We start from the raw sequence: 55483 nt of genomic DNA, 5'->3' as shown, positions 1-55483 counted from the left end.
AGGGCGTCGGCAAGCAGGCCATCACCACGATCGAGGCCATCGGCCAGACACCCGTGGGCAAGCGCATCCAGGCCGTCTGGGTCGACAAGGACGTGCCGCAGTGCGGCTACTGCCAGTCCGGCCAGATCATGTCCGCCTGCGCGCTGCTCAAGCAGAACCCGCGCCCCACCGAGGCCGACGTCGACGCCGCGATGTCCGGCAACCTGTGCCGCTGCGGCACCTACCCGCGCATCAAGGCCGCCATCCTGATGGCCGCCGCCGGCGCACCGGCCAAGGGGTGAGCCATGGAACGCCGTGACTTCCTCAAGATCGGCGCCGGCACGGGCGGCGCCTTCGTCGCCTCGTTCTGCCTGCCCCTCCCCGCCAGTGCCGCGAAGGCGGCCAAGGGCGCGACCTCGGCCGCCGCCGCGGGCGCCTCCTTCGAACCCAGCGTCTACATCCGCATCGCGCCCTCGGGCAAGGTCACCTACGTGATCCCCTTCGTCGAGATGGGCCAGGGCTCCTTCACCGCGATCCCGATGATGCTGGCCGAGGAGATGGACGTCCCGCTCTCGACCATCACCGTCGAGCAGGCCCCGGCGGACGAGAAGCGCTACGCCAACCCGATCTTCGGCATGCAGATCACGGGCGGGTCGGCGTCGATGATCGCGGCGTGGAAAGCCGTGCGCACCGCCGGCGCGACCTGCCGCGCGATGCTCGTCAACGCCGCCGCCGACACCTGGCAATGCACGGCGCAGGAATGCGTCACGCGGGACGGCAAGGTCGTGCAGACGGCCACCGGCAAGCAACTGTCGTACGGCGCGCTCGTGACCAGGGCCGCCGCGTTGCCGGTGCCCAAGGACGTGCCGCCCAAGGACCCGAAGGCCTACAAGCTCGTCGGCACGCCGGCCAGGCGGCTGGACATGAAGGGCAAGACCGACGGCAGCGCCCAGTTCGGCATCGACACGCGGCTGCCCGGCATGAAGGTCGCCGCGATCACGCATTGCCCCGTCGTCGGCGGCAAGGTGCGCCGCGTCGACGACAGCAAGGCGCTGGCCGTGCGCGGCGTGCGGCGCGTGCTGGTCGCGGACGACATCGTCGGCGTCGTCGCGGACCACTACGGCGCCGCGCGCAAGGGCCTGGCCGCGCTGGTGATCGACTGGGACGAAGGCCCCAACGCGGGCTTCTCGACGGCCGCCTGGAAGGCCTCGGTGCGCGACGCCCTCAAGCGCAAGGGCATCGTGTCCAAGCAGGAGGGCGACTTCGCCGCGGCCAAGGCCGCGCCGGGCGCCCGGCTCGTCGAGGTCGAGTACGACGCGCCGACCATGGTCCACGCGCCGCTGGAGCCCATGAACTGCACCCTGCACTTCCATGACGGCGCCTGCGACGTGTGGCTGGGCACGCAGGCGCCGGTGAAGACGCAGCAGGCGATCGCCGCCGTCAGCGGCGTGCCGGTCGAGAAGATCCAGGTCCACAACTTCCTGATCGGCGGCGGCTTCGGGCGCCGGCTCGATGCCGAGTACGTCGGCCAGGCCGCGAAGCTCGCGAAGCAGGTGGACTTCCCGCTCAAGGTGATCTACAGCCGCGAGGAGGACATCCGCCATGGCAGCTTCCGCCCGCTCTACTGCGACGAGATGGCCGCGACGCTGGACGGCGCCGGGAAGATCACGGCGTTCTCGCACCGCCTCTCCGGCTCGTCGATCGTGGCCCGCTACGCGCCGCAGTGGCTGCAGCCCGGCGTCGCCGATCCGGATGCCGTCGAAGCCGCGGAGACGCCTTACGCGATCCCCGCGAAGATCGTCGAGTACGTCGCGGTGGAGCCGCCGCCCGGCTACATGACCGCGTTCTGGCGCGGTGTCGGTCCCAACCACAACGCCTGGGCCGTCGAGGGTTTCATGGACGAGCTCGCCGTCACGGCCAAGGCCGATCCGGTGGCCTTCCGGCTCGCGCACCTGGGCGACAACCCGCGGCTCAAGGCGGTGCTGGAAACCGCCGCCGCCAAGTCCGGCTGGGGCACGCCGCTGCCGGCGCGCACCGGCCGCGGCGTGGCCGTGCTCAACGCCTGGGGCAGCCACATCGCGATGGTGATGGAACTGAGCGTGACGCCGGACGGCGCGGTGATGCTGCGACGCCTGACGACCGCGCTGGACTGCGGCATCGCCGTCAACCCGGACAGCGTCGTCGCGCAGATGGAGGGCGGCCACATCTTCGGCCTCACGGCCGTGATGCTGGGCAAGCTCACCATCGACAAGGGCCGCGTGGAGCAGAGCAACTTCCACGACTTCCCCCTGATGCGCATCGACCAGACGCCGCGGATCGAGGTGCACCTGATCCGCTCCGGCGCGGAGCCCGGCGGCGTCGGCGAGATCGGCACCGCGATCATCGCGCCCGCCTACATCAACGCGCTGTACGCCGCCACCGGCAAGCGCTTCCGCAGCTATCCCGTCGCCGCCGAGGAGCTGAAGGCATGAAGCACCCGACCTCCCCCTCCACCCGCCGTCCGTCCCCGGCGGCCACCCGGGCGACCTTGCGCGCCGCGCTGCTGACGCTCGCGGTGTCCGCCGGCCTGGCATCCACCGTGCAGGCGCAGGACACGCGCTCCGCCGCGCCCAAGGTCACGCCGCTGCGCACCGTGCAGAGCTTCGACGCGATCGCCGATCCGCAGGAGCGCTCGCGGGCGCTCTTCGTCGAGGCCGGCCGCGTCATCCAGAGCCCGCGCTGCGTGAACTGCCATCCCAGCGGCGACCGGCCGCTGCAGGGTCAGGGCGTGCAGACGCGGCTGCACATCCCCAACGTCACGCGCGGCGCCGACGGCAAGGGCGTGCCCGCGCTGCGCTGCTCGAGCTGCCACCAGGCGAAGAACAACGACGCCTCCGGCGTGCCGGGCCACGCGATGTGGCACGTCGCGCCGCGCGAGATGGCGTGGCAGAACCTGTCGCTCGGCGAGATCTGCGAGCAGATCAAGGATCCCGCGCGCAACGGCAAGCGCACGCTGGCGCAGATCCACGAGCACATGGCGCACGACACGCTGGTCGGCTGGGCGTGGATGCCCGGCGCGCAGCGCGAGCCCGCGCCGGGGACGCAGGCTCAGTTCGGGGAACTCGTCGACGCCTGGATCAAGACCGGCGCCTTCTGCCCGGCGAAGTGAACGGCGCGCGCGGTCTCCGCCAAGGCAGCCCGCGTCGGAGCGGCTGCCGGCGCGCAGACCTGCGGAGGCCGGGCGGTCAAGCCGCTGCGCGCGGCGATCGCGACGGCCTCGGTGCGCGCACCCGCGCCGACCTTGCTGAGGATGGCGCGCACATGCGTCTTGACGGTGGCGTCGGTGATGCCCAGACGCTGCGAGATGTCCTTGTTCGACGCGCCGGTGGACATCGCGACCAGTACGTCCATCTCCCGCTTGGTGAGCCGGTCCTGCGTCAGGCTGCGGGCGAGCTTGGGCGCCAGCTCGACGGACACGAACTGCACGCCGAGCATCACCGCGTCGACCGCCTCGACCAGCTGCTCGGGGCGACACCGCTGCAGCAGGTAGCCGTGCACGCCCGCCTCCATCGCGGCACGGACATCCCACTCCCGGTCCATCGCCGTCAGGACCAGGATGCGGGGACATCGGCCCGCCTGATGTCCGCCATGGTGCCGCGCCGCCTGCCGCGCGGTCAGCGCCAGCGCCAGCGCGCTGGTGTAGTCGGCGATGAGGACGTCGCAGCGTTCGGGCGACTCCCCCGACACGATCCGCACCGCATGCGACAGGTTGCAGATCGACGCCGCGAAGTCGGCGCGTTGGCCCAGCACCGCCGCGCATCCCGCGCAGGTCAGGGCTTCCTCGTGGACGATCTGGATGAAGGTCGGTCCAAGATGAGACATGGTCGCGCACCTCGTTGTGCTGGCCGGGGTGCCCCCCGGCGCTCGAGACTCCCGCGCCAATGTAATTCCGCGAGCAGCGGTACCGCAACCATCCTGAACACCGACGCAGGGGACACGCCATGAACGCAGAAGCCTCGCACCACTCGCTGGAGACCCGGCGCCACCAGATGTATCCGCGGCTGAGCGCCTGCGACATGGCGCGCATGCAGCGCTTCGGCACGCCGCTGACCTTCCAGCCCGGCCAGACGCTGCTCAGCGCGGGCAAGCCCGGGCCGGGGCTCTACCTGATCCTCGGCGGCACCGTGGACGTGTGCCATCGCGACGGCATGGGCAACACCACGCCGCTGATCCAGCACACGCGCGGCAACTTCTCGGGCGAGCTGGCGGCCATGAGCGGCAAGCCTTCGCTGGTCGACGCGATCGCGGTGGACACGGTCGAGACGCTGCTGCTCCCGCCCAGCCAGCTGCGCGCGTTGATCATCGCGGAGGCCGACCTCGGCGAGCGGCTGGTGCGGGCGATGATCCTGCGCCGCGTGGGACTGATCGAGTCAGGCGCGAGCGGGCCGGTGCTGATCGGCCGGCCCAACTCGGCCGCGCTGCTGCGGCTGCAGAGCTTCCTGCACAGCAACGGCGAGCCCTATCGCGTGGTCGACGTGGCGCAGGACGCGGCGGCGGCCGCGCTGATCGAGGAGTACGGCGCGGCGCCGGGCGACGTCGTCGCGGTGTGCCCCGACGGCGCCGTGCTGGTGAATCCGCCGGAGGCGACGCTGGCGCGCTGCATCGGCATGGTGGACGCGTCGCCGCGCGAGGAGCTGTTCGACGTCGCCATCGCCGGCGCCGGTCCGGCGGGCCTGGCGACGGCGGTGTACGCGGCCTCGGAGGGGCTGCGCGTGGTCGTGCTCGACCGACGCGCCTACGGCGGCCAGGCGGGCAACAGCGCGCGGATCGAGAACTACCTCGGCTTCCCGACCGGCATCTCCGGCGGTGCGCTGACCGGCCGCGCCTGCGTCCAGGCCGAAAAGTTCGGCGCCGAGCTGCTGATCCCCACCGAGGTGCAGTCGCTGGACTGCGCCCGCGAAGGGCCGGAGGGCGAGCTCCTCATCGCCCTGACCGACGGCCGCAAGCTGCGGGCCCGCACCGCGGTCATCGCCAGCGGCGCGCGCTACCGCCGGCTGGCGGTGCCGCGGCTGAGCGACTTCGAGGGCCGCGGTATCTGGTACTGGGCCTCGGCCCTGGAGGCGCCGCTGTGCGTGGGCAGCGAGGTGGTGCTCGTGGGCGGCGGCAACTCGGCGGGCCAGGCGGCGGTGTTCCTGTCCGAGCACGCCTCGCGCGTCCACGTGCTGGTGCGGGGGCCGGGTCTTGCCGACAGCATGTCGCGTTACCTGATCGACCGCATCGAGGCGACGTCCAACATCGAGCTGCGCCCCTACACGGAGATCACCGAGCTGCACGGCGATCCGCTGCGCGGCCTGGAGGCGGTGACCTGGCGCTGCGGCCGCAGCGGCACCGAGTCGCGCCAGGACACGCGCAACGTCTTCCTGTTCGTCGGGGCCGAGCCCGAGACGGACTGGCTGGCGGGCTGCCCGGTGATGTCCGACGCCAAGGGCTTCGTGCTGACCGGCGCGGACGTGAAGCGCGCGCTGAGGCGATCGCGAAGGGAGGCCGCTTCCGCGGCGGGGCCGGCCGCAGTGCCGGCGGCGGGTCCGGACTGGGATTCGGACTGGGATTCGGAGGCGGAGCCCGCGGCGCTGGAGTCCAGCGTCCCCGGTGTGTTCGCAGTCGGCGACGTGCGCTCGGGTTCAGTGAAACGTGTCGGCGGCGCGATCGGTGAAGGCGCGGCGGTGGTCGCCCAGATCCATCAATGTCTGGCGAGAATGCGGCCCCGGAGGTCCCCATGATCCTTGAAGTCGCCCTGCTCCCCGTCCGCGCCGGCCACGAGGCCGCGTTCGAAGCCGCGTTCCTGCAGGCGCAGGCCATCATCTCGTCCATGCCCGGCTACCTGGGGCACGAACTCCAGCGCTGCGTGGAGCGGACGAGCGAGTACCTCCTGCTCGTGCGCTGGCGCACGCTCGAGGACCACGAGATCGGCTTCCGCCAATCGCCGCAGTACCAGGACTGGCGGGCGCTGCTGCATCACTTCTACGATCCGGTCCCGACGGTGTCGCACTACGCGGTGGTGGCCGGCGCGGCGGGATGAGCGGAGCGGACCACGCCCGCCCGCGAAACCGCACATCAGCGCATCCGCTCGCAGTTGTTGCCGGACTTCACCGGCGCGAGCCTGCCGAGTCCGTAAACTCCCGTCGCTGCTTCGCCCTGCCGCCTCCGATCGTCCACTGAAGTCCCCATGCCCCACCTGACCCTCATCGCCGCCCTCGACCGCGCACGCGGCATCGGCCGCGACAACGAACTGCTGGTCCGCCTGCCCGAGGACATGGCGCGCTTCAAGGCGCTCACCATCGGTCACACCGTCTTGATGGGACGCAAGACCTGGGACTCGATCCCCGCGAAGTTCCGGCCGCTCGTGCAGCGGCGCAACCTCGTGCTGTCGCGGCAACCGGGGCTCGCGCTCGACGGCGCGGAGGTCTTCGCGACGCTCGACGAGGCCCTCGCCGCCTGCGAGGCGGACGAGGCCGTGTTCGTCATGGGCGGCGCCCAGGTCTACGAACTCACCCTGCCCCGCGCCGACGCGCTCGAACTCACCGAGATCGACGCCGCCTTCGACGCGGACGCACTCTTCCCCGCCGTCGATCCGCAGGCCTTCGCCGAAGTGCGCAGAGAACGCCACCACAGTCCCGCCGACCGCGGCCACGACTGGCACTACGACTTCGTCCGCTACGAGCGGCGCCGCTGAGCCTTCCGGCGCACCCGCCTGGCGCGGCGTCCATCCCAGTTTCCTCTCCATTCACCGAACCCCGACCCATGTCCGGCAACCATTTCCACGTCCACGGTCCGCACGACCACGAGCTCGAACACGCCGCGCAGCATGAGCCCCACGGGCTCGCCGGCCAGTTGGCGGTGATCACCGCCGTCCTGGCCACGCTGGGCGCGTGCTTCTCCTACATGGGCGGCGCCACGCAGGCCAATGCCGGCCTGTTCAAGAACAACGCCGCGATCACCAAGACCGAGGCCGCCAACCGCTGGAACTACTTCCAGGCCAAGAGCAGCAAGCAGAACCTGGCGGAGTTCGCGCTCGACCTGACCCCCAGCGAAGAGCAGAAGGCCAAGTACCGCGAGAAGATCGCCCGCTACGAGGCCGAGAAGAACGAGATCAAGGTCCAGGCCGAGAAGCTCGAGGCCGAGTCCGCCGCGTGGGACCACAAGAGCGACGAGCAGCTGCACCTCCACCACCGCTGGGCGCAGGCCACGACGGCGCTGCAGGTGGCCATCGCGCTCGCCGCGATCGCGCTGCTGACCAAGCGCCGCTGGATGGAGTTCGCGACGCTCGGCGCCGGCGCGATCGGCATCGGCCTGGGCATCGCGGCCTGGCTGCACGTCTGATCGCAGGTCGCACCTCCGGTCCGATCGTCCCTCCCTCCGTCGGGGGAGGACGCTCAAGTTCGGGGACGACCTGCCGATAGCGAAGTGATCACCGCCACGCCATCAGAGCACCGCGGGACAAGCCGCCAGGGAGGCGCTTCGCATGACCCTCATTGCTTCGACCGGCGCCGGCGTGCTCGACCGCATCGCCGCCAGCCGCACGGCCTCGACCTACCGGCCCGCCGGCGTGTCCGCGCAGGCGGCCAGCGCCGCCGCCAAGCTCGCGTCGTCCACCTCGTCCAGTTCATCATCCGCGCCCACGCGCGTGACACTCGACGCAGCGTCCGACAGCGACCTCGTGTACGCGAAGCCGAAGACGCCGGGGCTCGGCCCCCAGCGCTTCTGGGCGAACGCGCGCGATGACCGCCTCAGTGAACAGATGACCCGCAACAGCGGCAAGGACGCGGTCACGCTGTCCGACCGCTGGCGCGGGCTCGGCAGCGGATTGCTGAAGCAGCTGGCGGACACCGGCACCGCCTACAAGCAGACGCTCGCCGACTATGTGCCGCCTGCCGACGCCGCCGACGCGGTCGACGGCGCCAGCGGCAGTGAAGCCGCCGCCGCAGCGGCGGCGCTGCAGGAGCAGGCCATCGGCGGCGTCAGCACGAATGCCGCCGAGGTCAACCTCAAGATCCAGACGCGCTCCGGCCATACCGTCGAGCTCAAGATCGCCGTCAACAGCGGCGACCAGGGCGGCACGCGCGGCCTGCAGGTCGAGGTCAAGAGCTCCGGCGCGCTCAGCAGCGCGGAGCGCAAGGCGCTCGCCGACCTGGGCGACGGGCTCGACCAGGCGCTCGAAGGTCTCGGCGAAGGCGCGCCCACGCTCGACCTGTCCAAGCTGATGGCCTTCGACCGCGGCGGCGTGTTGTCCGGGCTGGACCTGAAGATCGAGAACCCGGACGCACCCGCCAACGTGCCCGGCGCGATGCAGGCGTTCTCCTTGCACCTGGGCGCGGACACGAAGTCGGTGACCCTGCGCACGACCAGCGGCGAGATGAACCTGGAGGTCGACGCCACGCCGCCCAAGGGCGCCGTCAACAACGGGCAGCGCTGGTCGGCGATCGACCAGTTGCTCAAGCAGATCGACGCGGCCGCCGACCGTGGCCACGCCGACGCCGCCATGACGAAGTCGTTCAAGGACGCCTTCCAGCAACTGCAGGCACCGCCGGTCGACGCCGACGCGTCCGGCGCGGCGACCGCCGACACGGCCGACAACGCGAAGCCCACGGCGATTGCCCTCGCCACGATGGCCGCGAAGGCCGCCGGCACGGACGACGTCGCCGCCGCCCAGCCGCCGATGAGCGACGGCCTGCGATCGCAGGTGCAGTCGCTGCAGAGCGGGCTGGCCGATTTCAAGGCGGACTTCAGCGCCGACTCGCAGCGCACCAGCCGCATCGGCAGCATCAAGGAAGCCGGCCACGCCGACTACAGGATCAGCCAGACCACCACCGAACGCCCCAACACGGCGACCGGCGGCCGCGCGATCACGCAGACGCAGACCGAGGAGATGGACGCGCACTACGAGAAGTCGCGCACCTTCACGCTCGACCGCGGCACGGGCAACTACGACGCCGCCACGGTCAAGGACAGCAAGACCGTCACGACGCTGATCGACACGGTGAAGGACTCGATCTCGCGCGCCATGCGCAAGACCGACGAGCACCAGCTCAAGACCTTCACGCAGGTCGAGAACTTCAAGGCGACCGCGCACAACGAGTGGCCGTCGCAGCGGAGCTTCATGGAACGTCTGCGCTGAGGCGGATCGCCCCGGCGTCAGTCGGGGCCCGGCCGGAATCCCGCGGCGTCCCAGGCCGCCTGCATCGCGCGGGCGCGCTGGCGCAGTTCCGAGGCGAAGATGCCCGGCACGTACAGCGACGAGCCCAGCCCCACGCCGTCGGCCCCGGCCTCGCGGAATCTGCCCAGGTTGTCCGGACCGATGCCGCCCACGCCGAACATCGGCGTGCCGGCCGGAAACACCGCCCGCCACGCCTTGATCGCCGACGGGCCCAGCGTGTCCGCCGGAAAGAGCTTGAGCGCGTCCGCGCCCGCTGCCAGCGCGGCGAAGCCCTCGGTGGGCGTCGCCACGCCCGGCATCGATCGCAGGCCCAGCACCTTGCTGCGGTGGATCACGTCCGGATTCACGTTGGGCGACAGCACCAGCCGTCCGCCGGCTTCCTGCACCCGGATCACGTCGTCGACATCGAGCACGGTGCCCGCGCCGATCTCCGCCTGTTGCCCGAAGCGCCGGGCCAGCAGGGCGATGCTCTCCAGCGGGCGGGGCGAATTCATCGGCACCTCGATGATCCGGATGCCCTGCTCCAGCAGGATCTCGCCCACCGCCAGCACGTCGTCGGGGCGCACGCCCCGCAGGATCGCGATCAGGCCGTTCATGCGTGTTCCTCCACCAGACCGGCCAGCACCGCGATGCGCCATTGGCCGCGCGCCGTGGCGTCGGCCGGCGCCGGCGCCGCCACCGTGCCGGCGCGCCGCAGCACCCGTTCATATCGCGCGCACAGGTCGGGCTCGCCCAGCAGCTTGACGCCGCCTTGCGGCCAGTACGCCAGCGTGCTGCCAACCTCCGCGCCGATCAACAGGCCCGAGAGGAAATCCGGCAGCCCTTCGGGCGGCACACGCCCCAGCAGGCCGGCCGTGCGGGCGGAAAACAGCACCAGGGACAGGCGGTCGTACTGCGCCAGCCCCACCGCCGCCCCTTCGTCGAAGCAGTCGAGCCGCTCCCCGTCGAAGCGCATCAGCTTGGCCAGCAGGCTGTACCGCGTGAGCAGCGCGTACAACTCGCCGGTCAGGCTGGTCTCGAAGCTGGTGACCCGCCCCCAACCGTCCAGCCTGGCCCACTTGCTGTGCGTGCCCGGCAGCACGCAGCACGCGGGATCGCCAGGCTCCAGGCCCCAGAGCTGCGTCTCCTCGCCCCGCATCACGTCGTCCTGCCCCGAGGGCGACTGGCACCGCAGCCCGGGCACGATGTGCAGCACCGCGCCGTCCGTCAACGTCACCTGGACCAGCGCGTCGGCGGCATCCCGGGCCGTCGCCGGGCACATCAGGTAAGGCGTCTCCACCCATCCCTCACGGGCGCCGATCATGCCGTTGGCGATCAGGGGCACCTCCGCGCCCCGGAGCCAATCGCCGCACAACGTCCGCAGGGCCGATTCGAACGCGCGATCCGGCAGGTTCGTCAGACCCTGCGCGCCGGAGCGGATCGCCACCACCTTCCCCTGCCGGTCGAACAGTCGCGCCCGCAGATTGGAAGAACCCCAGTCCAAGGTGATCAAGGCTGCCGAGTCCATCGCCTCTCCCGAGGTTTCATTGAATGGAACTATAGCCAGATTTCGCACGACCGAGCAACGAAATACCTACAATCAGCCCATTCAAAGTTCCATGGAACGGAAGATTGGCCATCCCAACTGACGATCGATCGGTGAACAGTGCCGCGGGGCTCGGGGTGTTGGAGAAGGCGATGGGCCTGCTCAACATCGTGTCCGACAGACGGGCACCGATGACGTTCACCGACCTGCTGCGCGCGTCCTCGCTGCCCAAGGCCACCTTGCACCGGATCCTGGGCACGCTGGTGCGCGAAGGCCTGCTGCGCCACGACCCCTACGACAGGAGCTTCCAGCTGGGATTCCGGCTGCTCGAACTGGCCCACGAGGTCTGGAGCGACTTCGACCTGCGGCTGGCCGCCCAGGACGCGCTGGTGCGGCTGCGCGACACGCTGGGGGAATCGGTGCAACTGTCCGTGCTCAACGGCCCGCAGGTCGTGGTGGTGGCCAGCGAGCAGGCGGGCCGCGACATCGCGCCGGTGTCCAGCGTCGGCGTGCGGCTGCCGGTGCACGCCACCGCGGCGGGCAAGGCCATCGCGGCCCATCTCGACGCGCAGCGGCTGCGCCACCTGATCGAGAGCCTGGACTTCCACGCGTTCACGCCGAACACGCTGCGCGACGCGGCCTGTCTCCAGGGCGACCTGGGGCTGGCGCGGGCGCGGGGTTATGCCGTGGACGACCGCGAATTCGACGAGGCCAGCGTCTCCGTCGCCGCTCCGATCTTCGATTACGAGGGCCGCCCGATCGGCGCCCTGTCCGTCACCGGGCCGGTGTCCCGGCTGGACGGCGCGCGCGTCCACGGCCTGAGCGCGGTGTTGATCGCCACCGCACGGGGCATCGCCCACACCGCCGTCGGCGACGTCACGACGACCGCGATGTCCGGCGGGCCCGCGACCGGCTCGCCGTCAGTGGAGGTGCGCTGCGTCGACGAGACGCGGGCGCTCCTCGGCGAAGGACCCATGTGGTCGCCGCGGGACAACGCGCTGTACTGGGTCGACATCCTCACGCCGTCGCTGCACACCCACCACGCGTCCGGCGGCGCCAATGCCGGGATCAAGCTGGGCACCATGACCAGCGTCGTCATCCCCAAGGCCACTGGCGGCCTGCTGGTGGCGACGCCGGGCGGACTGATGACCCTGGATCCGGACAGCAAGCGCCTGACCCTGCTGAGTCATCCCGAGGCCGACCGGCCCGGCAACCGCTACAACGACGGCAAGTGCGACCGCCGCGGCCGGCTCTGGGTCGCCTCGATGGACATGGCCAGCGCGGCCCATCGCGGCAGCCTCTTTCGCGTCGACGCGGACGGTTCCTGGAAGCGGATGGACACCGGCTTCACCGTGCCCAACGGCCTGGGGTGGAGCCCGGACGACCGCAAGATGTACTTCACCGACACGTACCGCAAGACCATCTACGAGTACGACTTCGACCTCATGTCCGGCACGATCGCCAATCGCCGCGAGCTCATCGTCTTCGATGCCGACGGCGGCCGGCCGGACGGCCTCACGGTGGACGACGCCGGCTGCCTGTGGGTGGCGATGTGGGACGCGTGGCAGATCGCGCGCTTCGCGCCGGACGGCCGCGAGATGCAGCGCATCCGCATGCCGGTGCCCCGCCCCACCAGCTGCTGCTTCGGCGGCGCCAGCCTGGAGACGCTGTATGTGACCAGCGCCTCCGTGCGCTTGAGCGAGGAGGCGCTGGCCGGGGCGCCCTTGTCGGGTTCGCTGTTCGCGCTGGAGATCCCCGGCGTGCGGGGACTGCCGGAAGCGACGTTCGCGGGCTGAGATCCGCGCTGTTCAGGGGGCCGGTCACACGACCCGGGTGACACGCCGCATCGGGATCTGCAGATTGGCCGGTCGGTTGTCTTCCGAATCGAAGCCGCGGCCGTCGATGTGACGGGCACCCCAGAACAGGAAGTCGCCGTCCAGGTGGATCAGGTCGTACTCCTTGAAGTGCTGTCCCTCGACGAGGCCGAACGGCGCGAAGCGCCGACCCAGCACGCTGCGCCCCTGCCCCACCACCCACGGTCCGCCCTCGATCGTCGCCACCTGGTTGAGCAGGTCCGCGAAACCCTGCGCCATCGGCGTGACCTCGTAGGCCTCGTCGGCGATGAAATCGGCCTTCTGCGCGCCGTCGAGCAACGAATGCGGCCCGGGCCAGCCGATGTGGCCGCGCAGGACGATGCGGGCGACTTCCACCCTGCCATGGGGGTCTGCCCAGTTGCGGATCGTCAGCTCGAAACGGTCGTCGCCGAGGGCGCTGAACGCGCGGCTCAGATAGAACGGCCGCAACGTGCCGTCCGGGTTCTTCGCGGCACTGGGTCGCACTTCGGGCGCGAGGCTGGTCCAATCGCCGAGAAGGGCGCGCTGGGTGTCTTGCAGGGTCATGGCGGAGGTCTCCGGCTCGTTGCGATGCAAAGTACTACAGTCGTCCATATTGAACGCCCAACGTCCGGCGGCACGACCTGGGATCGACCCTAGGCGGAGGGCCGACGCGCGACACCAAGGATCGGATCGATGGACAGCCTCGTCGGCATGCGGACCTTCGTCAGGGTCGCGGAGGTCGGAAGCTTCGCGGAGGCGGGACGGGTGCTGGGCATCTCCTCGTCCGCCGTGGGCAAGATGATCGGCAAGCTGGAGGACGAGCATCGCGTCCGGCTCTTCCACCGCAGCACCCGCAGCCTGACGCTGACGCCGGAAGGCGCGATGTTCCTCTCGCGCTGCCAGCGCATCCTGGCCGAGATCGCCGCCGCGGAGGCGGAGTTGTCCGACGCCGCCGGCACGCCGCGCGGGCGGCTTCGCATCAGCGTGCCGCAGGTCACCAGCCTGATGACGCCGCTGATCCACAGCTTCAGCGCCGCGTTTCCGGAGATCGCGCTGGACGTCGATCTCTCCAACCGCATGGTCGACATCGTCGAGGAAGGTTTCGACGTGGTGATCCGCACCGGCGACCTGTCGGATTCGCGGCTGGTGTCGCGCCAGCTGGGCGTCGTGCCGCGGGTCATCGTGGGTTCGCCGGCCTACTTCGACCGGCACGGCGAACCGCGGACGCCGCTGGCCCTGATGGAGCACCGCTGCCTGCTGCACCGATTCCCTGCCAGCGGTCGCATCGAGCGCTGGCGCCTGCGCATGCCGGAAGGCCGCGAGGACCTGCCGCTGGCGGAGCGGACCGTGCTCAACAGCGTCGAGTCCATCGCGCAGCTGGCGCGCCTCGGCGACGGTCTCGCCTATCTCCCGGACTTCCTGGTGCGCGATGCGCTGGCGAGCGGCGAACTGCGCCGCGTGCTCGACGACTTCCTCGACGATCCCGTGACCTTCTGGGCCGTGTGGCCGGCGTCCAGGCACGCAGCGCCGAAGGTGCGCGCCTTCGTCGAGCATGCGCGGCGCCATCTGCTGCCGTCGTCCTGAAGATTGCCAACCCGCCGCTCCGCGATGAACGGAGCCCGCGCCGCCTTCCAGGCGCGCCCTCCAGCCCCACGTCGTGCCTGTTCCCACTCCACAGGCCGGAAGGCCACGACGCCATGACTTCGAATACCGCTTCTTCGAGCGCCACTTCTTCGAGCGACATTTCTTCGAGCCCCACTTCTCCCCGCCGCCTCTTCTCGCCCATTGCGGTCGGTCCTTACCGCCTCGACCACCGCGTGGTCATGGCGCCATTGACCCGCATGCGCGCCGAAGACGGCGCCGTGCCGGGCCCGCTGATGGCACTGCACTACGGCCAGCGCGCGTCGGCCGGCGGGCTGCTGATCGGCGAGGCGACCATCGCTGCCGCCGACGGCAACGGCTACCTGGGCGCGCCGGGCCTGTTCGACGACCGCCAGATCGCGGGCTGGCGGCAGGTCGTCGATGCCGTGCATGCCAAGGGCGCGCGTCTCTTCGCCCAGCTCTATCACGCCGGTCGGCAGTCGCATGCGGATCTTCAACCCGGCGGCGGGCAGCCGGTCGGTGCCTCGGAGGTGCCGCACGGCGGCGTGGCCTACAGCGCGTCCGGCTGGGTGCCCACGACGCCGAACCGCGCCCTCACCGTCCCGGAGATCCGCGCGCTGGTCGCCGCATTCAAGACGGCCGCCGAGCGAGCGATGAACGCCGGTTTCGACGGCATCGAGATCCACGCGGCCAACGGCTACCTGATCGACCAGTTCCTGCAGGACGGCAGCAACCGCCGCACGGACGAATACGGCGGTCCGATCGCGCATCGCGCGCGTTTCCTGCTCGAGATCACGGACGCGATCATCGAGGTCTGGGGCGCCGATCGCGTGGCGGTGCGCCTCGGTCCGAACGGTTCGTTCGGGGACATGGGCGACAGCGATCCGGAGGCGCTGTTCACGCATGTCGCCGCCGAACTCGCCAAGCGCCGCCTGGCCTACCTCCACCTGATCGAGCCGCGCGTGAAGGGCAGCGTGGCGGACGAGACCCGCACGCAGGCGCCGGTCGCCGCGCCACTGATCCGCTGCTTCTTTCCCGGCACGCTGATCGTGGCCGGCGGCTTCGACGGCGAATCCGCCGAGGAGATCCTGCGGTCCGGCGCGGCGGACCTGGTGGCCTTCGGCCGCCACTTCATCGCGAATCCGGATCTGCCCGAGCGTCTGCGCCACCGCCTGCCGCTGAATCCGTACGACCGCGACACGTTCTACGGTGGCACCGCGGTCGGCTACACGGACTACCCGGCGATCACGGCAGCGACCGCCACGACCTGAGCGCCGGCGCGGCCATGGGGGACGGATAGACTCGGCCCCCATGGCCAGAGCGTCGAACAAGGACAAGCTGCTGCAGGAGGGATTCCACCTCATGCACGAGCGCGGCTTCGGCGGGACCAGCGTGCGCGACATCGTCAACGCGGCCGGCGTTCCGCAAGGGTCCTTCACCAACCATTTCGCGTCGAAGGAGCAGTTCGGGCTCGCGGCGCTGGAGCTGTACTTCGGCGCGATCCAGGACGTCATCGCGAAGACGCTGCGCAACGAGGAACTCCCGCCGATGAAGCGCCTGCAGGCCTACATCGACGTCCACATCGGCGCGATCGCGGGCCACGGCTGCAAGCGCGGCTGCATGTTCGGCAACACCGCGGCCGAGGCCACCGACGACAGCGAGGCGATGCGCCTGCGCGTCGTCGAGATGCTGGACGAGGTCAACGCCGCGCTGACCTTCTGCCTGAAGGCCGCGATCAAGGCCGGCGACTTGCCCGCGGGCACGCGCGCGAAGGACCTGGCCGAGACGATCACCTCCGCGTTCCAGGGCGCGATCCTGATGTCCCGGCTGCATCGCAGCACCGCGCCGCTGGAGCGGTTCAAGCGTCACCTGTTCGGTTCGATGGTCAAGGGCTGAGACGCGACCCTTCAGCGCGGTGCCAGGAACCCATGGACCACCGACACGCAGTGCTCATAGCTCGGTCGATAGTCCAGCACATCGATCCCATCGAATGCCTCGCGCAGGATGGGATGTGGCTCGCGAATCTGGCTCAAGAAGGCGTCGCGATGCTTCAAGAGAAATGGTTCGGCCCGGCGCAGCTGTTCGGGCTCACGTTCGATCACGAGCGCAAAGTCGAATAAGTCTCGTGCCGTCGCCCGATTGCCGCGGTGGTAGAGCTTCTTGGCGACGATCTCTGCCGCTGTCTCAACCCTGACGGCCTGCCCATCGATGTTCCAGAGTTCCCAGGCGTCGTCGAGCAGGTTCGGCGACGCCACGAAATCGACCTCGCCTTCCTCGAACTGCAGCTTGACGAAGCTGTTGTCCGACTCGATGTAGTCGTGGGTCAGCTCGGCTGCCGTGTCGCTCAAGCGCGGCGTCACATACCCCAGGTACTGCGGGTCCGGCACGAAGATGTCGATGTCCTTGCTGAGTCGGTGACGGTAACGAAACATCAGTACGGTACCGCCGCCGAATGTCCAGAACGGTTCGTCGATGCCGCCGTATCGTCGGATCTCATCGACCAAGGTCATTGCTCGCGGGAACAGAGCTTTCCAGGGGCCACCGGGCAAGTCCTTCGACTTCATGACCACAGCGCCTTCCGATGGACCGACAGGGACCGGGCCAGCTTGGCGACGTTGCGCCAGATCGCCTTCGGCGGCACATGAGCTTGCGTCGCGGCCTCTTCCACGGCCATGACAACGATGGGAATCGGTGCCTCGTCAAGCAGATGCGCCAGATGAGGCATGAACGGCTGCGACACCGTGCCGCTGATCAGGGTCTCGCTCAGCGTCTCAGGAGCGAGTTCGCGCGCGTAGCTGACGCTGGCGGTCTTGGCGGCCATCCATAGCCCCCGCTTCTTGCTGCGCCCCTCGGTGCTGAACCGCGCGGGCTCCAGACCGAGCACGGACGTCACCTGGGCCACGCGATTCACCCCCAGATCGCTCAAGGTCCCTGTCTCGAGGCCGACCACGGTCTGCCGCGACAACCCGCTCAGGTGCGCGAGCTGGCTCTGGGAGAGCCCGAGTTCCGTGCGCCGAGTCCGGACGGCGCGGCCGATGTCGACAAGGATATTCACGTCTCGCCTCGCAAAAGATGTCCAATATTTTTGTCATTTTAGTCGACGATCCCAGGATGGTGGGCGGTACTGATACCAACCCACGACCTCTAGGCCCATGCATTGACCTGTCACGGCAGTTTGTGCGTAAATGCGAATCGTTTCTATTTGGAAATGACACGCTGGTCGCCCCTCCGAGCCGTCCCATGCAAGACACGCACACCCTCGACCTCACCGCCGTGGGCCACCTCTATCGTGGCCATCATCGTTGGCTGGTCGGCTGGCTGCGCCGGCGCCTCGGGTGCCCCCATCACGCCGCGGACCTGGCGCACGACACGTTCGCGCGGGTGCTGGTGCGCCGCGATGCTCTCACCTGGCATGCCGACCTGGGCGGCGGCAAGGCGCTGCTCAGCACCATCGCCCACGGGCTGATGGTCGACCATCTGCGCCGGGCGGCGCTCGAGCGCGCGTTCCTCGAGGCCCTCTCGCTGATCTCGCAGGACCAGGCGCCGTCGGTCGAGGATCAGCAGGTCATGCTGGAGACCCTGGTCGAAGTCGATGCCGTGCTCCGCGGCCTGCCCGACAAGGTCCAGCAGGCCTTCCTGCTGTCGCAGATCGATGGGCTGCCCTACAGCCAGATCGCCAAGGAGCTGGGCGTCTCGCTCAGTTCCGTCCAGCAGTACATGACGCGGGGCTTCAGTGCCTGCTATCGGGCCCGGCAAGGCATGTCGCTGCAATGACGAGTCCCGGCCTGGCTCCGGGCGAACTGCACCCGGAGATCGCAGAGGCGATCGTCGAAGCCGCCGTGGCGTGGATGGTCAAGCTCCAGTCCGGGCGCGCGACGCCGCAGGACCATCAGGCCTGCGAGCGTTGGCAGCGCGAACGGCCGGAGCATGCGCAGGCGTGGGCCACGCTGAGCGGGTTCAGCCTGAGGCTGAAGACCCTGCCGCCTTCGCTCGCTCGAAGCACGCTGGCGGCGACGCGCGAGCGGGAGCGTGATCTCGAGCGCGCTCCGCGTCGCCGGGCCCTGCTCAAGGGCGTGGCGCTGCTGGCGGGGACCGCAGGCATCGGACTCGCGAGCTCGCCCGACGGCGGTTGGCAGAGCCTGGCGGCCTCGCACCGCACCGGCGCGGGCGAGCGCCGACGGGTCGCGCTGGCGGACGGCAGCGTGCTGCATCTCAACACCGCGACATCGCTGGACGCCCGCGTCGATGCTCACGAACGTTGTGTGGACCTCTTCGCCGGCGAAGTGCTGGTCGAGTGCGCTCGCGGCACCGGCACCGGCATCGGCATCGGTATCGGCGCCGACGCCGCGGCACCCCGGCCTTTCGTCGTCCGCACGGCGCAGGGCCGCATCCAGACGGAGGAAGGCCGCTTCATCGTCCGGCGACTCGCCGCGCGAACCCTCGTGCAGGCACTGGAAGGCTGGGTCGACGTGAGCCCGGGCAACGGGGACCTGCCCCGCCGGCGACTCGCCCCGGGTCAGCAATGGGACTTCGACGCCCGCGGCGCCGGCCCCGTCGAGGCGGCGGACGGCGGCGCCGGCGCCTGGGTCGACGGCCTGCTCGTGGCGCGCGACATGCCGCTCGCAACACTGGCCGCGGAACTCGCGCGCTACCGCCACGGCTGGCTGCGCTGCGACCCGGCCGTCGCCCGCTTGCGCATCTCCGGCGTGTTTCCCGTCAACGACCTCCACCGCGTGGTGGCGGCGATCCAGCGCACCTTGCCGGTCCGGGCACGCGCGCTCACCTCGTGGTGGGTGACGCTGGAGGCGCGCTGAAAAAATTGTTGAGAAAGGACTGCAGGTTTCGGCGACTCGTTCGGTTCATCAGGAAACCACCCACTTCCTGACGAAAGGTTTCCATGACCGCCCGACGCCTCCGCGCCGCCCCCGCTGCCTCCAAGACCTTGTTCAAGCGCTCGTCCCTCTCCGCCGCGAGCCTGGCCGCGTGTTTCGCCCTGCCGCTCACGCCGGCCGCCGTGCTCGCGCAGCAGAGCGCCAGCAGCGCCGCCGCGCCGGCGGCAGCAGCGGCGCGCAGCTTCAACATCCCGCCCGGCCCGCTCGATCTGGCGCTCACCCGCCTGGCCCGGAGCGCCGGTGTCCTGCTGTCGTTCGACCCCAAACTGGTCGAGGGCCGGCAGAGCGCCGGACTGAACGGGACCTACACGGTGGATGCGGGCTTGCGCAGCCTGTTGACCGACACCTCGCTGAAGGCGGTGGCCCAGGCCGACGGCAGTTTCGTGGTCGAGCGCGCGACGCCCGATGAGGTGGCCGCGACGCCTTCGGGGATCCTGCCGGCGGTGCGGATCAAGGCCCGCAACGGCCTGCCGGCGAGCGAGACGACCGACCGGTACGGCACCCTCGCTTCCAGCACGGCGACCCGCCTTGCGTTGTCGCCGCGCGAGACGCCGCAGTCCGTCACCGTCGTCACCCGCGCCCGCATGGACGACTTCGGCCTGCTCAACGCCAACGACGTGCTCGCGAGCACCACCGGCGTCTCGGTCGACGTCGTAGAGACCGACCGCACCTACTTCAACGCGCGCGGCTTCGACATCTCCAACTTCCAGATCGACGGCGTGGGCATGCCGTTCACGAACGGCGACCAGCTCGGCGACATCGACACCGCGCTCTACGACCGCGTCGAAGTGCTGCGCGGCGCCAACGGCCTGCTGTCGTCCACCGGCAATCCCGCCGCCACGGTGAACTACGTGCGCAAGCGGCCCACGGCGGACTTCCAGGCATCGTTCGGCCTCACGCTGGGCTCGTGGGACAAGAAGCGCGCCGAGGGCGATGTGTCGGGTCCGCTCAACGAGGCCGGCACGCTGCGCGGCCGCGCCATCGTCATGGCCCAGCGCAACGAGTCCTTCATGGACAACTACGCGCTCACCAAGAACCTGGCGGCCGGGCTGCTCGAAGCCTCGCTCGGCCCCCGCACGACGCTGACGCTGGGTCTCTCGCGGCAGGCCAACCGCCCCGAAGGCACGGCCTGGGGCGGCCTGCCGCTGAACTACGCGGACGGCTCGCCCACCGACTACCCGCGCTCGACCGCCGCGGCGCCGCGCTGGTCCCACTGGGACAACACCGACACGACGGGCTTCGTCGAACTCGCGCACGCGCTGGGCAACGGCTGGAACGCCAAGGCGATGGCGAGCTATCGCAAGCTCAGCGCCGACGGCAAGCTGTTCAGCATCTCGGGCGCCCTGCCCGACCGCGCGACAGGGGCCGGCACGGAGAGCTGGCTCTCGACGCAAGTGACCGACGAAACCCAGAAGCTGTTCGACGTCAGCGCCTCCGGCCCCTTCGAACTGCTGGGGCGCCGCCACGACGCCGTGGTCGGGCTCAACACGGCGCGGGTCCACAACGAGGCGTCCTACCAGCGCGGCGCCGGCAACGGCACCGCGATCACCGCGCCCGACGGCTGGGGCAGCTACCCCGAGCCCGCCTGGAACGGCGGGACGGGCTCGGCCGACTTCGTCAACCGGCGCGAGTCGATCTACGCCATGACGCGTCTGAACCTGGCCGATCCGTGGAAGCTGCTGCTCGGACTCAATCACACCCGCATGCGCAGCGAAGGGCTGGGCTTCCGCGCGGTGCCGCGCGTCTACAAGGAGGCCGAGACCGTCCCCTACGTCGGCACCGTCGTCGACGTCGACGCGCACCACTCGCTCTACGCGAGCTACACCAAGATCGTGAACCCGCAGACGCAGGTCGATGCCCGCCAGGCGCTGCTCGGACCGATCACCGGCAGCAACGTCGAGCTCGGCGCGAAGGGCGAGTGGCTCAACGGCGAGCTGAACGGCTCGTTCGCCGTGTTCCGCACCAAGCAGAACAACCTGGCCGAGTACGCCGGCTTCGACACCGACGGCGGCTTCTCGTACTACCGCCGCATCGATGCGGCGTCCAAGGGTTTCGAGCTCGAGATGGCGGGCCGGCTGAGTGCCGACTGGGACCTGACGGCCGGCTACACCCAGCTGCGCATCGAAGACGCCGCCGGCGCCGACGCGCGCACTTTCATCCCGCGTCGCACGGCGCGTGTGTCGGCGCGCTACCGCGTGCCTGCGCTGCCTCAGCTCAAGCTCGGCGCGACGCTGCGCTGGCAGAGCGCCATCCACCGCGTGAATGGCACGCAGACCGCGCCAGACGGTTCCGACATCGTTTCCCGGCAATCCGGATACGCCGTGCTGGGCCTGATGGCGCGCTACGACTTCAGCGACCGGCTGAGCGCGCATCTGCTGATCAACAACGTGACCGACCGGAAGTACCTCGCCAGCCTCTACTGGGACCAGAGCCTGCAGGGCGCCGGACGCAACGGCCAGCTCACCTTGAACTGGAAGCTCTGACATGACGGCGCCGCAGTCGCCGTCCACCCACCCCGTCGTCGCCGACTTCATCGCCCACCGCCCGCTGCTCAAGCGCGCGGCGTGGCGCTGGATGGGCGACCGCGACCTCGCCGACGACGTGGTGCAGGAGGCCTACATGAAGCTGATGCAGAGCACGCCGCCGCCCGGCGTGCAACAGCCGGTGGCCTATTGCATGCGGGTCGTGAAGCACCTCTGCATCGACCACCTCCGCCGCCGCCAGACCGAGCGGCAACTGATCGGCGAGGAGGACGAGGGCCAGGACCTCGAAGCAGGGACCGGCACGCCGGAGCACCAGGCCATGGGCCGCCAGCTCCTGCAGTGCGTCGACCGATGCCTGCGCGGGCTGCCCGCGCGCACGCGCCAGGCCTTCGTGCTGCACCGCGTGCACGGTCACACGCAGCAGGAAGTGGCGCAGCGGCTGGGCGTGTCGACCCCGCTCGTGAATGCCATGGTGCAGGACGCCCTGCGGGCATTGACGCGATGCCCGGAACTCGGCCGGTCGAACTGAGCGTCGCCGGAGTAGCCCCTCGGATCGCAGGTCCTCTTCCTGAAAATTCCGGCGCGGGATCCGTCAAAGGGAAGTAGCGCGCGGTCGACCACCGCGCTCCCCACTCTCAGCGACTGGAAGGCGGCCACGATGCCTGGCAACGATCCCCGATCCACCGACGCCGAGGTCCTAGATGTCATCGGCATCGGCCTCGGCCCCTTCAATCTCAGCCTCGCGTGCCTCATGGCGCCGTTGGCCGACGCGCCGGTGCCCTGCCGCGCGCTCTTCCTCGACAGCCACCGGGAGTTCAACTGGCACCCCGGCATGCTGATCGACGAGACCACGCTGCAGAACCCCTGCCTGGCCGATCTCGTCAGCCTGGCCGACCCGACCAGCGAATACAGCTACCTCAACTACTGCAAGCACAGCGGCGAGATCTACTCGCACTACATCAACGGCCCGCACTACATCACCCGCGAGGCCTTCAACCGCTACTGCCAGTGGGCCTCGCGGCGCCTGCCCAACGTGCGCTTCGGCCACGAGGTGGTGGCGATCACCCACGATGCCCACGGCGACGGCGGCGCCCTCTACCGCGTCCATGCCCGCCGCGCCGACGGTTCGCTCGTCGAGTTCTGCGCGCGCAAGCTGGTGCTGGGCGTCGGCGCACAACCCAGCCTGCCGGCGTGCTGCGACGGCGACGCCCATCCCTACCTGCACACGGCCCACTACCTGCAGCACAAGGCGCAGCTGCTGGACAAGCGCTCCGTGACCATCGTGGGCAGCGGCCAGAGCGCCGCCGAGGTCTGCCACGACCTGCTGAAGGAAGCCGCATTGCGCGGCACCACGGTCAACTGGATCACGCGCTCCCCCTACTTCTTCCAGATGGAGACGACCCGGCTCACGCTGGAGATGTTCTCCCCGGACTACACCGACTACTTCTACGACCTGCCCGACGACCGCAAGCCCGCCGTGCTGGCCCGGCAGGACAGCCTCTACAAGGGCATCAACGCACGGCTGATGGACGACATCTACCACCAGCTCGAGCGCGCGCGGCAGCGTCGCACGCACCAGGCGCACCTCGTCACCCAGTCGGAGCTGCGCCGCTGCCGTTTCGACGAGGCGAGCGGGCAGCACGTGCTGGAGTTCCACCGCACCGACACGGGCGAGGTCTTCGAGCATCAAACAGACGGACTGATCTTCGCCACCGGCTACCGGCAACGCGTGCCGCGCTTCCTCGGCGGCATCGAGCATCGCCTGCGTTTCGACCGCCAGGGGCGCTACCAGCCGACGCGCAACTACGCGGTCGACATGGCGGGCAACGAGGTCTACGTGCAGAACGGCGGCCTGCACAGCCACGGTCTCAGCAACCCCGAGCTGGGCTTGGCCTGCTATCGCAACTCCTGCCTGATCCGTGAGCTCACCGGCAGGGAGCACTACCCCATCGAGACCGGCTTCGCGCTGCAGAGCTTCGGCGTGCCGCGCTCGCCGCTGTTCCGGGCGCTGCCGTCCGGCGCCCTCTTCCCGCACTCCCCGCATTCCCCGCATTCCCCGCACTCTCCGCACTCCCCGCACTCCCCGCACTCTCCGCAGGACAAAGCATGCGCCTGAAACACGGACTGATCCTGATGACGCTGTTCGCCGTCATCAGCGACGCCCTGCTGATCCCGTTCTACCCGCAGTTCTTCGCGGAGCGCTACGGTGAGCACAGCCCCTGGCACGTCGGCGCCTACGTGGCCTTCATCTCCATCACGGTGATGTGCGTGTTCCCGCTGTGGGTGCGCGTGGCGCGCCGCGTCGAGACGCTGCACATCCTCCAGTACACGCAGGGCATCGCCGCGGCGCTGTGCCTGGCCAGCTACTGGGCGCCCGACCTGGTGAGCTATTGGCTGCTGTCGATGGCGATGTTCGCCTTCAAGAGCAGCTACCTGCTCAACTTCCCCTACCTGATGAGCACCGAGTCCGACGAGACGCGCGGCGGCACCATCGGCCTGCTGTCGGTGACGGCCCACCTGGGCGTGGTCCTCGGCGCGGTGGCGGGCGGCGCGGTGATCGAGCACTGGGGCGTGCGCGAGTGCGTGCTGCTGATGGCGCTCGCCGATGTCGTGCAGATGGGCCTGTGCACCTGGCTGATCCGCAGCCGGCGCATGGTGCCGGTGCTGGCCGAGGATGCCGAGGAACGCACGGCCCCGCGGCGCTTCAGCCTGGCCGGTCACACGGCGATCCTGAAGCTGGCCGTGGTGATGCTGCTGTTCGACTTCGGCGCGGCGCTGGTGCGGCCCTTCTTCTCGCTCTACTGGTCCAGCATCAGCGAGGCCGGCGGTGAAGTGGTGGCCGGCGCGGCCTTCGCGGTGCCCAAGATCGTCGCGGTCTGCGCCCTGCTGATCCACCGCTGGTTGACCCTGCCGGAGCAGCACCCCACGCGCCGCACGCTCGCCAACCTGATGCTGGGCGCCGTGGGCCTGGGCCTGCAGGCTGTGCCCGACGTGGCGACGCTGCTGATCGGGCGTGTGCTGCTCGGCTGGGCGCTGTACCAGCTGGTCATCAACTTCGACGTGCAGCTCTACCAGCTCAGCACGCCGGACGACTTCGGCCGCGACTACGGCGTCATCAACATCTTCCAGAACTGCGGCGTGCTGCTCGCGTCGTTCACCGCCGGCTCGCTGGTGGCGACGCTCGGGCTGCGGGCGCCGTTCATCGTGGCCTGCGTGGCCTTCCTGCTCGCGGCCGCGCTGTGGTTGTGGAGCTTCCCGAAGGCGCGCCCCGCGGACCGCGCGTCCGTCATCACCCCCGACACGGAGGAGTCTTCCCATGCGCCCGTCGCCTGAATCCGACATTGCGGCCACAGCAGCCACTGCACCCACAGCGGCCGCGGCCGTCAATTCTTCCGAGACTGCCGAGACTGCAAAGACCGCGTCGGTGGCCTATGCCTCGCCCGGCGGCATCGTGTTCCGCCGCCTCGCCATCCCGGACGACATTCCGATGATCCACGGCTGGTTCCAGCAGCCGCACGCGAAGTTCTGGTGCCTGCAGGGCAGCAGCGTCGCCGAGGTGCGCGAGCTCTACGCCGCGCAGCTCGCCAGCGGCTTCCGCGACGTGCACATCGGTTCCCTGCATGGCGAGCCCGTGGTGCTGGCCGAGTCCTACGACCCGCGCTTCGACCAATTGGCCGACCACTACGCCGTGGCGCCCGGCGACCTCGGCATGCACATCTGCGTGGCGCCGGCCCGCCAGCCCGTGCGCGGCTTCTCGCGCCTGGTCTTCCAGGCCGTGATGGACCTGATGTTTGACGGCCTCGGCGCGCGCCGCGTCGTCGTCGAGCCCGACGCGCACAACGACCGCATCCACGTGCTCAACAAGACCTTCGGCTTCGTCTACCGCGGCAACGTGCAGCTGCGCGAAAAGGTGGCGAGCCTCGCGCTGTGCACCCGCGCGGACTACCGCACCGCCCTGCAACACCTCCAGGAGATCCCCGCATGACTTCGCATTCCACTTCGATGCTTGCCACCCCGACACTTGCCAACCCCGCCGCCGTGGTCGACCACCTGAACCCAAAGGTCTGGCGCACGGTCAACCGGCTGCTCGTGCGCAAGGCGCTGTCCGAGTACGCGCATGAGCAGATCATTGAGCCCCGGCCCGAACCCGCGCTAGCCGCGCGACGTCCGCTCCACCAGTGCTACTCGCTGGCCACGCCCGACGGCAACACTGTCTACCGCTTCGAAGCGCGCCTGATGGCGCTCGGCCACTGGGCCGTCGATGCCGACTCCATCGAATGCCTGACGGGCGGCGTCGGCCGCGAGGTCGATGCGCTGCGCTTCATGACGGACTTCAAGCAGGCGCTGGGCCTCAAGCCCGAGCAGCTGCCGATCTACCTCGACGAGATCTGCAGCACGCTCTACAGCAGCGCCTACAAGCGGCTCAACACCGTGCACGGCAGCCGCGCGCTGGTCCACGAGACCGACTTCCAGGTGGTCGAGACCTCGATGACTGAGGGCCACCCCGCCTTTGTCGCCAACAACGGCCGCCTCGGCTTCGACGGCGCCGACTACCGCGCCTATGCGCCCGAGGCCGCCTCCCCGTTCCAGATCGTGTGGCTGGCTGTGCACCGCGACCAGGCGGCCTTCCACTGCGTGCCCGACCTCAGCTACGAGCAGCTGCTGCGCGAGGAACTCGGCGACGAGACGCTCGCCCGCTTCGACCGCCAACTGCGCGAGCAAGGCCTGACCCCGACGGACTACCTCGTCGTGCCCGCGCATCCCTGGCAGTGGGCCAACAAGCTCTCGGTGGCCTTCGCGCCCTACGTCGCGCAGCGGCGCATCGTCTTCCTGGGTCTGAGCGACGACCAGTACCTCGCGCAGCAATCCATCCGCACGATGTTCAACGTCAGCGCACGGCACAAGCGCTATGTGAAGACTTCGCTGTCCATCCTCAACATGGGCTTCATGCGCGGCCTCTCGCCGTACTACATGTCCGGCACGCCGGCGATCAACCAGTGGATCAAGGAGCTGCTGGACCGCGACGACGAACTGCGCGCCAACGGCTTCACGATGCTGCGCGAGGTCGCCTCGATGGGCTTCCGCAACCATTACTACGAAGCCGCGGTCGAGTCCGACACGCCCTACAAGAAGATGTTCTCGGCCCTGTGGCGCGAGAACCCGCTGCCCCTGCTGAAGGCCGGTGAGCGGCTGATGACCATGGCCAGCCTGCTGCACGTCGATCGCGACGGCGTGGCCCTGCTGCCCGCGCTCATCGAGGCTTCGGGGCTGAACGCCCGGGCGTGGCTGAAGCGCTACCTCCAGGCCTACCTCACGCCGCTGATCCACTGCTTCTATGCGTACGACCTAGTGTTCATGCCGCACGGCGAGAACCTCATCCTCGTCATGCAGGACCACGTGCCGGTGCGCGTGATGATGAAGGACATCGCCGAGGAGGCCGCGATCTTCAACACCGACGCGGAGTTGCCGGAGAACATCCGCCGGCTGGTGATGGACTTCCCGGACGACCTGAAGACGCTCGCCGTGTTCATCGACATCTTCGACGGCTTCTTCCGGTACATGAACCAGATCCTCGTCGAGCACGGCACGTGCACCGAGCAGGACTTCTGGGGCGAGGTGGCCGACAACATCCGCGTCTACCAGGACGAGCATCCGCAGTACCGCGACAAGTACGCCCGCTACGACCTCTTCGTGCCGACGTTCCGGCAGTCGTGCCTGAACCGGCTGCAGATGGGCAACAACACGCAGATGATCAACCTGTCCGATCCGGCGGCCAACCTGAAGATCGTCGGCACGCTGGACAACCCGCTGGCCCCGTTCGCGCCGGCCGCGACCGTCGCGGCGAAGCGCGGAACGACGACGTCGTCGACATCGGCATCCCCGTCGTCGGCGACGGCCGAGGTCGCATCCTGACCCTCGCCGCGTTCTTCGCGCGGGCGCGCGCCGTGGTGCCGTCGCTGCAGGGGCGTTGCGACGACCGTGCCGCTGTCGGAGCCGGTGCCGGTGCCCGTGTCGACATGGATGCCGACGGTGGGCTGGCCCTGCCCGCCGGTCCCGCTGCGGAGCGGCTCATCGGCGCGCTGCGGGCGCGCGATCCGCAGGCGGGTCGCGCGTACTGGGCCCTGCGCGCCTGGTCGCGGCTGGTCTGGCAACCGACCTACGCCAGCGTGTTTTCCGTCGAGTTGGCGGGCGGCGTGCTGCCGTTGGCCGGCCTGGGCTGGGACGTGGACGTCGACGAGGCGGACGTGACCGGCTTTGCCATTTCGGCGTCGAGCTTTGCGGCATCGAGCTTTGCGGCATCGAGCTTTGCGGCATCGAGCTTCGCGGCGACGACATCGGGGTCAGGCCGTGCCATGGCGGCCGAGCAAGTGAGGGCTTTGTCGGCAACGCTGCTGGCCGCGGTGCAGGCCAACCTGCCGCTGCATCCCAAGGCGGCGCGGCGGCAGCTCGCCGACTGCGTGCTCGCAGCGCTGCTGCGGGCACAGCCCCTCACGAGGCACACGGACGACGACCTGTGCGACATCGGCGCCGACTGGCTCCGCCTCCTGGGCGCGTCCGGCGACAGCGGTTATCTGGCTTTCGACACGGCGCCCGGAACCTCGTGCCTGGCGCTGGACCGCGGCGTGTGCTGCCTCGATGACAGGCGCGCCGGCGGCGACATGTGCAACACCTGCCCGCGCCTGCCGCGCGCCGAACGGCTGCGGCGGCTAGGCGCCCAAGATCTTCGGAACTCCGCATGAACGACATCGTCCGACGCGCCCACCTGCTGTCCACTCAGCCGCAGTTGCCGGTGCAAGCCTATTTCGACGACGAGCTCTTCCAACGCGAGATGGCGATGTTCGCGCGCCAGGCCCCGCGCTACGTCGGGCATCGCCAATGGGTACCGGAGCCCGGCGACTGGCGCACGCTCCAGCACGAAGACAACGCCCGCGCGCTGGTGCACGGACGCGAGGGCGTGAAGCTGCTGTCGAACGTCTGCCGCCACCGCCAGGCGCTGATCCTCGGCGGCGACCCGGGCGCAGTGACGGCCGGCACCTCGCACGGGCGCCTGCCGGCGGCCGCGGGCGGCCACATCGTCTGCCCGCTGCATCGATGGACCTACACCGATGGCGGTGAGCTCGTCGGCGCGCCACACTTCTCGCCGCAGCCCTGCGCGCATCTGCCGCGTTATCCGCTGAAGGAATGCGACGGTGCCTTCTTCGAAGGTCCGCGCGATCCCGCACGCGACCTGGCCGGCCTGTTCGAGCGCCCCGAGTTCGACTTCTCGGACTACGTCCTGGACCGCATCGAGACCCACACCTGCCGCTACAACTGGAAGACCTTCATCGAGGTCTATCTGGAGGACTACCACGTGGGTCCCTTCCATCCCGGCCTCGGCAGCTTCGTGACCTGCGACGACCTCGACTGGGAGTTCGCCGCGCCATTCAGCGTGCAGCGCGTGGGCGTGCACCGCGGGCTGGACTCGCCGGGATCGCCGGTCTACAGCGCGTGGCATGAACGGCTGCTGGCGTATCGCGGAGGCGTGCCGCCGGACTTCGGCGCGATCTGGGTGACCTACTACCCGACCCACATGATCGAGCTCTACCCGCACGCGCTGGTGCGCTCGACGCTGCACCCGCGCGGTCCGCAGGAGACGCTCAACGTCACCGAGTTCTACTACCCCGAGGACATCGTCGCGTTCGAGCGCGAGTTCGTCGAGGCGCATCAGGCGGCGTACAACGAGACGGTCGTCGAGGACGACGAGATCGCCGAACGCATGGACGCGGGGCGGAAGGCGCTGTACCGGAGAGGGACCACGGACGCCGGGCCGTACCAATCACCGATGGAGGATGGGATGCGGCATTTTCATGAGTGGTATCGGTTGGCGATGGGGGGCTAGGCGAAAAGTCCAGCTCTGCGGCCAGAGGCACGCGCCGGGGTGACAATGGCAAGCATCCCCTCGCAAGAACTTCCCACGCGCGATCCCCGCCGCGCCACACCGCCATGCAATTCGCCACCTGGAACGTCAACTCCCTGGCCGTGCGCCTGCCGCAGCTGCTCGACTGGCTGGCCGCCAATCCGGTCGACGCGCTCGTGCTGCAGGAGACCAAGCTCACCGACGACAAGTTCCCGACGATGGAGATCGCGGACGCCGGCTACCAGGTGCAGTGGTTCGGTCAGAAGACCTACAACGGCGTCGCCCTGTTGAGCAAGACACCCGCCAAGGACGTGGTCAAGAACATCACCGGTTATGCCGACGAGCAGGCGCGGCTGATCGCGGGAACGGTCGGCGACGTGCGCGTGATCGGCGGCTACTTCCCGAACGGCCAGGCGCTGGACAGCGACAAGTTCGTCTACAAGATGGCCTGGCTGGACGGCCTGCGCGCCTGGCTCACCACCGAGCTGCAGCAGCACGAGAAGCTCGTGCTGATGGGCGACTTCAACATCGCCCCCGAGGACCGCGACTGCTATGACCCGGCCGCCTTCGTCGGCCAGACGCACACGTCGCCGCAGGAGCGCGCGCACTTCCAGGCGCTGCTCGACCTGGGACTGACCGATGCCTACCGGATGTTCGAGCAGCCGCCCAAGAGCTACAGCTGGTGGGACTACCGGATGCTGGGCTTCCAGAAGAATAAGGGCCTGCGCATCGATCACATCCTCGTCAGCGCGGCGCTGAAGTCCCGGGTCACCGCCTGCACGATCGACCGGGCCATGCGCAAGCTGCCCAAGCCCAGCGACCACGCGCCCGTGATAGTCACGCTCGACTGAGCGCGCTGCCGGAGCGACTCCGCTCGAGTCCGCGACGGTCCACTCAGTCCGGCTCGACCTCACCGCGCATCAGCGCGGCGCATTCGTCCAGCAAGGCGTGCAGGCGCTGCACGCGCTCGTCGCCCAGGCGCTCGTTCAGCGAGAGCTGGGCGCGCTTCCACGTCGCCTTCATCTGCTTGCGCCGCGCGTGGCCCTCTTCCGTCGCCTGCAGTTGACGGCTGCGCGCATCCGCACCGGGCAGCGTCTCCACCAGCCCCAGCGCCTGCAACGGCTGCACGTTGCGCGACAGCGTCGAGAGATCGATGTCCATGCGCCGCGCCAGCTCGCTCGGCTGGATCGGCCCCAGCACCACGATGTGCGACAGCAGCGCGTACTGCGTCGTGGTCAGCCCGGACTCGGCGAATTGCGCCTCGCAGTGGTTGGACACCAGCCGCGTCACCTGACGCAGCTTGAAATTGGTACAGCCCTTGGGCGAGATCGGCTCCGCCTGCGCCTGAGTCAGCGTCTGCGCAGGCGTTGTCTTCGAGGGAGAGACGGAAACGCTCATCTGGAGTGATCTCTCAAGGTGTCGCCGGAAGGCTTGACAGCGGAATATTGTAGCTGCAACCATTGCAGCCACAAGCTTCCCTCCGACCCACTTCCGCAGGATTCCAAGATGAGCGCAGCACTGACTCCCTCGCCCGCCGCTTCACCCGTCGTGTCGCACGACGAAGCGCTGACCCAATGGCTGGCGGAAGAGAAGGAGGTCCGCGCCCGGCTCCGCCCTGAACACGGCGTGGCCACGATGGCCGAGATCGCCGGCATGAACGGTCTGGAGCAGATGCTGGCGATGCTGGACGGCAAGCTCCCGCCGCCTCCGATCGCGCAGACGCTGGACTTCACGCTGTTGCGCGCCAGCAAGGGCGAGGTGATCTTCCAGGGCACGCCCAAGTTCCGGCACTACAACCCGATGGGCACGGTGCATGGCGGCTGGTACGCGACGCTGCTGGATTCAGCGCTGGGCTGCGCGGTGCACACGACGATGGACGTGGGCCGCGCCTACACGACGCTCGAGTTGAAGATCAACCTCGTGCGCGCGCTCAACGACAAGGTGCCGGTCGTGCGCGCCATCGGCCGCGTGCGGCACGTCGGCCGCCAGATGGCGACCGCCGAGGCCGACCTCGTCGGCCATGATGGCAAGTTGTATGCACATGCCAGCACGACTTGCCTGGTGTTCGATCCGCCGAAGCGTTGAACACGGCCGCCCTCGGCATGGGCTCTGGAAGCCACGTTTTATCGTTTCGCTCCACCCCATCCCCGCCCTCCAAGCGGGCGGGGCAGAAGTCGCCCCACCCCGGCCCGCCCCCAGGGGGCGGGTGAGCTGCGGTTGGCTCAGCGCAGCGCGCTGGCTTCCTTCGCCAGTTGCGTGATGCGGGCCCAGTCGCCCGCCTTCACCGCATCGGCCGGCGTCAGCCACGAGCCGCCGCAGACCTTCACGTTCGGCAGCGCCAGGAAGTCCGGCGCGGTCTGCACCGTGATGCCGCCCGTGGGGCAGAACACGACGTCGGTGAACGGTCCGGCCAGCGCCTTCAGCAGGTTCACGCCGCCCACCGCCGTGGCAGGGAACAGCTTCAGGAACTTGTAGCCGGCATCGCTGGCCATCATCACCTCGCTGGCCGTCGACACGCCCGGCAGCAGCGGCAGGAAGTTGGCCTCGCAGGAGCCGGCCACGTCCTGCGTGAAGCCCGGGCTGACGGCGAAACACGCACCGGCCTTCTTCGCCGCCACGGCATCCGCCGACGTGCGCAGCGTGCCCGCGCCGAGGATGGCTTCGGGCACCTCGCGCGAGATCGCGGCGATCGCCTCCAGCGCCACCGGCGTGCGCAGCGTCACCTCCAGCACCCGCACGCCGCCCGCCACCAGGGCGCGCGCCAGCGGCACCGCGTCTTCGACGCGGTCGATGACGATGACCGGAATCACCGGACCGAACTCGGCCAGGCTCAGGGTGTCCTTGATGGAAGTCATGTGGATGTCCTTGTAGTCGAAATCAGTGGGCGTTCAACTCGGCCTCACAGCCAGCTGATCGCGCCCTCTTCCGCCGTCGTCACGTTGCGCCGCATGCCGGCGAACAGCTCGCGGCCCAGGCCGGCGCCGTTCTCGATCACCGCATCGGGGGTGATCTGCGCCAGTTCGCGGCGGTCCCATTCAGCGGCCGGCACCAGCGCGCTCAGCACGCCGGTGTTGGCGCAGACGCGCACCAGGTCACCGTCGCGCAGCTTCGCCAGCGGTCCGCCGGCCAGCGCCTCGGGGCTCACGTGGATCGCGGCCGGCACCTTGCCCGACGCGCCGCTCATGCGGCCGTCCGTCACCAGCGCCACCTTGAAGCCCTTGCCCTGCAGCACCGCCAGCGGCGGCGTCAGCTTGTGCAGTTCCGGCATGCCGTTGGCCTGCGGGCCTTGGAAGCGGACCACGACGACCACGTCGCGCTCCAGTTCGCCGGCCTTGAACGCGGCCTGCATCGCTTCCTGGCTGTCGAAGATACGCGCCGGTGCCTCGACCGTGTGACGGTCCTCCGGCACCGCGGACACCTTGATCACCGCGCGGCCCAGGTTGCCCGCCAGCAGCTTCAACCCACCCGTCGGCGAGAACGGCGCGGCGGCCGTGCGCACGACGGTGTCGTCGCCGCTCTTGGCCGGCAGGTCGGTCCAGGTCACGGAACCGTCTTCCGCGCGATGCGGCAGGCGTCCGAACGCACTCAGGTTCTGGCCCGACACCGAGGTCAGCACGTCGCCGTGCATCAGCCCGGCGCTGATCAGTTCCTTGATCACGAAGCCCGGGCCGCCGGCGGCCTGGAACTGGTTCACGTCGGCACTGCCGTTCGGGTACACGCGCGACAGCAGCGGCACGACGCCCGACAGCTCGGAGAAATCGCTCCAGTCGATCAGGATGCCCGCCGAACGCGCCACCGCGACCCAGTGGATCAGGTGGTTCGTCGAGCCGCCCGTGGCCAGCAGCGCGGCCATCGCGTTGACGATGCTGCGCTCGTCGACCATGCGGCCGATCGGCGTGTAGTCGCGCTGCGGAATGATCTTCAGCGCCTGGCGCACGGCCTCGCGGGTCAGCGCCTCGCGCAGGCCGTCGTGCGGATGGACGAAGGCCGCGCCCGGCACGTGCAGGCCCATCGCTTCCAGCAGCATCTGGTTGCTGTTGGCCGTGCCGTAGAAGGTGCAGGTGCCCGCGCCGTGATAGGCCTGGGACTCGGCCTGCAGCAGCTCGTCGCGGCCGACCTTGCCCTGTGCGTAGAGCTCGCGCACCTTGGCCTTGTCGTTGTTGGACAGGCCCGAGCTCATCGGCCCCGCCGGCACGAACACGCAGGGCAGATGCCCGAAGTGCAGCGCGCCGATCAGCAGGCCCGGCACGATCTTGTCGCAGATGCCCAGCAGCAGCGCGGCATCGAACACGTCGTGCGACAGCGCCACCGCCGTGCCCATCGCGATCGTGTCGCGCGAGAACAGGCTGAGCTCCATGCCCGGCGTGCCCTGCGTGACGCCGTCGCACATCGCCGGCACGCCGCCGGCGACCTGCGCCGTCGCGCCCAGGCGGTGGACCTCGTCGCGGATGATCGCGGGGTAGGTCTCGTACGGCTGGTGCGCCGACAGCATGTCGTTGTAGGCCGTGACGATGCCCAGGTGCGGCGCCTTCTCGGCCACGATGCGGAGCTTGTCGTTGGCCGGCATCGCGGCCACCGCATGCGCCACGTTCGCGCAGCCCAGGCGTTGCACGCCGCGCTGTCGACCCGCCATGCGCTCGATCAGGTCCAGATAGCGCTCGCGCGACGCGGCGCTGCGCGCCTTGATCCGCGCGGTGACATCCAGAATGGTCTTGTTCATGCCGACTGCCGATGTAACTCGGCCAGGGTTAGATTGGTAACCATATTACACGCCCCAGAGCGTGTGCGTCCCCTCCCCGACCGGTTTCCCGGGTACAAGGTGGTTACAGAAACGGGGCGCACGCCACACCTTCGCGGCAGGCCACGTACCCGACACGGGCGGCCTGTATGGCAGCATTCGATCCATGATTCACGACCCCCTCGCGGAAGCCCGCCTGGAAGACCTCCCCGCCCACAGCCAGCAGTTGCTGGAGGTGGCCGAACGCACCTGGGACCGCGAGCACGGCCTGATGATGTTCGCTTATGGCTCGCTGATGTGGAACCCCGGTTTTGACCCCGCTCAGACATCGGTGGCCAGGGTCCAGGGCTACCACCGCGCGCTGCGGCTGCGCTCGCTGGTGAACCGGGGCAGCAACGAGCAGCCGGGCCTCGTGATGACGTTGCTGTCGGGCGGGAGTTGCCGGGGATTGATGTACCGCGTCGACCCCAAGGACAGCGAGGCGACGCTGCGCCGCCTGTGGCTGCGCGAGATGGTGGTCGGCACCTACGTGCCGCGCTGGCTGGACTGCCACTGCGGCGACGGCCTGGGCACGCGCAAGGCGCTGGCCTTCACGCTGTCGCGACGCAGTCCGGGCTGGGTCGGCGACATCGCTGACGACCGGCTGCTGCACATCCTGCGGCACGCGCGGGGGCGCTACGGCACGACGCTCGACTACCTGCAGCGCGCCGTGACCTGCCTGCGCGAGCACGGCATCCACGATCGCGCGTTGGAGCGCCAGTTGGCGCTGGCCCGCTCGAACGGGCTTTGAAGCGGCTGAAGACGCGCTGAAGGACGACCGGCGCGGGCGTCAGCCCAAGGTCCGCAGACCTGCGCCGCTGGGACGCGGCGTCGACGGATCGACGGCGAGGCGTTGCAGGTCCTCGACGGTATCGACGTCGATGAGCACGCCCGGATCGTCGACGTCCACCGCCTGCGCCGGATACCGCGCCAGCAGCCGGCGGGCGCCTTCGTCGCCTTGCAGGCTGGTGAGTTCGGAGAAGAGTTCGGCGTTGAACCCCACCGGGTGCCCGCGCCGTCCGCGGTGCTGCGCGTACGCGATCGGGTCGTGCTCGATGGCCTGCGCGACCGCCGCCAATGTGCTGGACCGCACCATCGGCATGTCGGCGGGCAGGATCAGCCAGCCCGGCGCGTCCCCGGTCGCGGCGACGCCTGCCGCGATCGAATGCCCCATGCCCAAGGGCGCGGGGCGCCCGAGGCGGTCCTGGTCGGGCAGCACCAGCATGTCGCGCGAGGCCACATGGCGTCGGACCAGAGGCGCCAACGCGGTCGAGGTCACCACGAGCATCGGCAGGCCGGAGGCCATCGTCTGGCGCAAGGTCAGCGCCAGCACGGTGTCTCCATTCACGACCTGTTCCAGCTTGTGGCCCTCGCCGCGAAAGCGCTGGCCGCGCCCTGCCGCGAGCACGACGACGGCGGGTCGTCGCTGATTCATGCGAACTTCCTTCTGGTTTGGTCCCGATCCCCCTGGGCCGACTCTGTGGCGCGGCTCGATGGACCAAGCATGCCTGCCACACGAAAGCGCTCCCACCCGGAGTTTCCAGGGTGGGAGCTTTACTTAAGGATTCGCCCGATACTCCGAAAGATGGACAAACTCTCCGACCTTCGAAAGAGCTACGAGCGCGCCGAGCTCGACGAACACCAGTCCGCGGGCGAGCCGCTGCGCCAGTTCCGCGAATGGTTCCAGCAGGCGCTCGACGCCCAGGTGCCCGAACCCAACGCGATGACGCTGGCCACCGTCGGCCCGGATGGACGTCCGTCCACCCGCATCGTGCTCATCAAGGACATCGAGGAGCGCGGCCTCGTCTGGTACACCAACTATGACAGCCGCAAGGGCCGCGAGCTGGCGGTGCATCCGTTCGCCGCCCTGCAGTTCCACTGGGTCGAGCTGGAACGCGTGGTCCGCATCGAAGGCGCCGTCGAGCAGGTCGACGCGGCGCAGTCCGATGCCTACTTCGCGTCGCGGCCGCTGGACTCGCGCCTGGGCGCGTGGGCCTCGCCGCAGAGCCAGGTGATCTCCTCGCGCGCGGTGCTGGTGGCCAATGCGGCCAAGGCCGCCGCGCAGCACGGGCTGAGCCCGAGCCGGCCGCCGCACTGGGGCGGCTACCGGCTCGTGCCCGAGCGCTGGGAGTTCTGGCAGGGGCGCAAGTCGCGGTTGCATGACCGGCTCGTGTACCGCCGCGAAGGCAGCGAGTGGATCCGCGAGCGGCTCGCGCCCTGACGATCAGAACTTGACCTGCAGCCCCGCGAAGAGGCTGCGGCCCGGCAGCGGCGTCAGCTCGCGGATGGTCTGCACGCTGCTGGCGTTGTAGGCCAGCTTGTTGGCCAGGTTGTCCAGCTTGACGTACCACATCGCGTCCAGGTTGCCGATGTCGAAGTGGCGCGCGATGTTCAGCCGCAGGATGCCGTAACCGGCCGTCGGCGTGTCCAGCGCCGGCACGCGGTCCTGACGCATCACCCCACGCAGTTCGGCCTGGAGCAACCACGGGCCGCGCTCCGCCTGGATCGAGACGCTGCCCCGCACCGGCGCCAGCCGCGGCAGCGGCTCGTTGGTGTCGCGGTTGGTGCCGCGCACCAGGTCGATCGTCGTTCCCAGCGTCAGGTCCCAGCCCATCAGCTTGGGCAGCGGCTGCTTGCCTTCCAGCTCCACGCCGTGCATGCGCGCGCGCACCCCGCGGTAGAGGTACTCGGGCACCGAGGCGATCTCGCCGTCCTCGCCGACTTCCTCGATGCTGCGGCCGCTCGCGTCCAGCGCGATGTAGTTGGAGAAGCGCGTCTGGTAGACCTGCACGCTCCACTTCGCGTCGCCCTGCTTCCAGTGCAGGCCGAGGTCGACCGCCTTCGCGCGCTCGAGGCCGATGTTGATGTCGCCCACCTCGTACGCGCCCGACGCCACGTGCACGCCGTTGGCGAAGAGTTCGTAGAAGGTCGGCGCGCGCTGGCTGCTGCTCAGGTTGCTCGACAAGCTGAAGCCGTTGCCCAGGTCATAGGCGCCGCTCAGCGAGAAGCTCTTCGGGCTGAAGCGCCGCGTCACCGGATCGCCGAAGCGTTCCTCGTCGCCGCCGGTCGAGGCGACGTTGACGCGTTCCGCGCGCGCACCAGCCTGCAGGCTCCACGGGCCCGAGCGGAACTGCTCGATCAGGAACAGCGCGTTGTTGCGGGTCTTCGTGCCGGGCACCAGGGCTTCCTCGCCGAGCGCGGAGAAATCGCTCAGCTCCCACTGCCAGCCGAGCACGCCCTGCATCGAGCCCCAGTCGCCCTGGAACGCCGAATGCGTCGCCTCGATGCGGCCGTCCTTGCCGTCGGACGAGAAGACGGTGCCGACCGCGCCGCTGCCCTCCACTTCCTGGTGCTTGTAGCGGCTGCTCGCGAACTGCCAGGTCACGCGGGCCAGGCCCGGCAGCGGATCGCGCCACTCGCCGGCGGTCGCCAGGCGCTGGCGCTGCATCTCGATGCGCACGTCGGGCTCGACGGTGACGCCGTAGTCGTTGTGATAGTCCTCGACCGACACGCCGGCGTAGCCCTTCGAGAACAGCAGCGAACCACCGACTGCGCCGCTGCGGCCGTGGCTGTCGGAGTTGCGGACGTGTGTCGACGAGCCGTCCTCGCTGTCGAAGCGCGGCACGCGCTGGTCGTCGGCGCGGCGGTCGGCCGCGTCCACGTGCCAGGCGAAGCCGGTCGTGCCGCCGTCGAGCACGACCGCGCCGCCGCGTTCCTTCGAAGCACCGCCCAGGCGCAGCTCCGCCGCGCCGTTCAGGCCGGGCTGGGCCAGGCGCGGGATGCGGTTGTCGATCGCATTGACGACGCCGCCGATCGCGTTGCCGCCGTACTGCAGCGCCGCCGCGCCACGCAGCACTTCGACGCGCGTCAGCACCAGCGGATCGACCGGCAGCGCGTGGTCGAAGCTCAGGCTCGACGCGTCGACGGAGGCGCCGGAGTTGCTGAGCATCCGCACGCGGTCGCCGTCGAGACCGCGCATCGTCGGGCGGTTGCTGTTCGGGCCGAAGTAGGTCGAGCCCACGCCGGCCAGGCCGTCCAGCGTCTCGCCGAGGCTGGCGCCGCGCTTGAGGGTCAGCGCATCTCCGCTCAGCACCTGCACCGGCGCGGCGAGCTCCTTCTGGCTCAGCGGATTGCCGGTCACGACGACCACGTCGAGCTTGTGCTTGTGGGGACGGTCCGCGCCGCCGGACGCGGGGCCGGCATCCGCCGTGCTGTCAGCCGCGGCGGGCGCCGGGGCGGGCGCGGCCGGAACCTGCTGCGCCCAGGCGCCGCCGGCGGCGGCGCTCAGCGCGAGCGCCAGCAGCGTGGGTTGGAAAGGGGCGCGCGACGGCGCCAACGAACGGATCGAAGAGGACAGGATGGCCATGGAAACACTCTCGAGCACCGGCGGCTGAACGCCGCGGCGCCATCAAATTCTTGGAGGGCCCATGCCGGCACGCCGCGACGCCGGAGGCGTGCGCGAGCAGCCCGATCGCGTGAACGGACACGTCCGCAACGGACGCGCCTGAGCAAGGGCGGAATCGATGGAGGTGTCAGGCTCTGGGCGGCCCGCGAGCGCCCTTGCGCCACTGCTGCGCGAGCGTGGCGTCATGCGGCTGATCGATGCCGGTGGGGATGTCCGGCGGCAGCGTGGCCCAGGCGGTGGCCTGGACGATCGGGCCCAGCACATGGCTGAGCTGGTCGAGCAGTTGGCAGTCGGGCGTTCCGGCCGCATGGCCGAAGCGCGGGGCGCTGCCGTCGTCCGCCGTCACTGCGTCGGCAATGACGGGGATGGTGTCGCCGCCGGCGTCGGACACGAGGTCGGCAGGCGCATCGGCCGTATCGGCCGTATCGGCGGCATCGTTTGTACCGGTGGTCTCGACGGCCGCTTCGGCAGCGGCCACGAACGCCGCGATCGTGAACGCCGCCCGCGACGACGCGGCAGGCGATCCGTGCAGCGTCCGGTGCACCAGCCCCAGCGCCTGGAAGCCCATCACCGCGGCCACGCACAGCCAGATCCACCAGCGCTGCTGGCGGGTCATGGCGATGGCGGGCGAACGGGACATCGGCGTCAGCGCTTCAACGTGTCGCGCGGACGGCGTCCGTCACGCGATAGAACATGCCGTAGGGATCGTCGTTGAGGACGGCCATCTGGCCTTCCACGGTCACGACGTCCAGCGTGTAGCGCACCGGCGTCTTGCTGCGGACCTCGACCAGGCCTTCCGGTCCGGCCGGCACGCAGAACGAGCAGCTCGTCGGCACCGACGACAGCAGGAAGTGGCTCTGCTTGTCGCCCGGCTCCAGCGGCATCATGAAACCCTGGACCTTCACGGTGCGCTGGTTCAGCGCCAGCACGCCGGACGGGAAGCTCGGGATGACCTTGCTCTTGTCCGCCTTCACGGTGACCGAGGACAGCAGCTTCCAGCTGACGACGCCTTCGACCTCCTGCAGCGGCTTGAAGGGGCTGCGCGGGTCGTGGTAGCCGGGGCCGGAGCCCATCGGGATTGCGGCGCCTGGCGTTGCAGTGGCGCCCGAAGCGGTCTGCGCGAAGGCGGCGCCCGCCATGACGATCGTCACGAGCGCGACCGCGGCCTGGAGGGCCTGCGTTGCAGCGGTGATGGAGCGAGTGGTCATCAAGGGCGGTGGCGTCAATGCGGCTTCAATGCGGATTCAGGGCCGCGTGAAGCTCATCATTGTGCACCGGGTCGATGACCGTCCGAAGCAAGCGGCGGGCGAGCCGCGCTCAACGCGGCGTCTGGAGCAGCTCGGTGACGTCGAGCCGGTAGCCGCGCCACGCGGGCCACGCCGCGGCGAGCAAGGCCAGGCCGAGCGCCAGGGCGGGCACGAGCGCTTCCCAACCCGAGACCCAGGCGCCGGAGAGCCTCAACGACTGCTGCTGCGCCAGCACCGCACCGAGCCCGGCCGTCAGCGCGTGGGCCAGAACGAGCGCCAGCAGGGTGGCGAGTCCCGCCAGCATCAGCGACTCCATCGCGATCAGTGCGGCCACGCGCGCCGGTGTCGCGCCCAGCATTCGCAGCATCGCGAGATCGCCTTGGCGCTCTCGCACCGCGTGCAGCAGCGCGACCAGCACCGACAAGGCCGCCGCCAGCAGCAGCACGCCGCCGAAGCCGCGCAGCACGTCGACACCGACGCCGACCATGCTCAGCAGCCGCGCCGTTTCCAGCGCGGGCACCGAGGCCTGCAAGCCCGGCTGCGCGTTCACCCAGCGCGGCAGCATCACCGCGGCGAGCGGGCTGCGATAGCGGACCAGCACCATGCTGACTTCGAGCGAGGCCTCATCCACAGGCTCGACGTCATGCGCGTCCTTCCCGTGCTCATGCGCGTGTTCGTGCTGATCATGGCCATCGGCGCCTCCCGACGGGACCGCCTTGCCATGCCCGTGCGCCGCATGCGCTTCCCACACGGAAGCGAGGTCCGTCAGCACGAGCCGATCGACGACCCCACCCGTCGGCGCCAGCACGCCGGTGACCTCGTAGGCTTCCTGGTGCTCGTCGCCACCGGACGCGAGCCCGTGAGTGCCGTGGAAACGGTCGCCGGGCTTCAAGCCTGAGCGGCTCGCCACGTCGGCGCCGAGCACCGCCTGCATCGGCGCCTTCCAGGCCTGACCTTGCGCCAGCGTGAGCTGGTAGAGCGCCGGATAGTCGGCCGTCGTCCCGACGATGCGAAAGCCCTGGAAGCTGTCGCCCAGCGAGATCGGCACCGCCTGCGCGACCAGCGGCTGCGCGCGCAGCTGTGACACGGTGGCCAGGGGGATGTTGCCCGTCGACTGGTCGAGGTGGAACACACCTGCGAGCAGGATCTGCATCGGGCTGCCCTTGGCGCCGACGACCAGGTCGATGCCGCCGAGGTCGCGCTTGAGACCCTGCTCCATCTGCTCGCTGACCAGGACGACGAATCCGATCGCCGCCAGACCCAGGCTCAGCAGCATCAGGTTGAGCGCCGTCAGCATCGGACGCGCCCAGAGGTAGCGCCATGCGAGGCGCGGCAGGTTCAAGGGCGCGCGGCTCATGGTGTCGAATTCGTCGAAGCCGCAACGTGGCCGGGATGCGAAGACGCGGGAGCGGCGCTTCGACCCGGGAGCCGGAGCCGGTGCAGCGCCGGCCAGTCGGCCCACGCGGCCTCGACCCGCGCATCGTGCGAGGCGATCACGAGACACACGCCGTGCTCGACGGCCGCGCGGCGCAGCAGCGCGAGCGTCGCTTCACAGGCCTCGTCGTCGAGGTTGGCGGTGGGCTCATCGGCGAGCACGAATCGCGGCGCGCGCAGCAGCGCCCGTGCGAGCGCCACCCGCTGCGCCTGCCCCTGGCTGAGCGCATGCGGGCGCCGATCCAGGAGCGCGCCCACACCCAGTTCCTCAAGCAGCGCTTGAATGCGCGCGAGGTCCGGCGACAAGCCGGCCGCCACGTAGGGCAGCGACAGGTTGTCGCGCACGCTGAGCGACGGACTCAGGTGCAAGCGCTGCGGCACGAAGCCGAGGTGCACGCCGCGCCAGGCATCGCGCGCCGCAGGCGCAAGTGCGCCGACCTCGATGTCCCCCATCACGAGTCGGCCGCCCGACGGTGTCAACAAGCCTGCCATCAGCGCGAGCAGCGTGCTCTTGCCGCTTCCCGAAGCGCCACGCAACAGCAGGTGGCCATCGGCGGGCAACGCGAAGTCCGGGAACCGCAAGTCGGCGACAGTCGAAATGTCGCCCTCGCCCGCCCTGTCCCGTCCGCCGTAGCGATAACGCAGCCCGTCGAAAACGACCATCAACCCGCCGCCTCGTCCTTCAGCAGTTCCTTGAACTTCTTCGCGAACTTGTCGACCTTGGGCGCGACGACGAAGGCGCAGTAGCCCTGCTCCGGATGGTTGGCGAAGTAGTCCTGGTGGTACGCCTCGGCGGGCCAGTAGTTGTCTTCGGGCTGGATCTCGGTGACCACCTTGCCGCCGTGCGCGCGTTGCGCCTCGTCGACGACCTGGCGGATCACGCCGAGCTGCTCCGGCCGCGTGTAGTAGATGCCGGAGCGGTACTGGGTGCCGACGTCGGCGCCCTGGCGGTTCAGCGTGGTCGGGTCATGGATGGTGAAGAAGACCTGCAGCAGGTCCTCCAGGCTGACCACCTTCGTGTCGAAGCGCACCCGCACCACCTCGGCATGGCCGGTGGAGCCGGAACAGACCTGCTCGTAGTTCGGGCTGGCGAGCGGCCCGTTGGTGTAGCCGGACTCCACGCCGAGCACCCCCTTGACGCGCAGGAACACGGCCTCGGTGCACCAGAAGCAGCCGCCGCCGAGGGTGATGAGGTCCTCGCCGGGCTGGAGTTGGACGGGATTCGGGATAGTGGTCATGGCGAGGTCCTCATGAGTCGGTCGGCCGGGTCACTTGTGGGCGGATCATCCGCGATCAAGCCCGGGCGTCACGGACTTACTGTGCGCTCAGCGCCAGATCGACGCGCGGCTGCCAGGCCTTGTCCTTGTCGGCGCCCCGTTCGTCGTCCTTCGCATGCAGTTTTGGCGACGCCAGGAACATGCGCGCGTTCGGCACGCCGCGCTCGAGCAGCGCGTCGCGCACAGCCACCGCGCGCTGCAGCGCAAGCTCGCGCAACTGCTCGTCGGTGACGGTGTAGCTGTCCATCAGCAGTTCGCGCATCTGCGCCGCCGGGATGTCCTTGGACAGCCCGATGAAGTTGCGCGGCTTGTTGGGCAGCTTGGCGTTGTCGTAGACGACCTTGAGGAGCCGTGCACGTTGCGCGTCGTCGAGCACGACCGGCGCCGGTCCCACATCGGCCGTGCCGGAAGCACCCGAGGCGGGCGCGCTCACCGCCTGCGTCACCGTCTGTGTCACCGACGCGCGCCGCAGTTCACGGCGGCGTTCGGCGACCAGCGCGTCCTCCAGCCGGGCGCCCTGCGCGGCGCGGCGTTCGGCTTCGGGATCGACCCAGCCGGTGATGCTCAGCTGCAGCGCCGGCTTGTCGGCCAGCACCTTCGTCAGCGGCTCGAGCTTCTTCGCCGCCTCCGGCTGCAGCGCCGCCGTGCCTGGCTTGAACTCCAGCTGGCTCATTTCGGCGCCGCCACCGCCGCCGGACAGCAGCGAGAACGGTGCCATCAGCGCCTTCGTCAGCAGGTTGACGATCAGCTTCACGACCAGCCCGCCGACGCTGAACTCCGGATCGTTGAGCGAGCCGCTGACCGGCAGGTTGACGTCGATGACGCCGTTGCTGTCCTTGAGCAGCGCCACCGCCAGCTTGACCGGCAGCCGCGTCGCCGTCGGGCTGTCGATGCGGTCACCGAAGGTCAGCTGGTTGAGCACGATCTTGTTGTCGGCCTCCAGGCGGCCGCCGGGCTCGATCTGGTAATGGACCCGCGTCGACAGCTTGCCGCGCTCGATCGCGTAACCCGCGTACTTGCCGGCATAGGGCGACAGCGGCGCGAGCTCGATGTCGGTCGCGCTGGCGGTGATGTCCAGCGCCAGCGGCGCGCCGCTGGGGTTCAACTGACCGCTGATGTCGAGCAGGCCGGTGCCCTCGACCTTGCCCTTCAGCTGCAGCGGCGCCATCGCCGCCGACCCCGCCGAGAACGCGCCCAGCGTGCCCGTCAGTTCGCTGAGGTTGGCGCTGTAGTTGGGCTTGATGAAGCGGTCGTTGAAATCGACCTTGCCCCCGTTGACGCGTGTCTCGGCGATGCTGATCCGAAGCGGCGGATCGCCGGCCGCGGACGAGGCAGCACTGGCCGATGCCGTGGCGCCGGTCGCACCCGCACCCGGGTTCGCTGCCGCGTTTGGCGCCGACGTCGCGCGAGCCACCGTCGCCGCCACCGGCGCGGACGCCGCCGGCGTGCCCGCCACGGCGGCCACGGCCTGGCCCTGCTCCGTCTGGTTCAGGTCGCGCAGGTTGAGGCGCCCCTGCTCATTGATGATCAGGCGCGCATAGAACTCGTCCAGCACGGCCTGCTGGATCTTCACGTCCGGCGCGCCACCGGGCGCCAGCGCCAGCCGCAGTCCGCCGAGCTTCATGCTTTGCCAGCTCAGCAGATCCTCGGCCGAACGGCGCCTGCCGTCCTGCAGGCGCGCCTGGCGCAGGCGGAGATCCGCGATCACCAGTTCGCCGCCGGCGCGCACCGACGGTCCCTTGGGCGTCTCGATGAATTCGAAGCCGCCGCGCATCGACCCCTCAGCACGCTGCAGATGGATGCCGATGGACGGATCAAGATACGGATCGGCCCAGTGCAGCGGCAGGTGCTCGGCGCTGAGGCGTCCCGAGGCCTTCAGCGGCGCCAGCGCCAGTTGACCGTCCCAGCGGAACTTCGGTACGTCGCGCGTGCTGCGGCGCGTGGCGTCGGGCCGGCGCAGCGTGGCGCCCAGTTGCACCGGCAGCGGCTTGCGCAGCTGGTGACCGTCCCAGTCGATGCCGGACACCTTCAGCATCAGCTCCTGCACGCCGATCGGCCGGGCCGGTTCATCGTCGAGCACGTGCGTGGCCAGATCGAACAGCGTCGCTTCGCCGCCTTCCACGGAGATCTCGGCGATCTGCGCGGTCCACGGGGCGTCATTGGCCGGTTTGGCTGCGGCGAGGTCGGGGTGGTCCGGTGCACTCAAGCTCAGACGGTCGCCGCGTCCCGAGGGCTCGCGTCGGCTGGATGCGGTTGCAGCGGCTGCAACAGGGGTGGCACCCTGCCCGCCCGCGGCGTGCGAGGTCGCGGACGCGCCCATCCAGTTGTCCCAGCTCCACTTGCCGGCCTTGTCGCGGCCCAGTTGCGCCTTCGGCGCCACCAGCGCCAGCCGCCCGGCGGTCAGCTTGCGGCTGTCCAGCGCCAGTTCGGCCTGGTCGAGGCTCAACTGCTTGAGCGCCAGCACCGGCTTCTTGCCGTCGGCGAGTTGCACGTCGTCGAGGCTGAGCGCCTTCAGCGACAGCTTGAGGCCCTCGCCCGTCGGCCCCGCTCGCACGGAGCCCTGCGTCCCGAAGCTGCCCTGCACCGACAGCGGCGTCGCCGCCTTCAGATACGGCGCGAAAGCATCCAGCGCGAGGTCCTTCAAGGCCCAGTCGAGTGCGAAGCCCGCCGCGCCGACCTCGCCCTTGCCGCTGAACGCGGCCGGGCTCTTCGCGCCCTCGGGCGACAGCGTCGCGGTGATCTCCACCGGCGCCGCCTTCGCGGCCAGCGGCCAGTTCAGCCCGCTGCCCTTGAGCGTCAGACCGTCGACGTTCCATCGGGCCACCGGACGCAGCGTCTCGTCGGTCCAGCCGACGCGACCGCCTTCCAACGCCAGTTGCTGCACGCCGACGCGCCAGGGCGTCGCGCCCTTCGCCGCGCCGTTCGCCGGGGTCTTCGCGGCATCGGAGGACGCGGCTTTCGGTGCCGCCGCGGTGGCGTTCGATGCGGATGTCGTCGCAGCTTTTGCTGCCGGCATCTCCGGCAGCCACAGGCGGCCTTGCGCGTCGCGGCCCATCAGCAGTTCCGGCTGCTTCAAGGTCACCGCGCCCAGCAGCACCTGACGCTTGAGCGGCTGCACGTCCGCCAGATCGACGGTCAGCGCCTGCCAGCGCAGCCAGTCTTCCCAGCCACCGTCCGCTTTCACGTCCGATCCAGCGCCCGCGCGCCGCTGCAGCGACAGCTCACGCACCGACGTCCTGCCGCTGACCTTGACCTCGGGCGGCTGTTTCGGCGGCTGCTTGAAGTCCAGCGTCAACTGCGAATCGACGAGCCCCTTGGCGAGCCGCATCGGCAGCTCCTTGGGCCAGTAGGCCCGGTACGCCGAGAGGTCCAGCGCATCGAGCTTGACCGTCATGCTCGCGCTGCGCGTGTCGGCGAAGGGCTGCGCCTGGCCCTCGCTCTGGAAACCGACGCCGTTCAGGCGCCCCGACAGCCGAGGCTGCACATGGACTTCGACGTCCGCATCCAGCGTCGACAGGAACGGGATGCCCAGGTGGAGCGCCTTCAGTTCGTGCACCATCCCGGCGCCGCGATCGTCCAGTCGGAATTCACCGTCGGTGAGTTCGATGTTGTAGAGCGCCGCCTCGGCCGGTCCGTCGTCCGGTGTCGGCGTTGGCTTGGGCGCGGCGGCCAGCCGGGCGACGATGTCGTCCAGATCGGTCTTGCCGTCCGGCAGCAGCGCGACGCGCACCCGCGGGGACGCCACCGTCAGCGACGACAGCACCGGCGCCAGGTGCCACAGCGAGCGCGGCGACAGCACCGTGCGCACTTGCTTGACTTCGAACAGCGGCGGCGCGCTGGCCGCCGGGCCTGCGATCTTCAGCTCGTCCAGCGTGAGCGCGAGCCGCCACGGCGTGAAGCTCGCCCCGCCGAGCGTGACGGGACGCCCCAGTTGCTCCGACGCGATCCGCACGCCCGCCCGCTCGATCCACATCGGCAGCGCGATCCAGGCCACGAGCAGCAGGGCGACGACGGCCAGCACCAGACCCACGAGCACGCGCAGCGCGCGCCGCGGCCAGACGGGAAGAGCGGAGAAGAACACGGGAGCAGCCGGCGAAAGCCGGACGAGTCGTCAAGGAAGCTGATTATGCTGGCGGGCCTCAACACCTGACACCCATCCCCGGCTCTCGATGAACGACCTGATACATGCGGTCGCGGCTTTCCTGCTGCCGCCCACCGGCGCCTTTCCGCTGCTGCTGCTCGCGTGGTGGCTGCGGCATCGCCGCCGCTGGCTCTCCGGCGCGCTGTTCGCGAGCGGCCTGATCGCCGTCTGGGTCGGCAGCACCGAGCTCGGCGCGCTGTGGCTGCAGGACCGGCTGCTGGGGCCTCAGCAGGCCGTGCGGGTCGAGCGCCTGAAGGACCTGCCGCCGAAGGAGACGATCATCGTGGTGCTCGGCGGCGGCGCGCGCAAGCTGATGCCGGAATACGGCGGCCCGCAGCTCAAGGCCATGTCGATCGAGCGTTTGCGCTACGGGATCTGGCTGTCGCGTCAGACCGGCATCCCGCTGATGTTCACCGGCGGGACGCCTCGTGATTCGTCCGACGACCGCCTGACCGAAGCCGCGCTGGCCGAGCGCACCGCAGCGCAGGAATTCGGCTTCACGCTCGCGGCCAAGGAAGACCGCGCCACCGACACGCGCGAGAACGCCCGATTCACCGCTGACCTGCTGCGCGGCCAGCCGATCCGGCGCGTCGTGCTCGTCACGCACGACGTGCACATGCGCCGGTCGCTGCGCGCGTTCCGCGAAGCGCTGCCGCCCGGCGTGGAGGTGGTTCCCGCGCCGCTCGGCCTGGCACTGCCCGGGTTCGAGTGGCGCGATCTGCTGCCGTCGCAGGAAGGCATTTCGCGGGCGCGTTATCTGGGCTACGAATGGCTGGGTTACGTGGGCGGCCATTGACCGTCCCGGGGATCGCGCGCCAGACATCGACGATCAGGGATCGAAGGCCCCAATGAGAAACCCCCTCCGCGCCGGGCGTGCCGGACGAGGAAGGGGTGGGCGGACCAGCCGCCTTTGGGGCTCCGCGGCGAATTGCCACAGGGCTCCTGGCGCGCAGAGACTGCGCCAGAGGAAGTGCCGAAAAGGCCCGACAACATTAGGTCCGCGCGCCGGCCCTTTCAAGGCCGGACCCCCACGAACCCGTAGTTTCCTAGCCCCCGAACAAACGCTGATAGAGATCCGCCGCACGGGCCTTCTGCTCGGCCGGCATCTCGATCACGCGGCCCCATTCGCGTGGCGTCTCGCCCGGCCACTTGTTGGTCGCGTCCAACCCCATCTTCCCGCCCAGCCCGCTGACCGGCGAGGCGAAGTCCAGGTAGTCGATCGGCGTGCCCTCGACCAGCGTCGTGTCCCGCACCGGGTCCATGCGCGTCGTGATCGCCCAGATCACGTCCTGCCAGCTGCGGATGTCGACGTCCTCGTCCACGATCACGATGAACTTCGTGTACATGAACTGGCGCAGGTAGCTCCACAGGCCGAACATCAGCCGCTTGGCGTGTCCCGGATAGGCCTTCTTGATCGAGATGACCGCCATCCGGTAGCTGCAGCCTTCCGGCGGCAGATAGAAGTCGACGATCTCCGGGAACTGCTTCTGGAGGATGGGGACGAACACCTCGTTCAGCGCCACGCCCAGCACCGCGGGCTCATCGGGCGGCTTGCCGGTGTAGGTCGAGTGGTAGATCGCGCCGTCGCGCTGCGTGATCCGGTTCACCTCGAAGACGGGAAACCAGTCCTGCTCGTTGTAGTAACCGGTGTGGTCGCCGTACGGCCCTTCCAGCGCGTGCAGGTAGCCGCCCTTCTCCTTCAGCGGGATGCCGTCCTCGCTGCGGCCGGTGAAGCCTGGCGCCGCCGGCGGGATGTGGCCTTCGAGCACGATCTCCGCCGTCGCCGGCACCTGCAGCATGCGGCCGGCCTCGCCGACGTTCGTGTCGGCGACCTCGGTCCGTGAGCCGCGCAGCAGGCCGGCGAACTGGTATTCGGACAGCGTGTCCGGCACGGGCGTCACCGCGCCCAGCGTCGTCGCCGGGTCCGCGCCGAGCGCCACGGCGATGGGGAACGGCTGTCCCGGATTCGCGATGCCGAAGTCGCGGAAATCCAGGGCACCGCCGCGATGCGCCAGCCAGCGCATGATCAGTTGCCGCTTGCCGATCAGCTGCTGTCTATAGATACCGAGGTTCTGCCGCAGCCGCGGGTTGGCGATCTTCTGCGGCCCTCGCGTCACCACCAGCCCCCAGGTCAGCAGCGGACCGACGTCGCCGGGCCAGCAGGTCTGGATCGGCAGCCGCTTCAGGTCGACGTCGTCGCCCTCGAACACCTGCTCCTGGCAGGCCGGCCGCTTCACCAGCGACGGCTTCATGTCCCACAGCGCCTTGCCCATCTGCGCCAGCTTGCCGACATCGCGCAGGCCGCGCGGCGGCTCCGGCTCCTTCAGCGTCGCCAGCAGCTGGCCGACCTCCCTCAACTGGGTGGTCGACTCGGCGCCCATGCCCAGCGCCACCCGTCTCGGAGTGCCGAACAGGTTGGCCAGGACCGGCATGCGGTGGCCGGTCGGCTGTTCGAACAGCAGCGCCGGGCCCTCCGCCTTGAGGACGAGGTCGCTCACGGCCGTCATCTCGAGCACGGGGGACACCGGTTCGGCCACGCGGCGCAGCTCGCCCATGACCTCCAAAGCGCCCATAAAGTCACGCAGATCTCGGTACTTCATAACCAAAAGTATTTAAGAACAAGGCCCATACGGTTGACGGGTTATTTTTGATCCATAAAATCGCGCCCTGCCCTGACCCCAGGGTTATCCCGGTCTTTGCTGTGGGACGCGAAGCCGGTGTGCTGCCAATGGACGCTGGATCGCCCGTCTGTCGCATCAAGAGCCCGGAGCCCTCTGAGAGCCCTCCGTGCCGTCGACGACGCCCGAGCCGGCCCATTATCACCACCCCCAGGCGGGGGTCCTGCGAGTGAACGCTTCGTGCGGCTCGCCAGACAGACGCCGGGCGTGGTCGGAGAAAGGAGTCGCATGACAGCGCGTTCAGACCTGCTATCCCTCCCCCGCCAGGCGCAAGCCGCCCTGGTGCTTTTCGTCAAGGACATCGGCCAGGGCCTCCTGGTCGTCAGCCACAACACGCTCGCCCTGGTGGGCTTCGCCGTCGTCGCCGTCGGGCTGGTCTTCGCCAGCCAGGCCGACCTGCGCCAGCAGCTGGAAGGCCAGGTGCTGGGCTGGCTGAATGCCCGCCACGAGGCGCGCGTCGAGGCCTCCGGCGACGTGCTCGCCCTGATGGCCGAGCCCGACGCGATCACCCGCGCCACCGCGGTGGATCCGAAGGAGCTCACCCGTCAGCAGGCGCTGGTGGCCAACTACCTGGCCCGGCGCTACCGCGTCGCGCCGGAGCCGGTCAGCCGCCTGGTCAAGGAAGCCTGGGACGTCGGCCAGCGTGCCCGTGTCGAGCCGACGCTGATCCTGTCCATCATGGCGATCGAGTCCGGTTTCAACCCGTTCGCCCAGAGTGCCGTCGGCGCCCAGGGCCTGATGCAGGTGATGACGCGCGTCCACGACGACAAGTACGAGGCCTTCGGCGGCAACTTCGCCGCCTTCGACCCCGTCACCAACCTGCGCGTCGGCGTCCAGGTGCTGAAGGAGTGCATCCAGCGCGCCGGCAGCCTCGAGGAAGGCCTGCGCCGCTACGTCGGCGCCGCCAACCTGCCCGACGACACCGGTTACGCCGCTCGCGTGCTGGCCGAACAGGACCTGCTGAAGGCCGTCGCCCAGGGCCGCAACGTCAGCCCGTCGGCGCCGCGCCCGATCCGTGAGCCGGCATCCGCGCCAGCGTCGACCGGTGAACAGGTCGCGATGACCGCCGTCATGCGCTGATCGGTTGATACGCGCCGTCGGCGCGCCTCGGAAAACGGGTTCCATCGGAACCCGTTCTTCATTGGGCGAAGCCTTCTCCCAATGTTCGCCCCACTGCCGTGGGAACAATGTCACGAGTCGGCCGGCGCCCCTGGCCGGTGCGGCTACACTGCGGGCTTCGCGCAACTGGCGATCAGGGCGCCCTGACCGGTGATCATTCCTTCACCGACGCAGGCGTCGCCCGAGGTGGGCCACCACCGGGAAGCGCGAACGGCCGGGGATCTCCCTGGCTGTCCGTGCCGTTCGCCTGGGCCGCCGTCGTTCCGTCCTCCGTCGCCGGGTCGCTGTCTTCCATGACCGGCGACCACGCCGATGCGATGCCGGCCGGGCGGCGCCAACCCTTGAGCCGACATCATCATGTTTGACCGCACCCAACAGACCCTCGCCACCGTCGATGCCGAAGTCTTCGCTGCCATCCAGCAGGAGACCCGGCGCCAGGAAGATCACATCGAGCTGATCGCCTCGGAGAACTACACCTCTCCGGCGGTGATGGAAGCCCAGGGCAGCCAACTGACCAACAAGTACGCCGAGGGCTATCCCGGCAAGCGCTACTACGGCGGCTGCGAATACGTGGACATCGTCGAGCAGCTGGCGATCGACCGCCTGAAGCAGCTCTTCGGCGCCGAGTTCGCCAACGTGCAGCCCAACAGCGGCTCGCAGGCCAACCAGGGCGTGTTCTTCGCGCTGCTGCAGCCCGGCGACACCATCATGGGCATGAGCCTGGCCGAAGGCGGCCACCTGACCCACGGCATGGCGCTGAACATGAGCGGCAAGTGGTTCAACGTCATTTCCTACGGCCTGGATGCCAAGGAAGAGATCGACTACGACGCGATGGAAGCGCTGGCGCGCGAGAAGAAGCCCAAGCTGATCATCGCGGGCGCCTCGGCGTACTCGCTGCGCATCGACTTCGAGCGCTTCGGCAAGATCGCCAAGGAGATCGGCGCCTACTTCATGGTCGACATGGCGCACTACGCCGGCCTGATCGCCGCGGGCGTCTACCCGAACCCGCTGCCGCATGCCGACGTCGTGACCTCCACGACGCACAAGAGCCTGCGCGGCCCGCGCGGCGGCATCATCCTGACCAACGACGAGGCGATCGCCAAGAAGATCAACTCGGCGATCTTCCCCGGCATCCAGGGCGGCCCGCTGATGCACGTGATCGCCGGCAAGGCGGTGGCCTTCAAGGAAGCGTTGACGCCCGAGTTCAAGGCCTACCAGCAGCAGGTCGTCGCCAACGCCAAGGTGCTGGCCGACACGCTGATCGAGCGCGGCCTGCGCATCGTCTCCGGCGGCACGGAAAGCCATGTGATGCTGGTGGACCTGCGTCCGAAGAACCTGACCGGCAAGGAAGCCGAGGCCATCCTGGGCGCCGCCCACATGACCTGCAACAAGAACGGCATCCCGAACGACCCGCAGAAGCCGATGGTGACCAGCGGCGTCCGCCTGGGCACGCCGGCCATGACCACGCGCGGCTTCAAGGAGGAGCAGGTCCGCAAGACCGCCCACCTGATCGCCGACGTGCTGGACAACCCGCACGACGAGGCCAACCTGGCCCGCGTGCGCGAGCAGGTGGCCGAGCTGACGCGTCAGTTCCCGGTCTACCGCTGAGCGGAGCCGGCAAGGCATGCGATGCCCGTTCTGCGGTCACGGCGACACGCAAGTGTCGGAGACCCGGGAGTCCGACGAAGGCGACGTGGTGCGTCGCCGCCGTCGCTGCCAGTCCTGTGACAAGCGCTTCACGACCTACGAGCGGGCGGACATCGCGTTGCCCATGGTCGTGAAGAAGGACGGCACGCGCGCCGAGTTCGACATGGGCAAGCTGCGCGCATCCATGACGCTGGCGCTGCGCAAGCGGCCGGTGAGCATCGAGCAGATCGACGCGGCGCTGGAGCGCATCCAGGAGAAGCTGCTGAGCACGGGCGTGCGCGAGATCCCGTCGACCAAGCTGGGCGAGCACGTGATGCGCGAGCTCAAGCGCATCGACAAGGTCGCCTACGTGCGCTTCGCATCGGTGTACCGCTCGTTCGAGGACGTCGACGAGTTCCGGCAGTTGATCCGCGACATCTGAGCCTGCACGACGCCGCGCATGTGCGGCACCGAAGTCGTGCACCTTTGACGCGTCCTTCACGGCTTTTTCAAGCGCATCCCCCGCGCATCCCCCAAAGGCCGGCCCCCTTCAGCGGGCCGGCTCTTCCCTCCTGAAGGCGAAGCGCAAAGGCCGACGTCTCCCTAGAGTTCCTGGCAACTCTTCGGGAGATCTTCCTTGTTGCCTGCCACCGCCCCGCCCTCCGCTTCCGCGCTCCTCCGCCCCGTCTTCACCGCCGTGCGCGGCATCAGCCTCATCGAGGTGCTGGTCAGTCTCGCGCTGGTCGTCCTCGTCGCGCTGCTGGCCGGCCCCGAGCTGCGGGACTGGCTCTGGCGTCAGCGACTCGCGAACGCCGCGCAGACGGTCCGCGGCGATCTTCAACTGGCGCGCAGCGAGGCGATTCAGGGCTCACGCAACGTGATCCTGCGATTCGGCGGCGATGAGTCCGCCGTCAGCGGCAGCGGGCGCTGCTACGTGCTGCACACCGGGGCCGCCGGCGGTTGCGACTGCCACCTGGACGCGCCGCCCACCTGCCGAGCCGACGCGCAGGCGATCAAGCAGGTGCGATGGGTGCGCGACCTCGGCCGGCCGGAGGTCACGGCCAATGTGCCCTCGATGTTGTTCAGCGGACGCCAGGGGACCGTGTCGGTCAGCGGCACGGTCGAGGTCCGCATGGCCAGCATCGGCTCGGTCCGTCACATCGTCAGCATCACGGGCCGCGTTCGCAGCTGCACGCCCGACGGCGCGCTGAACCGCCTGCCGAGGTGCGCATGAAGCCGCTCAGGACCCTGCGGACGCAGGCTCGTGGAAACGTGCAAGGAGGCTCGCGAGCCGGCCTGCGATCCGGTCTGCGATCCGGTCTGCGAGAAGTCCACTGCGGCTTTTCGTTGATCGAGATCCTGACCGTCCTCGCGATCGTTGCCGTGATGGCGGCGCTGACGCTGCCCGGCTTCCGCGATCAGGTCATGAAGGGCCGGCGCGCCGAGGCGCGCGAGGCGCTGCAATCGATCCAGCTCGCGCAGGAGCGTTTCCGCTCACGGAACCCTCGATACGCCGACCGCCTGGAAGACATCGGACAGCCCGCGACCACGAAGGGCGGGCTCTATCGACTGCGCGTCGTCCAGGCCGACGCCACGCGCTACCGGGTCGAGGCGGTGGCGCAAGGCAGCCAGTCCGGCGACCGCCGATGCCGCGTGCTGACCTTGCGGCTCGAACTGGGAACGGTCGTCACCACCGGGCTCGACGAACAAGGTGTCGAGCAGGCCGAGACCTGCTGGCCGCAGTGATGGAGCACCCATGATCAAACTCCACTCCCCAGGCTCTGCGCCGCAAAGCTGCTCGCCGGGTCGCTCGCGTGCCCTCACACGCCGATCCACGCCAGGGTCCACTCGAGCTCCCACGCGAGGGCTTACACGAGGATTCACGCTCGTCGAATTCATGATCGGCCTGACGATCGGTCTGTTGCTGCTGGCCGGTGCCTTCGCGATGGCCGGCGTCCAGCTCGGAGAACACCACCGGCTGATGCTGGAACTGCAGGTCCAGCAGGAACTCCGCGCCACGGCCGAGCTCATGCTGCGCGACCTCCGGCGCGCGGCGTTCTGGGACCGGGCACAGGACAGCGTCTGGCAGGACGACCCGGACCTGCCGGTCCGCAATCCCTACGCGGAACTCACGGTGGACGACGCCGGCCGACGCCTGACCTACAGCTTCGCCCGCGACGGCAGCGCCCCCGGCAGCGCGACCGTCCGGGAGACGTCCGGCTTCCGCCTGAGCAACGGCAGGATCGACCAGTTGATCTCCGGCCGCTACCAACCGCTGACGGATCCCGATCTGCTGCTCGTGCGCCGGCTGGAGGTGCGACTCGCATCGCAGGCGCGTCCATTGGGGGATGCCTGCGATCCGGCCAGCGTGGCCGGCGCCGCCTCTGCGCCAGCCCTGTCCGCGCGGTTGGTGACCCTGATCGTCGATGCCGAGGCGACGCACGACCCGCGCGTCAGTCATCACCTCGAACTGCTGAGCCAGTTGCACAACCACGCGCTCACGGGAGCCTGCTCATGAGGCGGCGGAAGGAACGGGGGCTGGGCACGCTGGCGATGTGCGTGGTGCTGCTGGGCGTGCTCGCGCTGGGGGCCGCCTGGGCGGCGCGGCAGATGACGACGGCACAGCGGGTGGCCGCCAACGACCTGCGGGCCGCCACGGCCGCCGAGGCCGCGGAGTCCGGCATGGCCTGGGCGGTCGCCATGCTCAACGGCGGCGCCATCGACGAGGCCTGCCGGCCCGCGACGACTCGCTCGGTGGCCGATGGCGCGACCTCGTCGGATTTCCGCGGCCGCTTCCTGCTGATCGGTGCCGATGGCCACTATCACGCGCCCAGCCCACCTGCCGCGGCGGCAGCGCCAGCGGCACCGCTCTGTGCGAACTCGGGGCCCCTGCGATGGTCCTGTCGCTGCGCGGTCACCGGGAGCGCGGACGTGAGCGGGCCGCGCGCCGACGGCGAGGCCCAACCGCAGTTCAGCATCCGCTTCGCCGACGCAGGGGGACTCGGGCAACTGAAGCTCATCGCACGCGGCTGCAGCGACCGCCGGGCGGACTGCGACGACCTCACCGGCGGCCCGATCGGCGTGGCCGAGGCCGCCCAGCATCTGGCACTGCTCAGCGCGCTGCGCGTGCCGCCACCGTCCGCCGTGGTCGAGGGACCGGGAAGCTTTCTCCGGGTCTTCGGTTATCCGCCGGGGCGCTATCGCGACCAGCCCGCCATCACCCGGCTGCGTTGCAGCGGCGATTGCGACGGACCGATCGCCCAGGCCCTGGCGCGTGGGCGCCGCCTGATCTGGATCGACGGCGACGCACGCCTGTCCCAGTGGCCCGAGTCGGCGCTCGACGGCACGCCGATCGTGCTGGTCGTCGACGGGC

The 55483-nt window shown here is 69.7% G+C and carries 52 protein-coding genes (2 of these 52 only partly in view); 34 read left to right on the top strand and 18 right to left on the bottom strand.

Features of this window, described 5'->3' with window-relative positions; translation table 11 throughout:
* The 3 genes in view from AC07OZ_RS02610 to AC07OZ_RS02600 are tightly spaced (at most 3 nt apart) and all read left to right on the top strand, a layout consistent with a single transcriptional unit that may run on beyond the window.
* Positions 1-281 carry the 3' portion of a (2Fe-2S)-binding protein gene (locus AC07OZ_RS02610; RefSeq protein ID WP_495465601.1) on the top strand. It extends 190 nt beyond the left edge of the window, so only the last 281 of its 471 coding nucleotides appear in the window; its start codon lies off the left edge, out of view; it ends in the stop codon at positions 279-281.
* A 3-nt stretch (positions 282-284) separates the two neighbouring features.
* Complete coding sequence (locus tag AC07OZ_RS02605) at positions 285-2450, top strand: xanthine dehydrogenase family protein molybdopterin-binding subunit (RefSeq protein ID WP_495465600.1); 2166 nt, start codon at positions 285-287, stop codon at positions 2448-2450.
* Positions 2447-3127, top strand: a complete 681-nt coding sequence (locus tag AC07OZ_RS02600) for an Isoquinoline 1-oxidoreductase subunit (RefSeq protein ID WP_495465599.1) — start codon at positions 2447-2449, stop codon at positions 3125-3127. Before AC07OZ_RS02605 ends, AC07OZ_RS02600 begins: the two co-directional genes overlap by 4 nt.
* Here the strand turns inward: AC07OZ_RS02600 and AC07OZ_RS02595 are convergent.
* On the bottom strand, positions 3067-3840 hold the full coding sequence (locus AC07OZ_RS02595; protein ID WP_495465598.1) for a LuxR C-terminal-related transcriptional regulator: 774 nt from the start codon (positions 3838-3840) through the stop codon (positions 3067-3069). The two genes, AC07OZ_RS02600 and AC07OZ_RS02595, sit on opposite strands and share 61 nt — an antisense overlap.
* 119 nt (positions 3841-3959) lie before the next feature.
* On the opposite strand from AC07OZ_RS02595, the gene AC07OZ_RS02590 reads away from it, so the two are divergent.
* From AC07OZ_RS02590 to AC07OZ_RS02570, 5 genes are all read left to right on the top strand, one after another.
* Positions 3960-5738, top strand: coding sequence for an FAD-dependent oxidoreductase (locus AC07OZ_RS02590; RefSeq protein WP_495465597.1), 1779 nt, complete (start codon positions 3960-3962; stop codon positions 5736-5738).
* A complete protein-coding gene (locus AC07OZ_RS02585; protein WP_495465596.1) occupies positions 5735-6037 on the top strand; it encodes an antibiotic biosynthesis monooxygenase family protein in 303 nt (100 codons plus the stop codon). The genes AC07OZ_RS02590 and AC07OZ_RS02585 overlap by 4 nt, the downstream gene beginning before the upstream one ends.
* 147 nt (positions 6038-6184) lie before the next feature.
* Complete coding sequence (locus AC07OZ_RS02580) at positions 6185-6691, top strand: dihydrofolate reductase (RefSeq protein WP_495465595.1); 507 nt, start codon at positions 6185-6187, stop codon at positions 6689-6691.
* Positions 6692-6759: 68 nt separating this feature from the next.
* The gene (locus tag AC07OZ_RS02575) at positions 6760-7338 is read left to right on the top strand and encodes a DUF4337 domain-containing protein (protein WP_495465594.1); all 579 of its coding nucleotides are present in this window, start codon (positions 6760-6762) and stop codon (positions 7336-7338) included.
* 142 nt (positions 7339-7480) lie between these two features.
* Positions 7481-9133, top strand: coding sequence for a hypothetical protein (locus tag AC07OZ_RS02570; protein WP_495465593.1), 1653 nt, complete (start codon positions 7481-7483; stop codon positions 9131-9133).
* A 17-nt stretch (positions 9134-9150) separates the two neighbouring features.
* Here AC07OZ_RS02570 and AC07OZ_RS02565 read toward each other — a convergent pair whose 3' ends face one another.
* On the bottom strand, positions 9151-9768 hold the full coding sequence (locus AC07OZ_RS02565; RefSeq protein WP_495465592.1) for a 2-dehydro-3-deoxy-6-phosphogalactonate aldolase: 618 nt from the start codon (positions 9766-9768) through the stop codon (positions 9151-9153).
* Positions 9765-10679 carry a 2-dehydro-3-deoxygalactonokinase gene (locus AC07OZ_RS02560; RefSeq protein ID WP_495465591.1) on the bottom strand — a complete coding sequence of 305 codons (915 nt, stop codon included), beginning with the start codon at positions 10677-10679 and terminating at the stop codon, positions 9765-9767. The genes AC07OZ_RS02565 and AC07OZ_RS02560 overlap by 4 nt, the downstream gene beginning before the upstream one ends.
* A gap of 131 nt (positions 10680-10810) precedes the next feature.
* Between AC07OZ_RS02560 and AC07OZ_RS02555 the strand changes: the two genes are divergently transcribed.
* Positions 10811-12493 carry an SMP-30/gluconolactonase/LRE family protein gene (locus AC07OZ_RS02555; protein WP_495465590.1) on the top strand — a complete coding sequence of 561 codons (1683 nt, stop codon included), beginning with the start codon at positions 10811-10813 and terminating at the stop codon, positions 12491-12493.
* A 24-nt stretch (positions 12494-12517) separates the two neighbouring features.
* On the opposite strand, the gene AC07OZ_RS02550 is transcribed toward AC07OZ_RS02555, so the two are convergent.
* Positions 12518-13096: a hypothetical protein gene (locus AC07OZ_RS02550; protein ID WP_495465589.1), complete on the bottom strand. Its 579-nt coding sequence runs from the start codon at positions 13094-13096 to the stop codon at positions 12518-12520.
* Positions 13097-13225: 129 nt separating this feature from the next.
* Here AC07OZ_RS02550 and AC07OZ_RS02545 point away from each other — a divergent pair, with 129 nt between their 5' ends.
* The 3 genes from AC07OZ_RS02545 to AC07OZ_RS02535 all read left to right on the top strand — a co-directional run bounded on the left by AC07OZ_RS02545 (position 13226) and on the right by AC07OZ_RS02535 (position 16030).
* On the top strand, positions 13226-14116 hold the full coding sequence (locus tag AC07OZ_RS02545; protein WP_495465588.1) for a LysR family transcriptional regulator: 891 nt from the start codon (positions 13226-13228) through the stop codon (positions 14114-14116).
* 158 nt (positions 14117-14274) lie between these two features.
* Complete coding sequence (locus tag AC07OZ_RS02540) at positions 14275-15405, top strand: alkene reductase (protein ID WP_495466475.1); 1131 nt, start codon at positions 14275-14277, stop codon at positions 15403-15405.
* Between the two features lie 40 nt (positions 15406-15445).
* Complete coding sequence (locus AC07OZ_RS02535; RefSeq protein WP_495465587.1) at positions 15446-16030, top strand: TetR/AcrR family transcriptional regulator; 585 nt, start codon at positions 15446-15448, stop codon at positions 16028-16030.
* Between the two features lie 11 nt (positions 16031-16041).
* Here the strand turns inward: AC07OZ_RS02535 and AC07OZ_RS02530 are convergent, their stop codons facing one another.
* Together AC07OZ_RS02530 and AC07OZ_RS02525 are read right to left on the bottom strand one after the other, a co-directional pair.
* Positions 16042-16698, bottom strand: coding sequence for a nucleotidyl transferase AbiEii/AbiGii toxin family protein (locus tag AC07OZ_RS02530; protein WP_495465586.1), 657 nt, complete (start codon positions 16696-16698; stop codon positions 16042-16044).
* Positions 16695-17189, bottom strand: coding sequence for a helix-turn-helix domain-containing protein (locus tag AC07OZ_RS02525; RefSeq protein WP_495465585.1), 495 nt, complete (start codon positions 17187-17189; stop codon positions 16695-16697). Before AC07OZ_RS02525 ends, AC07OZ_RS02530 begins: the two co-directional genes overlap by 4 nt.
* A gap of 185 nt (positions 17190-17374) precedes the next feature.
* Here AC07OZ_RS02525 and AC07OZ_RS02520 point away from each other — a divergent pair, with 185 nt between their 5' ends.
* From AC07OZ_RS02520 to xth, 11 genes are all read left to right on the top strand, one after another.
* Positions 17375-17908 (top strand): sigma-70 family RNA polymerase sigma factor, encoded by a 534-nt coding sequence (locus AC07OZ_RS02520; RefSeq protein WP_495465584.1) that lies wholly within the window; start codon positions 17375-17377, stop codon positions 17906-17908.
* Entirely contained in the window at positions 17905-18948 is a 1044-nt protein-coding gene (locus AC07OZ_RS02515; protein ID WP_495465583.1) for a DUF4880 domain-containing protein, read from the top strand. The genes AC07OZ_RS02520 and AC07OZ_RS02515 overlap by 4 nt, the downstream gene beginning before the upstream one ends.
* Before the next feature lie 83 nt (positions 18949-19031).
* Positions 19032-21509 carry a TonB-dependent siderophore receptor gene (locus AC07OZ_RS02510; protein WP_495465582.1) on the top strand — a complete coding sequence of 826 codons (2478 nt, stop codon included), beginning with the start codon at positions 19032-19034 and terminating at the stop codon, positions 21507-21509.
* A 1-nt stretch (position 21510) separates the two neighbouring features.
* A complete protein-coding gene (locus AC07OZ_RS02505) occupies positions 21511-22038 on the top strand; it encodes a sigma-70 family RNA polymerase sigma factor (RefSeq protein ID WP_495465581.1) in 528 nt (175 codons plus the stop codon).
* A 129-nt stretch (positions 22039-22167) separates the two neighbouring features.
* Positions 22168-23625, top strand: a complete 1458-nt coding sequence (locus AC07OZ_RS02500) for a lysine N(6)-hydroxylase/L-ornithine N(5)-oxygenase family protein (protein ID WP_495465580.1) — start codon at positions 22168-22170, stop codon at positions 23623-23625.
* Positions 23616-24842, top strand: a complete 1227-nt coding sequence (locus AC07OZ_RS02495) for an MFS transporter (RefSeq protein ID WP_495465579.1) — start codon at positions 23616-23618, stop codon at positions 24840-24842. The genes AC07OZ_RS02500 and AC07OZ_RS02495 overlap by 10 nt, the downstream gene beginning before the upstream one ends.
* The gene (locus AC07OZ_RS02490; RefSeq protein WP_495465578.1) at positions 24826-25494 is read left to right on the top strand and encodes a GNAT family N-acetyltransferase; all 669 of its coding nucleotides are present in this window, start codon (positions 24826-24828) and stop codon (positions 25492-25494) included. Before AC07OZ_RS02495 ends, AC07OZ_RS02490 begins: the two co-directional genes overlap by 17 nt.
* Complete coding sequence (locus tag AC07OZ_RS02485) at positions 25491-27422, top strand: IucA/IucC family protein (RefSeq protein ID WP_495465577.1); 1932 nt, start codon at positions 25491-25493, stop codon at positions 27420-27422. Before AC07OZ_RS02490 ends, AC07OZ_RS02485 begins: the two co-directional genes overlap by 4 nt.
* A 104-nt stretch (positions 27423-27526) precedes the next feature.
* On the top strand, positions 27527-28249 hold the full coding sequence (locus AC07OZ_RS02480) for a (2Fe-2S)-binding protein (protein ID WP_495465576.1): 723 nt from the start codon (positions 27527-27529) through the stop codon (positions 28247-28249).
* Positions 28246-29388, top strand: a complete 1143-nt coding sequence (locus AC07OZ_RS02475; RefSeq protein WP_495465575.1) for an aromatic ring-hydroxylating oxygenase subunit alpha — start codon at positions 28246-28248, stop codon at positions 29386-29388. The genes AC07OZ_RS02480 and AC07OZ_RS02475 overlap by 4 nt, the downstream gene beginning before the upstream one ends.
* Positions 29389-29492: 104 nt before the next feature.
* Entirely contained in the window at positions 29493-30257 is a 765-nt protein-coding gene (xth, locus tag AC07OZ_RS02470; protein WP_495465574.1) for an exodeoxyribonuclease III, read from the top strand.
* A gap of 43 nt (positions 30258-30300) precedes the next feature.
* Here xth and AC07OZ_RS02465 read toward each other — a convergent pair whose 3' ends face one another.
* A complete protein-coding gene (locus AC07OZ_RS02465) occupies positions 30301-30804 on the bottom strand; it encodes a MarR family winged helix-turn-helix transcriptional regulator (protein ID WP_495465573.1) in 504 nt (167 codons plus the stop codon).
* Positions 30805-30912: 108 nt separating this feature from the next.
* Here AC07OZ_RS02465 and AC07OZ_RS02460 point away from each other — a divergent pair, with 108 nt between their 5' ends.
* Positions 30913-31491, top strand: coding sequence for a PaaI family thioesterase (locus AC07OZ_RS02460; RefSeq protein ID WP_495465572.1), 579 nt, complete (start codon positions 30913-30915; stop codon positions 31489-31491).
* A gap of 137 nt (positions 31492-31628) precedes the next feature.
* Here the strand turns inward: AC07OZ_RS02460 and AC07OZ_RS02455 are convergent, their stop codons facing one another.
* Positions 31629-32261: a bifunctional 4-hydroxy-2-oxoglutarate aldolase/2-dehydro-3-deoxy-phosphogluconate aldolase gene (locus tag AC07OZ_RS02455; protein WP_495465571.1), complete on the bottom strand. Its 633-nt coding sequence runs from the start codon at positions 32259-32261 to the stop codon at positions 31629-31631.
* Positions 32262-32305: 44 nt separating this feature from the next.
* On the bottom strand, positions 32306-34126 hold the full coding sequence (gene edd, locus AC07OZ_RS02450; protein ID WP_495465570.1) for a phosphogluconate dehydratase: 1821 nt from the start codon (positions 34124-34126) through the stop codon (positions 32306-32308).
* A 184-nt stretch (positions 34127-34310) separates the two neighbouring features.
* Here edd and AC07OZ_RS02445 point away from each other — a divergent pair, with 184 nt between their 5' ends.
* Positions 34311-34934, top strand: a complete 624-nt coding sequence (locus AC07OZ_RS02445) for a gamma-glutamylcyclotransferase (protein WP_495465569.1) — start codon at positions 34311-34313, stop codon at positions 34932-34934.
* A 39-nt stretch (positions 34935-34973) separates the two neighbouring features.
* On the opposite strand, the gene AC07OZ_RS02440 is transcribed toward AC07OZ_RS02445, so the two are convergent.
* On the bottom strand, positions 34974-35618 hold the full coding sequence (locus AC07OZ_RS02440) for a nucleotidyltransferase family protein (RefSeq protein WP_495465568.1): 645 nt from the start codon (positions 35616-35618) through the stop codon (positions 34974-34976).
* 150 nt (positions 35619-35768) lie between these two features.
* Here AC07OZ_RS02440 and pdxH point away from each other — a divergent pair, with 150 nt between their 5' ends.
* On the top strand, positions 35769-36404 hold the full coding sequence (pdxH, locus tag AC07OZ_RS02435) for a pyridoxamine 5'-phosphate oxidase (RefSeq protein WP_495465567.1): 636 nt from the start codon (positions 35769-35771) through the stop codon (positions 36402-36404).
* 3 nt (positions 36405-36407) lie between these two features.
* Here pdxH and AC07OZ_RS02430 read toward each other — a convergent pair whose 3' ends face one another.
* The 7 genes from AC07OZ_RS02430 to AC07OZ_RS02400 form a co-directional block, all read right to left on the bottom strand.
* Positions 36408-38549, bottom strand: a complete 2142-nt coding sequence (locus AC07OZ_RS02430) for a TonB-dependent receptor (protein WP_495465566.1) — start codon at positions 38547-38549, stop codon at positions 36408-36410.
* A gap of 166 nt (positions 38550-38715) precedes the next feature.
* Positions 38716-39228, bottom strand: a complete 513-nt coding sequence (locus AC07OZ_RS02425) for a hypothetical protein (RefSeq protein WP_495465565.1) — start codon at positions 39226-39228, stop codon at positions 38716-38718.
* 13 nt (positions 39229-39241) lie between these two features.
* Positions 39242-39796 (bottom strand): DUF3299 domain-containing protein, encoded by a 555-nt coding sequence (locus tag AC07OZ_RS02420; protein ID WP_495465564.1) that lies wholly within the window; start codon positions 39794-39796, stop codon positions 39242-39244.
* A gap of 109 nt (positions 39797-39905) precedes the next feature.
* Positions 39906-41192 carry an ABC transporter permease gene (locus tag AC07OZ_RS02415; RefSeq protein WP_495465563.1) on the bottom strand — a complete coding sequence of 429 codons (1287 nt, stop codon included), beginning with the start codon at positions 41190-41192 and terminating at the stop codon, positions 39906-39908.
* Positions 41189-41932 (bottom strand): ABC transporter ATP-binding protein, encoded by a 744-nt coding sequence (locus AC07OZ_RS02410; protein WP_495465562.1) that lies wholly within the window; start codon positions 41930-41932, stop codon positions 41189-41191. Before AC07OZ_RS02410 ends, AC07OZ_RS02415 begins: the two co-directional genes overlap by 4 nt.
* Positions 41932-42507 (bottom strand): peptide-methionine (S)-S-oxide reductase MsrA, encoded by a 576-nt coding sequence (gene msrA, locus AC07OZ_RS02405; RefSeq protein ID WP_495465561.1) that lies wholly within the window; start codon positions 42505-42507, stop codon positions 41932-41934. Before msrA ends, AC07OZ_RS02410 begins: the two co-directional genes overlap by 1 nt.
* Positions 42508-42583: 76 nt before the next feature.
* Positions 42584-46627, bottom strand: coding sequence for a DUF748 domain-containing protein (locus tag AC07OZ_RS02400; RefSeq protein ID WP_495465560.1), 4044 nt, complete (start codon positions 46625-46627; stop codon positions 42584-42586).
* Between the two features lie 88 nt (positions 46628-46715).
* On the opposite strand from AC07OZ_RS02400, the gene AC07OZ_RS02395 reads away from it, so the two are divergent.
* On the top strand, positions 46716-47483 hold the full coding sequence (locus AC07OZ_RS02395) for a YdcF family protein (protein WP_495465559.1): 768 nt from the start codon (positions 46716-46718) through the stop codon (positions 47481-47483).
* 250 nt (positions 47484-47733) lie between these two features.
* On the opposite strand, the gene AC07OZ_RS02390 is transcribed toward AC07OZ_RS02395, so the two are convergent.
* Positions 47734-49287, bottom strand: a complete 1554-nt coding sequence (locus tag AC07OZ_RS02390; RefSeq protein ID WP_495465558.1) for a UbiD family decarboxylase domain-containing protein — start codon at positions 49285-49287, stop codon at positions 47734-47736.
* A gap of 306 nt (positions 49288-49593) precedes the next feature.
* Between AC07OZ_RS02390 and AC07OZ_RS02385 the strand changes: the two genes are divergently transcribed.
* The 7 genes from AC07OZ_RS02385 to AC07OZ_RS02355 all read left to right on the top strand — a co-directional run.
* Positions 49594-50445, top strand: a complete 852-nt coding sequence (locus tag AC07OZ_RS02385; protein WP_495465557.1) for a lytic transglycosylase domain-containing protein — start codon at positions 49594-49596, stop codon at positions 50443-50445.
* Positions 50446-50841: 396 nt separating this feature from the next.
* The gene (gene glyA / locus AC07OZ_RS02380) at positions 50842-52092 is read left to right on the top strand and encodes a serine hydroxymethyltransferase (protein ID WP_495465556.1); all 1251 of its coding nucleotides are present in this window, start codon (positions 50842-50844) and stop codon (positions 52090-52092) included.
* 16 nt (positions 52093-52108) lie between these two features.
* Positions 52109-52552 carry a transcriptional regulator NrdR gene (gene nrdR / locus AC07OZ_RS02375; RefSeq protein ID WP_067271194.1) on the top strand — a complete coding sequence of 148 codons (444 nt, stop codon included), beginning with the start codon at positions 52109-52111 and terminating at the stop codon, positions 52550-52552.
* 195 nt (positions 52553-52747) lie between these two features.
* Positions 52748-53344 carry a GspH/FimT family pseudopilin gene (locus AC07OZ_RS02370; RefSeq protein ID WP_495465555.1) on the top strand — a complete coding sequence of 199 codons (597 nt, stop codon included), beginning with the start codon at positions 52748-52750 and terminating at the stop codon, positions 53342-53344.
* The gene (locus AC07OZ_RS02365) at positions 53341-53856 is read left to right on the top strand and encodes a type IV pilin protein (protein ID WP_495465554.1); all 516 of its coding nucleotides are present in this window, start codon (positions 53341-53343) and stop codon (positions 53854-53856) included. The genes AC07OZ_RS02370 and AC07OZ_RS02365 overlap by 4 nt, the downstream gene beginning before the upstream one ends.
* Before the next feature lie 10 nt (positions 53857-53866).
* A complete protein-coding gene (locus AC07OZ_RS02360; RefSeq protein ID WP_495465553.1) occupies positions 53867-54628 on the top strand; it encodes a PilW family protein in 762 nt (253 codons plus the stop codon).
* Positions 54625-55483, top strand: partial view of a hypothetical protein gene (locus AC07OZ_RS02355; protein WP_495465552.1) — the 5' portion only. 236 nt of this gene lie beyond the right edge of the window; 859 of the gene's 1095 nt are visible here — the first part of the coding sequence; its start codon is at positions 54625-54627; the stop codon falls past the right edge of the window. Before AC07OZ_RS02360 ends, AC07OZ_RS02355 begins: the two co-directional genes overlap by 4 nt.

The organism is Roseateles sp. GW821-FHT09G03, from assembly GCF_059416045.1.
The sequence above is the reverse complement of the archived record's forward strand: the minus strand, read 5'-3'. Positions and strand labels throughout refer to the sequence as shown.

What these genes read in the sequence shown, in the direction of transcription:
- AC07OZ_RS02570 (WP_495465593.1), top strand. Translation starts at nt 7,481, where the DNA reads ATGACCCTCATTGCTTCGACCGGCGCCGGCGTGCTCGACCGCATCGCC.
- AC07OZ_RS02580 (WP_495465595.1), top strand. Translation starts at nt 6,185, where the DNA reads ATGCCCCACCTGACCCTCATCGCCGCCCTCGACCGCGCACGCGGCATC.
- AC07OZ_RS02390 (WP_495465558.1), bottom strand. Translation starts at nt 49,287, where the DNA reads ATGAAGTACCGAGATCTGCGTGACTTTATGGGCGCTTTGGAGGTCATG.
- AC07OZ_RS02360 (WP_495465553.1), top strand. Translation starts at nt 53,867, where the DNA reads ATGATCAAACTCCACTCCCCAGGCTCTGCGCCGCAAAGCTGCTCGCCG.
- AC07OZ_RS02365 (WP_495465554.1), top strand. Translation starts at nt 53,341, where the DNA reads ATGAAGCCGCTCAGGACCCTGCGGACGCAGGCTCGTGGAAACGTGCAA.
- AC07OZ_RS02465 (WP_495465573.1), bottom strand. Translation starts at nt 30,804, where the DNA reads ATGAGCGTTTCCGTCTCTCCCTCGAAGACAACGCCTGCGCAGACGCTG.
- AC07OZ_RS02565 (WP_495465592.1), bottom strand. Translation starts at nt 9,768, where the DNA reads ATGAACGGCCTGATCGCGATCCTGCGGGGCGTGCGCCCCGACGACGTG.
- AC07OZ_RS02600 (WP_495465599.1), top strand. Translation starts at nt 2,447, where the DNA reads ATGAAGCACCCGACCTCCCCCTCCACCCGCCGTCCGTCCCCGGCGGCC.
- AC07OZ_RS02445 (WP_495465569.1), top strand. Translation starts at nt 34,311, where the DNA reads ATGATTCACGACCCCCTCGCGGAAGCCCGCCTGGAAGACCTCCCCGCC.
- AC07OZ_RS02505 (WP_495465581.1), top strand. Translation starts at nt 21,511, where the DNA reads ATGACGGCGCCGCAGTCGCCGTCCACCCACCCCGTCGTCGCCGACTTC.
- AC07OZ_RS02430 (WP_495465566.1), bottom strand. Translation starts at nt 38,549, where the DNA reads ATGGCCATCCTGTCCTCTTCGATCCGTTCGTTGGCGCCGTCGCGCGCC.
- AC07OZ_RS02495 (WP_495465579.1), top strand. Translation starts at nt 23,616, where the DNA reads ATGCGCCTGAAACACGGACTGATCCTGATGACGCTGTTCGCCGTCATC.
- AC07OZ_RS02425 (WP_495465565.1), bottom strand. Translation starts at nt 39,228, where the DNA reads ATGTCCCGTTCGCCCGCCATCGCCATGACCCGCCAGCAGCGCTGGTGG.
- AC07OZ_RS02485 (WP_495465577.1), top strand. Translation starts at nt 25,491, where the DNA reads ATGACTTCGCATTCCACTTCGATGCTTGCCACCCCGACACTTGCCAAC.
- edd (WP_495465570.1), bottom strand. Translation starts at nt 34,126, where the DNA reads ATGAACAAGACCATTCTGGATGTCACCGCGCGGATCAAGGCGCGCAGC.
- AC07OZ_RS02530 (WP_495465586.1), bottom strand. Translation starts at nt 16,698, where the DNA reads ATGAAGTCGAAGGACTTGCCCGGTGGCCCCTGGAAAGCTCTGTTCCCG.
- AC07OZ_RS02455 (WP_495465571.1), bottom strand. Translation starts at nt 32,261, where the DNA reads ATGACTTCCATCAAGGACACCCTGAGCCTGGCCGAGTTCGGTCCGGTG.
- AC07OZ_RS02560 (WP_495465591.1), bottom strand. Translation starts at nt 10,679, where the DNA reads ATGGACTCGGCAGCCTTGATCACCTTGGACTGGGGTTCTTCCAATCTG.
- AC07OZ_RS02460 (WP_495465572.1), top strand. Translation starts at nt 30,913, where the DNA reads ATGAGCGCAGCACTGACTCCCTCGCCCGCCGCTTCACCCGTCGTGTCG.
- AC07OZ_RS02490 (WP_495465578.1), top strand. Translation starts at nt 24,826, where the DNA reads ATGCGCCCGTCGCCTGAATCCGACATTGCGGCCACAGCAGCCACTGCA.
- AC07OZ_RS02500 (WP_495465580.1), top strand. Translation starts at nt 22,168, where the DNA reads ATGCCTGGCAACGATCCCCGATCCACCGACGCCGAGGTCCTAGATGTC.
- AC07OZ_RS02385 (WP_495465557.1), top strand. Translation starts at nt 49,594, where the DNA reads ATGACAGCGCGTTCAGACCTGCTATCCCTCCCCCGCCAGGCGCAAGCC.
- AC07OZ_RS02420 (WP_495465564.1), bottom strand. Translation starts at nt 39,796, where the DNA reads ATGACCACTCGCTCCATCACCGCTGCAACGCAGGCCCTCCAGGCCGCG.
- AC07OZ_RS02585 (WP_495465596.1), top strand. Translation starts at nt 5,735, where the DNA reads ATGATCCTTGAAGTCGCCCTGCTCCCCGTCCGCGCCGGCCACGAGGCC.
- AC07OZ_RS02595 (WP_495465598.1), bottom strand. Translation starts at nt 3,840, where the DNA reads ATGTCTCATCTTGGACCGACCTTCATCCAGATCGTCCACGAGGAAGCC.
- AC07OZ_RS02440 (WP_495465568.1), bottom strand. Translation starts at nt 35,618, where the DNA reads ATGAATCAGCGACGACCCGCCGTCGTCGTGCTCGCGGCAGGGCGCGGC.
- AC07OZ_RS02395 (WP_495465559.1), top strand. Translation starts at nt 46,716, where the DNA reads ATGAACGACCTGATACATGCGGTCGCGGCTTTCCTGCTGCCGCCCACC.
- AC07OZ_RS02515 (WP_495465583.1), top strand. Translation starts at nt 17,905, where the DNA reads ATGACGAGTCCCGGCCTGGCTCCGGGCGAACTGCACCCGGAGATCGCA.
- AC07OZ_RS02550 (WP_495465589.1), bottom strand. Translation starts at nt 13,096, where the DNA reads ATGACCCTGCAAGACACCCAGCGCGCCCTTCTCGGCGATTGGACCAGC.
- AC07OZ_RS02590 (WP_495465597.1), top strand. Translation starts at nt 3,960, where the DNA reads ATGAACGCAGAAGCCTCGCACCACTCGCTGGAGACCCGGCGCCACCAG.
- AC07OZ_RS02410 (WP_495465562.1), bottom strand. Translation starts at nt 41,932, where the DNA reads ATGGTCGTTTTCGACGGGCTGCGTTATCGCTACGGCGGACGGGACAGG.
- msrA (WP_495465561.1), bottom strand. Translation starts at nt 42,507, where the DNA reads ATGACCACTATCCCGAATCCCGTCCAACTCCAGCCCGGCGAGGACCTC.
- AC07OZ_RS02545 (WP_495465588.1), top strand. Translation starts at nt 13,226, where the DNA reads ATGGACAGCCTCGTCGGCATGCGGACCTTCGTCAGGGTCGCGGAGGTC.
- AC07OZ_RS02475 (WP_495465575.1), top strand. Translation starts at nt 28,246, where the DNA reads ATGAACGACATCGTCCGACGCGCCCACCTGCTGTCCACTCAGCCGCAG.
- AC07OZ_RS02415 (WP_495465563.1), bottom strand. Translation starts at nt 41,192, where the DNA reads ATGAGCCGCGCGCCCTTGAACCTGCCGCGCCTCGCATGGCGCTACCTC.
- xth (WP_495465574.1), top strand. Translation starts at nt 29,493, where the DNA reads ATGCAATTCGCCACCTGGAACGTCAACTCCCTGGCCGTGCGCCTGCCG.
- pdxH (WP_495465567.1), top strand. Translation starts at nt 35,769, where the DNA reads ATGGACAAACTCTCCGACCTTCGAAAGAGCTACGAGCGCGCCGAGCTC.
- AC07OZ_RS02510 (WP_495465582.1), top strand. Translation starts at nt 19,032, where the DNA reads ATGACCGCCCGACGCCTCCGCGCCGCCCCCGCTGCCTCCAAGACCTTG.
- nrdR (WP_067271194.1), top strand. Translation starts at nt 52,109, where the DNA reads ATGCGATGCCCGTTCTGCGGTCACGGCGACACGCAAGTGTCGGAGACC.
- AC07OZ_RS02520 (WP_495465584.1), top strand. Translation starts at nt 17,375, where the DNA reads ATGCAAGACACGCACACCCTCGACCTCACCGCCGTGGGCCACCTCTAT.
- AC07OZ_RS02605 (WP_495465600.1), top strand. Translation starts at nt 285, where the DNA reads ATGGAACGCCGTGACTTCCTCAAGATCGGCGCCGGCACGGGCGGCGCC.
- AC07OZ_RS02575 (WP_495465594.1), top strand. Translation starts at nt 6,760, where the DNA reads ATGTCCGGCAACCATTTCCACGTCCACGGTCCGCACGACCACGAGCTC.
- glyA (WP_495465556.1), top strand. Translation starts at nt 50,842, where the DNA reads ATGTTTGACCGCACCCAACAGACCCTCGCCACCGTCGATGCCGAAGTC.
- AC07OZ_RS02480 (WP_495465576.1), top strand. Translation starts at nt 27,527, where the DNA reads ATGGATGCCGACGGTGGGCTGGCCCTGCCCGCCGGTCCCGCTGCGGAG.
- AC07OZ_RS02535 (WP_495465587.1), top strand. Translation starts at nt 15,446, where the DNA reads ATGGCCAGAGCGTCGAACAAGGACAAGCTGCTGCAGGAGGGATTCCAC.